This window comes from Chryseobacterium pennipullorum (genome assembly GCF_003384725.1).
GTDB lineage: Bacteria > Bacteroidota > Bacteroidia > Flavobacteriales > Weeksellaceae > Chryseobacterium > Chryseobacterium pennipullorum.
The window spans coordinates 114,687-172,357 of sequence record NZ_QNVV01000005.1; the positions used below are offsets into that span (position 1 = coordinate 114,687).

Below are 57,671 nucleotides of genomic sequence, written 5' to 3' on the forward strand. Positions count from 1 at the left end.
GGTCACTTTACCGTGCAGCTTTTTGCGGCGGGACTGAAGAAAGAACTTTTTAAGGTAGCCATTAAAGATCAGGTTCTCACCATCTCCTATACTCAGGATGATGAAAGCACAGATTCCCATATCGTCTATCAGGAATTTTACGAAGGTTCTTTTGAACGACGCTTTCAGTTGACGGATAAAGTTTTTGATGATCAGGTTTCAGCGATGTACGAAAATGGTGTATTGACAGTGGTCTTACCAAAGAACCCTGATAAGAATAAACCGGAACAGAACGTAGACATTCATTAATTCTTTTGGAAAATATAAATGATCTCCAATAGTAAAGGCTCACAAATTTTGTGGGCCTTTACTATTGGAGTTTCTTTGCTTTACTGAGCTCTGTTTTTTTCTTCAAAATTAATGGTTCTGGCACTTGCTTTTACTTTCTGATTCCCAAAATTATAAGTAACAGTGAAGGACAGCCTTCGGGCATCCCAGTAATTATTAAACGATTGCGTGTTGTCTGCAAAATAGGCCTGGCCTTTATACCCGGCCTGCTTAAAAATATCGCTCACCGACAGATTGATCTGCAAGACTTTTTCTACTAAGCTCATTTTAATGCCGGCATCCAGACTCCCGCTGTTTTTTACCGTCGTGTAGCCGTCACGTGAAGGCAGGTTTTGCCAGTAATTAATGAACAGGAAGAATGTTTTTGCTTTATTCAGCTGAACAGTATTGTTGCTGGAAAAATAGAATGATTGTCCATTTTTAGGAACTGCATTAAATTTAGTGATCTGCGTCTCATTATAGCTGAATGTAACTGAATTATTGCTTTCCCAGATTTTAAAGAAAGTGTCTGTATAGTTGAGGTTAATACCATACTGGTCCTGATTATAATAATTATGAAAAGTACTCGTAATATCTTTCCTGTCAAGGAATGTGATCTGATCAAAATTATCAACTGTTCTCTGGTAATACAGCTGCGCAGAAAATGTATTCTTAAAGATGTAATTGAATTCTACATTATGATTAAAAGAAGGCTGTAATCCAGGGTTCCCGGAATAATAGGTCCTGGGATTCGAATACCACCGGAACGGATCCAAAGCCCGGAAATAGGGACGGTTGATCCTTCTGGAGTAATTGATGCTGAACTGGTTGTTTTCAGACGCTTTATAAGAAAGATAGGCTGTAGGAAAAAATTTTCCGTAATTGTTTTCAGATTCAGCCTGTGTGGTAGGAGAGTATCCGTTTGTTTGAGTATATTCATACCGGAGACCGGCTTTAGCAGACCATTTTTCACCAAGATCTTTACTAAAGCTGATATAGGCAGCATAATTCTTCTCTTTGTAATTAAAAAGATTGCTTCTGGCGGGATCAATTATATATTGATCACCGATACGATTATAGTATCCGATATCCGAATTGTTCGAAAATCGGCTGTACTTTATCCCGGTTTCCGTCTGTATCTTTTTAAAATTTAAAGTCAAATCAGCCTGCCCTGAATAAATTTGATAATCGACCGAAGAAAGATTTCTGACAACCTCTGTAGATTGATTTTCAATATTTCTCGTGGTAAAATTGACGAGGTTGTCGGGTAAGTTAGCATAATAATTGGCTCCAAGACTCAGTTTATGATCCCCGAATTTCTGATCAAAATACATATTCAGCATTTGGGACGTAAAATCAGAACGGTGTTTGGAATCCGTGTCAGTTTGCAAAGTAAGTGCTTCATTTGTATAATAACTCTGCTGGGAATTGATATCCATATTCGAGTGTCCTTTTGAAACATCATATACCAAACCGATATTGGCGTTTTTAGAAAGGGAATAATCAAAATTGGCATTTAATCCGAGGCCGTCATTCATATCACGTCTGTCATCCCTGCTGCTGGACGAATTCTGCCCTATGATCTTATAATTTTCCACTGAACGTTTATCCGCATCGTAACCCATAATTTTAACAGAAGCCTTCAGTTTTTCGGTCTGATAATTGACGCCAGCCACGCTGCTAAAGCTGGCATAAGTTTTCTGGGTATAATTGGACGTCAGATAGCCACTCCATCCCGGATTCTGATTTCTCTTGAGTATAATGTTAATGATTCCACTGTTCCCCTGGGCTTCGTATTTTGCAGGGGGGGTGGTAATGACCTCTATTTTCAGAATATTTTCAGAACGCAGGTTTTGCAGATAATTGATCAGTTCCGTTCCCGATACATTAAGCATACGGTCATTCACCATAACAGAAACACCGTTTTTACCTACAATAGCAAGAAGCCCTTTGTTTTCATCTACTTTTAACAGCGGAGTAGCAGCCAGAACTTCAGTTCCAGAGCTTCCTTGGGAAAGCATGGAATTTTGAACATGGTATACAAGACGATCCACTTTTCGTTCTACCAGAACTTTTTTTCCGCTAATGCTCACCGCTTCAATTTTGTTGACATTGGCCGTATCCCTGGTCTGGCCTGCAGCAACGGAACAGGCAAAGGTTGCAATAAGGAGAATATTTTTTTTCATAAGATCTTAATAACAGTAAGAGATGTTAAATTCCTTGACAAAAGTAGTTGGTGAGCTGTTTTCAGAAAATAGCGGTTAGACGAACGCTTATTTTAAGGCGGAAAAAATAGTTTTGTCGGAAAAAAATAGCCTTTTATCGATAATGTATTGAAATATGATATTCCGGATATCTATATTTGAGTATGAAAAGAAAGCAAATTATCTGGCTTCAGATTCTCTATTGGAGTTTCGATTTTTTTGGAACGATCATTACTCCTTTTTACTTTTTTCCAGATGAGCTCAGCGATCAGGTAAGAGTTCTCAAGATCACCTTCTTCATTGTCAAAATCCTTAGTTTCTATATTTTATATTTATTTATATTTCCCAGGGTTTTCCGGCCTGATACATTATATACAGCAGTTGTTGTTTTTCTGATGAGCCTTTTCTGTTTTGCAGGCTTGCGGTACCTGTTGGAAGAAATCATTTTGCCGGTGATTGTGGGATTTAGAAATTATAATGTCAATACAGGGCTTACATATTACTTTTTCGATAATATTTATACCAGTTCTCTCACGACCTTTATTGCGGGAATTCTCTGGGTACTGGAAAAATATGGCATTGCGGAAAATGATAAAAGACAGCTTTTAATAGAGAAAAAGCAAGCAGAACTTCAGGCACTGAAAACCCAGATAAATCCTCATTTTATTTTCAATTCATTAAATAATATCTATTCCCTTGTTTATCAAAATTCGGATAAAGCACTTCCTGCTATTGAAGAGCTGGGACAGCTGCTGCGATACAGTACAAAAGACCTGGAAAAAGATACAATTTCCCTGGAAAAGGAGATGGGGTATATCAACAGCCTGATAGCACTGGAAAAACTCAGAATAAAAAACCCGGAGCTGCTGCACATAGAAAAAGATATCCGGCACTCCTACCTGAAGATCTCTCCCATGCTGCTGGTTCCCTTTGTGGAAAATGCTTTTAAGCATGGTGATTTCCGTGATAAAGGATTTGAAATGAAAATTTCTGATCACGATAAATTTCTGCATTTTTATCTTTTGAATTTTAAAACGCAGAAAATAAAAGATACTGTTTCAGGAATAGGGATTCAGAATGTGAAAAAAAGACTGGAAATATTGTATCCCAAACATCAGCTGGTGATCCAAGAATCAGAAACAGAATTTAAGGTAGATTTAAAAATTGATTTACGGGATGAATAGAATAAAATGTATCATTGTGGACGATGAGCCTTTGGCCATATCTCTTTTGGAAAGATATGTAGAAAACATACCCTTCCTGGAGCTTGTTTTTTCTACGGAAAACCCTGTTCTTGCCCTCGAATATATCAGGGATCATGAATCTGATCTTTTTTTTTTAGATATTCAGATGCCGGAACTTACGGGAATCAATTTTATGAAGATTAATGGAGATCAGCAGAAATATATCCTGACTACCGCATATTCTGAATATGCATTGCAAGGATATGAGCATAATATTATCGATTACCTTTTGAAGCCAATATCCTTCGAACGCTTTCAGAAAAGTGCATTAAAAGCTAAAGAATGGTTTGCCATTCCGGAAGAAAAAAACGCTCATTTTTTCATAAAATCCTCAGGACAGCGGCACCGCATCAATTTTAGTGAAATCCTTTACATAGAGAGTATTAAAGACTATGTTAATATCCGCACGGAACATGATGAGTTTATTGTTCTGGATACTCTTAAATCTATGGAAAATCAGCTTTCTGAAAGATTTGCACGGGTTCATAAATCTTTCATTGTCAATTTGGATAAAATTAAAAGCATTGGAGCAAAAAAAGTTATTCTTCCCGAATTTGAAATTCCTATCGGAGAAAGCTATAGATCCGGCCTTCTGGATAGATTGAAGTAAGAATATCTTAAAGTTATTATGATAATTAAACCTTAGGTTTCTAAAGCCTATAAGGTTTAATATGCTTAAGTTCAACAAAGAATATTTCAATACAGTTAAATAAAAAAGACGACTTCATTGAAGCCGTCTTTATATTAATCTAACAATTAATTTTATTTTTCCTGTTGTTTGATCAGGTTCAATGCAGAACCGGCCTTAAACCAATCAATTTGCTGGTCATTATATGTGTGGTTGGCGATGATAATATCTTTAGTTCCGTCTTTGTGAACGAATTCTAAAGTCAACTGCTTCCCTGGCGCAAACTGATCAAGATCTAAGAAATTAACGGTGTCATCTTCCTGGATTTTGTCGTAGTCAGCTTCATTCGCGAAAGTGATTCCCAGCATTCCTTGTTTTTTAAGGTTGGTTTCGTGAATCCTTGCAAATGATTTTACCAAAACAGCTTTTACCCCAAGGTGTCTCGGCTCCATAGCAGCGTGCTCTCTTGAAGAACCTTCACCATAGTTCTGGTCTCCTACAACAATTGTAGGAACGCCCGCAGCCTTGTACGCTCTCTGCACGGCAGGAACTTCACCGTATTCGCCGGTTAATTCATTCTTAACCTTATTGGTTTCCATATTGTACGCATTGACTGCTCCAATCAACATATTGTTTGAAATATTATCAAGGTGGCCTCTATATTTCAACCATGGTCCTGCCATAGAAATGTGGTCCGTCGTACATTTTCCGAATGCCTTGATCAATACCTTGGCTCCTTCAATGTTTTTGCCATCCCATGCAGGGAATTCTTCCAGCAGCTGAAGTCTGTCAGAAGTAGGGCTTACGTTCACCACTACACTGGATCCATCCTCAGAAGGAGCCTGATAACCGTTATCATCTACTGCAAAACCTTTTGCTGGAAGCTCAAAACCTTTAGGCTCATCAAGTTTTATTTGCTCGCCGGCTGTGTTAGTTAAAGTATCCGTAATCGGGTTGAAGTCCAACCTTCCTGAGATGGCGACTGCAGCAACCATTTCAGGAGAAGCTACAAATGCATGCGTATTAGGGTTACCATCTGCTCTTTTTGCAAAGTTTCTGTTGAAAGAGTGGATGATGGAGTTTTTCTCTCCTTTTTCAGCACCTTCTCTATCCCATTGTCCGATACATGGTCCACAGGCATTGGTAAATATTCGTGCGTTTTCAAATTTTCTGAAGGAATCTAAGAAACCGTCTCTTTCCGCTGTAAATTTCACCTGCTCAGAACCTGGGTTGATTCCTAAAATTGCTTTTGGCTTTACCCCTTTGGCTACTGCATCTTCTACGATAGAAGCGGCTCTTGATAAATCTTCGTACGAAGAGTTAGTACAAGAACCAATAAGGGCCCATTCTACTTCTAGCGGCCATCCGTTGGCTTCTGCCTTAGCTCTGAATTCAGAGACAGGGGTGGCAAGGTCCGGAGTGAAAGGTCCGTTTAAGTGAGGCGCAAGTTCTGAAAGATTGATTTCAATCAATTGATCAAAGTACTGCTCCGGATTGGCATACACCTCAGCATCACCTGTCAGATGTTCAGCAATTTTGTCCGCTGCATCTACTACATCCTGTCTTCCCGTTGCAGCAAGATACCTTCTCATTGAGTCATCATATCCGAAGGTGGAAGTCGTAGCCCCGATTTCAGCACCCATATTACAGATGGTGCCTTTGCCTGTTGCAGAAAGAGATTCTGCTCCATCACCGAAATATTCTACGATGCACCCGGTACCTCCTTTTACGGTAAGGATTCCTGCTACTTTTAAGATCACATCTTTGGCAGAGGTCCATCCACTCATTTTACCGGTTAATTTTACACCGATAAGTTTAGGCATTTTAAGCTCCCAGGCCATTCCGGCCATTACATCTACTGCATCAGCACCTCCTACGCCGATCGCTACCATTCCAAGGCCTCCTGCATTTACCGTGTGTGAATCCGTACCGATCATCATTCCTCCAGGAAATGCATAATTCTCCAGTACTACCTGGTGAATAATACCTGCTCCGGGTTTCCAGAATCCGATTCCGTATTTATCACATACAGAACTTAAGAAGTTGAATACTTCAGAATTTTTGTTGATACCTTCCTGTAAATCTTTATCAGCACCTACCTTCGCCTGGATCAGGTGATCGGCGTGAGCGGTTGACGGAACAGCTACTTTAGTCTTTCCTGCCTGCATGAACTGTAAAAGGGCCATTTGTGCCGTTGCATCCTGCATGGCTACTCTGTCCGGTGCAAAGTCTACATAAGAGTTTCCTCTTTCATATGCTTGTGTAGCATTTCCTTCCCATAGGTGGGTATAAAGGATTTTTTCTGAAAGGGTAAGAGGTTTTCCCACAATTTGTCTTGCCGCAGCAATTCTGTCAGGGTAACGCTCGTACACCTTTTTGATCATATCAATATCAAAAGTCATATCTAATTGTATTTTATTCTTATCCATAATGTCCTCTCTTTGTTGGAGAGGAAATATACTTTCTTTTATATCAAAAAATGTTCCTATAATCTGTCAACAGGGGTAAATTGATATTTAAATCAACAGATTTTATAACTTTCAATTTAAGAAAAAATAGATTCTATTTTTTAGATTTTGTCGAAAAAAAATCGTATTTACATTAAAATAGAAACATTCTAAACAAAAAATTGAAAGATCTTAAATCCTTAAGGATCAAAATCTTTCAATTATAGTATTGTCAAAAGTCTTGCGACTTATTTGTAAGTTTCTTAGTGAGCGTGAGTGCTTGTCAGTTCTTTGATGGAAGGAACAAAAGTGGTAAGATCTATACCTTCAACAGCCGCTTTGTATTCATCTATATTTGGAATTCTACCCATAATCGCAGACAATACAACAACCGGAGTTGATGCCAGTAAAGACTCTCCTTTTTTACGCTCAGAATCTTCTACCACTCTTCCCTGGAAGAGACGGGTAGACGTAGCCAGAACGGTATCCCCCTTTGCTGCCTTTTCCTGGTTACCCATACAAAGGTTACATCCAGGGCGCTCAAGGTACATTACATTTTGGTATTCTGTACGAGCCTCTCCTTTTGGAGCACTGTCGTCAAATTCAAAGCCGGAATATTTTTCCAATAATTCCCAGTCTCCTTCAGCCTTCAATTCATCGATGATATTATAGGTAGGTGCTGCTACTACAAGAGGGGCATTGAATTCTACTTTACCACGTTGTTTTTCAAGGTTTTTCAACATTTGAGATACAATCTTAAGGTCTCCTTTGTGCACCATACATGATCCTACGAAACCAAGATCTACTTTTTTCTCACCTCCATAGTAGGAAAGGTCTCTGATGGTATCGTGAGTATATCGTTTGGAAACATCATCGTTGTTTACATCCGGGTCAGCAATCATTGGCTCCACGATCACATCAAGATCTACTACTACTTCAGCATAATATTTGGCGTTAGAGTCAGGAGTAAGAGCAGGTTTCTCACCGGATCTTATTTCTGCAATTCTGTTGTTCGCTTTGTCGATTAATCCCTGAAGTACCTTATTGTGGTTGTCCATTCCTTTATCGATCATGATCTGGATTCTGCCTTTGGCTATTTCCAGTGATTCAATAAGGGTGTTATCTTCAGAAATATTGATAGAAGCTTTTGCTTTCATTTCGGCAGTCCAGTCTGTAAAGGTAAATGCTTGATCTGCAGGAAGTGTTCCGATGTGAACCTCAATGATTCTTCCCTGAAATACGTTTTCTCCTCCAAACTGCTTCAGCATCTGAGCCTGGGTAGCATGCACAACATCACGGAAATCCATATGTTCTTTCATGTTTCCTTTGAAAGTTACTTTCACAGATTCAGGGATCGGCATAGAAGCTTCACCGGTAGCCAGTGCAAGAGCAACGGTTCCTGAGTCAGCTCCGAAAGCTACTCCTTTAGACATTCTCGTGTGTGAGTCTCCACCAATAATGATCGCCCACTCGTCAACGGTAATATCGTTAAGAACTTTGTGAATAACGTCAGTCATCGCATGATATTCACCTTTCGGGTCACGAGCAGTGATCAAACCGAAATCGTTCATGAATCTCATGAGTTTAGGAATGTTAGCCTGAGCTTTTTTATCCCATACAGATGCGGTATGACAACCTGACTGATAGGCACCGTCAACGATAGGGGAAATAACTGTAGCAGCCATAGATTCGAGCTCCTGAGAAGTCATAAGACCTGTCGTATCCTGGGAACCTACAATATTTACTTTAACCCGAACGTCTGATCCTGCATGCAATACTTTCCCTGGTGTAGACCCAACAGCATTTCTGTTAAAGATTTTTTCTACTGCAGTAAGACCTTGCCCATCGTGAGAAATCTCCTTGGACGGGGCAAAAACCTGAGGGGCTTCAACACCCAGAAGTTCTGCAGCAAACGTCTGAAGTTTTTTACCAAATACGATCGCATAGGATCCGCCAGCTTTAATGAATTCCATTTTCTGTGGAGTAAATGCCTTAGAAATGTCAATCAGTTCCTGGTCGCCGTTATATAATTTTTTTGTTTTTGTATTGATGGTAAGAATAGTTCCTGTAGCTACTGAATAAGCCTGCTCAAGAATTGGTTCGCCACTTTCATTACGAACAGGGTTTCCATTTTCGTCAAGCTTTTTAACCCAGTTTTTAAGGTCTATACCGATACCTCCTGTAACATCTACTGTCGTAAGGAAGATGGGAGAAATACCATTGGTTCCTCCAACGATCGGAGCAAAGTTGACAAATGGTACGTACGGGCTTGCCTGTTTTCCTGTCCAAAGAGCAACGTTGTTTACCCCTGACATTCTTGAAGAGCCTACGCCCATTGTTCCTTTTTCAGCAATTAGCATAACGCTTGCATCGGGATGCTGTGCCTGAAGAGCTTTTATTTCCTCCTGTGCCTGAGGAGTGATCATACATTTTCCATGAAGTTCTCGGTCTGATCTGGAGTGAGCCTGATTTCCCGGAGAAAGTAAATCCGTGGAAATATCACCCTCACCGGCGATATAGGTAACAACTTTGATTTCTTCAGCTACTTCCGGAAGTTTTGTGAAGAATTCAGCTTTTGCGTAGCTCTCAACAATTTCCTGAGCAATTTCGTTACCGTTGTTAAATGCCTCCTTCAAACGGGTAGTATCCGCTTCATAGAGGAAAACCTGTGTTTTAAGAACGTTAGCTGCCTCCTTGGCAATAGAAAGATCAGCTCCTAAAGCAAGATCAAGTAATACACCAATAGAAGGGCCACCTTTCATATGGGATAACAACTCAAAAGCAAACGCCGGTGATATTTCTTCTACTACGGATTCACCCAGAATGATCTCTTTTAGAAATTTGGCTTTCACTCCTGCTGCACTTGTTGTTCCGGGCAGTGTGTTGTAAATGAAAAATTTAAGAGAATCCGTTCGGTCTGCATTACCTGAATCTTTAATTTGTGCGATAATTTCGCTTAGCAATTCAGCACCATCAATGGGCTTTGGATGAAGCCCCTGGCTTTTTCTTTCTTCAATCTCTTTGATGTAATCCTTATAAATACTCATAATAGAAGTCTTTCATTTTAAAGGCAGATGTATAAAAACAGTAATTTCTGCTGTTGCTGCTTCCTGGTCAATTCAATTAAACATTTTGAGTTCCTGCATTTAAATATGCAATATGAACCGGAGTAAAGCAGGTATAACCTACACTTTTTTTAAAAGTTTTAAAATTATTAAACAATTCAAAATGTTGCCCAAATTTACGAAATTTTACTATTTTATCAGAATGAAATTATTTAGATTCTTTATAAATATGAATTTGATAATTTCTATTTTTGGCCGTAATTTTGCAGTCAAATGACGAATATGAAAAATATCCTGAATGTTTTGTGCGTTTTTATTTCGATTTCTGTTTTCTCCCAGACAAAATCTGTGAAGAAAATTGCCGTAAAAAATGGAGCAAAAAATACAGTGAAAAAGGGCAATGCAACGGCTAAGCCCAATCCCGATCTTGTGGTGATCAATGAAGATCTTCCGGTTCTGATTCCGAAAAAGAAAGGGGATCAGTTCGGATACGTAAACCAGAATGGGAAATTTATTATTCAGCCTGAATACCATATTGCTGTATTTTTTTATGAGGATTGTAACCTCCTGAATTCCCCAAATGAAAAAGTAAGGAAATTTGGAAAAGCAGAATATGCAACCGTAGAAAAAGATATGATTTCCTATCGGGTAGATAAGACAGGAAAAAGAGTATACCGTTTTAAAGATTCGGATCTTGGGAAATGCAGGTTTGAGGAATATAAGCAGCAGCTGTTTCAGGCATATGTCCTGAATGGTTTTTATGGAATCATTGAAAAATCCAAATTTGTAAATGCAGCAGACTACAGGCAGTATCAGCTGTATCCCCAGTATGAATATCTGTATATCATGGAGGGCGATGATGTTGCCAATCCGATGGTCGTGGCTTCCCATAATGATAGATTTGGGGTGATTGATGTCAACAATAAGATTATTATTCCTTTCGAATATTCCAATATCAAAAGAAATTTCAGCTGGAAGCTGGGAAAAATGTTTGAGGTAACGAAAGACGGTAAAAACTACTATTACATCGATGCCAACAATAAGACATACTAAAGCTGTAAGCAGTGGGAACGATGACCTCGGCAGGTATAGGGTTTCCAGGATACTTCCGATCCGATAAAACTGATGGTCACCAATACCTGCATCCGCCAACTCACTACCTGTTTCCATCTCACATTTTTTTTGTAATTTTGCGGCTGAAATAAAGGGGTGCTTTAACAGGCTGAGATAATACCCAATGAACCTGGAACAGGTAATGCTGTTTAGGGAATTTTGAAAATGGACCAGGAGAACGGTTTCACAATACCCATTCTCATTAAGAACTGTAACAGCAGTAAATGGTTACATTGTTTAATCCGCCCCTTTTATTCATTAAATGCTAAAGATTTATAGAATGAAAGGTTTATTTTTTTTAGGGCTTAGTGTAGGCTCGGTAGCTTTTATACAGGCTCAGAATAAGGATTCTCTCAAGGTCAGAGAGATTGAAGCGGTAAGCTTTACCAAAAGACTTCCGGTAGCGAAGGAAATCATTAATGTACAGAAAGATTTAGACGGTAGAAATATGGGGCAGGATCTTCCTATCCTTTTGAAAAATCAAACGTCAGTTATTTCTACCTCAGATGCCGGAAACGGGGTGGGTTATACAGGGATCAGGATTCGTGGGGTAGCCGGAAGAGGAATCAATGTTATGATGAACGGAGTACCGTTTAATGATGCAGAAAGCCAGGGCGCTTTTTTTGTCAATGTTCCTGATTTGACAAGTTCCGCATCGCAGATTGTCATACAGAGAGGGGTGGGAACTTCTAATAACGGTGCCTCCTCTTTTGGGGCTAGCATTAATGTTATTTCCAAAGATCCTGAGGATACATTTTATTTTAAAACAGATGATAGTTACGGATCATTCAATACCTATAAATATTCTGCGGAAATAGGAACCGGGAAATTCTGGAAAAACAGACTTTCTGTGATGGGTAGATACTCTCATATTCATTCCGACGGATATATCGACAGAGCTTCCACCAACCTGCATTCCTACAATTTTACCGCTTTATTCGAAGAAGGAAAAACCAGATTACGATTGATGGCATTTGGAGGAAAAGAAAGGACCTACCAGGCCTGGAACGGAATCAGCAGAAAAACATGGGAAACTGACCCGAAGTACAATTCTGCGGGAGAATATACTGATCTCTTTACCGGGGAGACAAAATTTTATGATGGCGAAACCGACAATTATCGCCAGAACCACTACCAATTTCTTTGGGAACAAAAATTCAATGATACATGGAATTTAGAAACCACCTTACATTATACCAGAGGAAAAGGATATTATGAAAATTATACCAGAGTGGATGAAACAGATGGTGATGCTATCCATTACTCTAACTATAATCTGACCGCACCGATTGTAAATGGCGCTCCTGTTGACAGAACAGACTTCATCAGAAAAAAATGGTTGGATAATCATTTCTATGGACTGATTTCTACCCTTTATGGAAGATTTGAAAATATGGATCTTAATTTCGGCGTAGTGGCCAACCAATACTATGGTAAGCATTTTGGAAATGTTACCGGTGTCTATTTTCCTCAAATTGATGAGTACGAATATTACAGAGGACGTTCTGTAAAAAGTGAAGCAGCAGGGTTCGCAAAAGCTTTGGTAAGATTGAACAATTTTGAATTTTTCGGAGATTTGCAGCTGAGAGCAATTAATTATGATACAAAGATCCTGTTGGATGGTGATGGTGAAGGAGGAAATATCAAGAAGGACTGGTTGTTCTTTAATCCTAAAGCAGGAGTGAACTACAAAATAGGAAACGGAAAGATATTTTTATCCTATGCTCATGCCCATCGTGAACCCAACAGGGATGATCTAACTGCAGATAACAGGGTAAAGGCGGAAAAACTTCATGATTTTGAGGCCGGATTGGAGAAGCAATTCGGATTCCTGTCTGTAACAGCAAACTTATACTACATGTACTATGTGAATCAGCTGGTACTCAATGGACAGTTGAATAATGTAGGAGCATTTATCAGAACAAACTCAGGGAAAAGTTACAGACGAGGAATTGAGATCGGTTTGCTGGCCAAATTATCCAAACAATGGGAGGTTTCCGGAAATGTGAGTTTGAGCCAGAACAGAAATATCGACTTCAATATGAAGAACAAGAAAGAGGTTAAAAATCTGGGAAATACACAGATTTCGTTTTCTCCGGATGTTGTTGCCAATTTAGGGATAACCTTTAAACCTGTCCATAATTTCCAGTTTGCTTTAATGAACCAGTATGTCGGCAAGCAGTATCTGGATAATACGGAAGATAAAAATGTACAACTTAAGGATTATATCGTGACAGACTTTAATGCGCAATATCATTTTAAAATTGCAAAAAATGAAGTGGCTTTGAAGTTACTGGTGAATAATCTCTTTAATAAAAAATATGTAAATAACGGAGCCGTATATAGTGGTGAGCCGTATTACTTTTCACAGGCGGGAACCAACTTTATGTTTGGGATCAGCTGGAAGATTCAGTAGCTGGTTAAAAAAATAAATAAGGGAATTGACAAATTTACCCTCAAAGAGATTGAGGATAATGAATGGTATCCCCATTTTAATAAAGAATAATCAAAAGACTGTTTCGGCAGTCTTTTTTTATATCACATTAAATGTATTTAAAAGTCATGAAAAAGTTATAAATTTGCCACCAAATGAATATTTCAGCATACATTTTAGAATACTTAAAACAATTTGGAACTGCCACGGTTCCAGGCTTTGGCGTGTTTTCCCTGAAAAACTCCAAGGCAATAATCAATTCTGAAAACGGAAGTATCCTGCCTCCGGCCAGTCAGATTGATTTTACGATTGATTATGAAGTGAAAGCTGATGAGCTTACTGCTTTTATTGCGGCCGAGAAACAAATGTCTTTGGAAGCTTCAAGAAGCGACCTGAAGATCCAGACTGATTTTTGGAAAAAAAAGCTCCAGGCTGAACAGATTCTGGAAATTCAAAATCTTGGGACCATTTTCACGGAAGAAGGTCACACTCATTTTAAGGGAAAAAGAGTGGAATCAGGACGACCTGATTTTTACGGATTGGAAGAGATCAGACTCTCAGATATCAATAACGGAGAAAAAGTGAATGCCTCGGAAAACCGTGAAAAAGATTATAAGTTCAAGAAAACCATTCTGTGGACTTTCCTGCTTGTCCTTCCGGTTCTGGGGATTCTGTATCTGGCGTTTACCCAACAGGAGCTTCTGTTCGGAAAAAAATCTTTCGATAAAGTTTCTGTACAGACTTCTACACACAGAATTGTAAAAGATACCGTAAAAGTATTGGCCCATACTCCGGAAGTTCCGGTTTCAGATTCTCTGAAAAAAGACTCATTACAAAAACCCGCCGGAAAAGAAACAAAGACAATTCCGGCTGCCCGAAACAACACTAAGACCCAATGGCAAAAATAAAAAAAGCGTCAGAGTCCCTGACCATTATGACCAATATTGTTCTTCCGAACGAAACCAATTCTTTAAGAAACCTTTTTGGGGGTGAACTTTTAGCGAAAATGGACCGATGCGCGTCTATTTCTGCTGCAAGACATTGCGAAAGAAGAGTGGTAACTGCTTCTGTAAATCACGTTTCATTCAATCACCCGATTCCGGAAGGCGGGGTAGTGGTATTGGAATCTAAAGTTTCCCGAGCATTTTCTACCTCTATGGAGGTGTATGTAGATGTTTGGTCTGACGATCCGATTAATCAGAAAAAAATTCATACCAATTCAGGGATCTATACCTTTGTGGCGGTAGATGAATTCAACCGGCCAATTCCAATTCCTGATATGGTCCCGGAAACCGAAGAAGAAAAAGAAAGATATGCTGCAGCATTCCGTAGAAAAGAACTTTCATTAATCCTTTCCGGAAGAATGAAACCATTGGAATCTGTAGAACTTAAAAAACTATTCCAGGAGCCACAGGAACCGACGAAGGACAAAAAATAAAAATATATAAACACTAATAACACAAATATTCGGCACAAATTTTCACAAATGATTTGTGCTGGGAAAAATGAAAAAAAATAATACAGTGGATATTTCAGAAAATGATATTTCAAGACTTGTTTACGAGGCAGGATATCATGTTCATAAGGCTTTAGGTCCAGGACTTTTGGAAAGTGCTTATGAAGAATGTTTATTCTATGAACTGAATAAACATGATATTCTTGTTGAAAGGCAAAAACCGATGCCATTGATGTATGAAGAAGTGAAGTTAGATATTGGTTACAGACTTGATTTTTTGATTGAGAAAAAATTTGTCTTAGAAATTAAATCTATAGAATCATTGAATGATATTCATTTGGCTCAAATACTTACCTATCTTAGATTAAGTAACTGTAAACTTGGAATGCTGATTAACTTTAATACAATTCAATTCAAAAACGGAGTAAAAAGAGTTATCAACGGAATATTATAATTCGTGTTATTTGTGAATTAATTTGTGTCAAAAACTATGAAAATACTTCTTTTAGATAAAAATCATCCTCTTATCACTGAGCAGCTTCTCGCCAAGAACTTCATACTGGAAGAGGATTTTACATCGTCCTATGATGAGGTTTGTGATAAAATTGCGAATTACGATGGAATTATTATAAGAAGTCGTATTCCTTTAGATGAAAATTTTCTGGAAAAAGCTGAAAATCTGAAATTTATTGCACGGGTAGGAGCAGGAATGGAAAATATAGACATTCCCGTAGCTGAAAGACTGGGTATTCAATTGATCAATTCTCCTGAAGGAAACAGGGATTCTGTAGCAGAACATGTCGTAGGAATGTTGTTGGTGATAATGAACCGGCTTTTTATTGCTTCCCAGGAAGTGAAAAGCGGGATATGGAAAAGGGAAGAGAACAGAGGCGACGAACTGATGGGGAAAACAGTGGGGCTCATCGGATATGGAAATATGGGAAAAGCTACTGCTAAAAGACTGTCTGGATTTGGGTGCAAGGTAATCTTTCACGACATTCTTCCGGGTCTTTCTGATGACTATGGAACACAGGTTTCACTGGAAGAATTAAAACAGTCTGCAGAGGTTGTAAGTTTACACATCCCCTTGACTTCGGAGACGCATTACCTTATTGATGAAGCATTTATTTCCGGGATGAAAAATGACTTCTATTTCGTGAACACAGCCAGAGGTAAAAATGTAAAAACGAAAAGTTTAGTAGAAGCTTTGAAATCAGGAAAAGTAAAAGGAACATGTTTAGATGTTTTGGAATACGAAAAGTCTTCTTTTGAAAACCTTGAAACAGAAAATGAAGATTTAAAATATCTTTTGGAATCCGAAAAAGCAATTGTTACTCCACACATCGCAGGATGGACCCATCAAAGTAAAGAAAAACTGGCGCAATTTATTGTGGATAAAATTCTTGCTTCCCATACATAAATAAATCTTCTTCAATTGTTATTATGTATCTTTATAGGTAAATAATCATGAAATTATGACCTGGACTCCTATAACAATTGAAGAAATTTTTGAAATGATTCATTCAACAGAAAATGATCTACATGGTGATTTTTTGAATTTTTGGGATTTAATCAGAATAGATCCTGAAAAGTGGGTTGAAGAAGAGTATGGGAATGAAGGTGGTGGATTTTGGGTTGTTGCACTTATCGGAAGAAAAGTGATCTATTATAATGATATTGAGGAAGGTTTTAATATCTCGAATTATACAATCTATGGCACAATTGATGACTATGTTTGTAATCAGGATGATTTACAGTGTGCTATGATGAATTTATTTGGTCTTATTACATTTGGAGGAAGGATAATAGGACAAGCCGGACCGCCAGTAAATTTGTAAAAAGGCAAATTCGCCTTTTCATTTCTCTTTTCTTTTTATTTATGTTAAATAATTCATAATGTCACTCTCATATTTACTATTTATTTTTGACTTTTATTAAATTGCCGCTCATTTTTGAATCTAATGAGGATGCGTAATTTTGTACTTACTATAACTGTTGTCTTATCTCTTTTTTCTTGTAAAAATAAATCTGAATCCAAAGCGGTTTCAGCTGAAAACACGACCAATCTTCCCAATTATGGAAATGTAGATTTAGGAAATGTTTTTACTAAAGCAGACGGACAGCTTTCCAATAAAGAGTCATTGACAGGTTATATTGACCAGTACTATAAAAAAGTATGGGAAGGGGGAGACCTGAGTGGAGGAATTCTGGTTGCAAAAGGTGACAAAATTCTGTATGAAAACTATAGAGGTTTCGGGAGAGAAGGTAATCAGATGCCAATAGATAAAAACACACCATTACATGTGGCTTCCGTTTCAAAAACATTAACAGCCATGGCCATGATGAAACTGGTGGAGGCGGGAAAAATAAAGCTTTCCGATCATCTTACCCAATACTTTCCCGGATTTCCTTATCCAAACGTCACCGTTCAGACCTTACTGGACCAGAGAAGCGGGCTTCCGAAATATGAATACTTTATCACCGGGATAAAACCGGCGCCGGCAGAACTGAGCAAGCCTTTCATTACCAACCAGGATGTATTGAACATGATCATCAAATATAAACCGGATCTGGCAAGAGATACGGATACAGGATTTATGTATTGCAATACCAATTTTGCATTGCTGGCATTACTCATCGAAAAAGTGACCAATACGCCATTCCCGCAGGCGATGCAAGAAATGGTCTTCACTCCGCTGAAAATGAAAAATTCCTATATTTTCCAAGAAAAAGATATCCCTACCGCTGCTCAATCCTTCTATTACGGAGGAAACAGGCTCTATCCTTTAGATAGGCTGGATCTTATTTATGGAGACAAAAACCTATATACTACGCCGAGGGATTTGTATAATTTTTCAAAAGCGATGTATTCGAAAGATTTTCTTAAGCCTGAGCTGATGAAAATGGTCTTCACTCCGTACAGCAATGAAAAGGCGGGAATGAATAATTATGGATTGGGCTTCAGGATGAAAATATTTGATAACGGCGAAAAGCTGACTTATCACAACGGATGGTGGCATGGCACCAATTCTGTGTTTGCCCACCTGCTAAAATCTAAAGTTACCATTGTAGCTATCGGAAACAAATATTCAGGTAAAGTATATACAGCGCTTGCCCTGTCGGGATTGTTTGAAGATTTTCCTTTACAGAAAGATAAGCTTCATAGTGTTATGAATGACAATAAGGATACTTTGAATGCTGGACAGGAGGTTTTTGGAGAATAATGTTTACTTTTGCCTAAACATTTTCATGAAAAGGTTTCTTTTATTATTCGTTATCTGTTTTCTTGTACACTCATGTGCAAGGGTAGGTTCTCCTGTAGGAGGGCCTAAAGATACTTTAGCCCCGAAATTTTTAAGTTCAAATATTGATACCACCAGGATCAATGTAAAAAGAGATATCCATGAATTGCGCCTTGACTTTGACGAGTATGTGACCTTAAAGGATATCAACAAAAACCTGATTATTTCTCCCCCTATTAAGAATATCAAAAGAATTCTTCCCTCCAATATTGCCAATAAATTTGTTCTGATCCAGTGGTCGGATACTCTGCAGGCTAATACCACGTACAATTTCAACTTTGGGAACTCTATTGTGGATAATAATGAATCCAACATCCTGCGGTACTTTAATTTTGCATTTTCTACCGGTGATAAGTTGGATGATCTTTATATCAGCGGTGAGATCAAAGATGCTCTGGAGATCAAAAAGAAAACGGGGAGTACTGAAAATAAGCTGGTGGTAGGATTATATCAGCAGAAAGATACGATCAATTACAAACAGAAACCTTATTATATTACCAAAGTTGATGATGATGGTTACTATGAGCTGAATTATCTTACTCCCGGGAAATACAGGATTGTCGCTTTTGAAGACGAAAATGGCAACTCGGTATATGATCCCGGAAAGGAAAAGATAGGATTTCAAAAAGATCCTGTGGATATTGAAAAATCAATTTCAGGGTTGAATTTAAAAGTGTATCCTTCCAGGAAGCCATTGAAGTATCTGGAGATGAAAGAAATTTCCGGTGGCGTTCTGATGACTTTTGAGGGGCAGCCGGATGAGGTGAAAGTTCAATCACTGAGCGAAAAGCTCAAGGATATAAAAGTGACTCACAGACCAAAATCCGATTCTGTACGAATCTGGTTCGATGCGGTGAAGAATGATGTGGGACAGACTGCGAATGAAAAACTGACGTTTAGCCATAACCTTGGCCCGAAAAAAGACAGTGCTTACAGTGTTTCTTTATTTTACAGATACAATAAGAAAAATGTAATGGACATCAACAGTGACAATGATGGTGGCCTGTTAGCTCCACAATCTGACTTTAAAATACTGTCAAATTATATCATCGATAAAATTGATCCGTCAAAATGGGTGTTGAAAAGCGACAGCCTTACCACCCAGGAGTTTACAGCGAAAATATCAGAAACCAACCCTTATCAGATCCTGGTGCAGTCGGATTTTGTAAGTGGAAAAAAATACCAGCTTACCGTTCCTAAGGAAACTGTTTCGTCTTTCTATGCTAAGAATGCGCAGTCAAAACGTTTTGATTTTGAAGTGGATAAAATAGACCAGTTCGGAAGCTTGGAATTTACCCTTCAGAATGCACCGGCTTCCAGCTACTGGATTCAGCTGCTCGATGCTAATGAAAAGGTGGCCTATCAGAAGTACACAAAAGGCGATAAGGTGAAATTTGAAATTCTGAAGCCGGGAGAATATCTGGTCAGAATTCTTGTCGATAACAACGAGAATAAATATTGGGATGAAGCGGATTTCGCCAATGAAGCATTTGCTGAAGATGCTTATGTATTCTATAAAAAAGCTGTAGTAAGAGGATTATGGGAAACCAGAGAAGACTGGGATCTGAAAGATAGCAGAACACTTGATAATCCTAAAGGAACCACGCCGCCGCCGGCAGCAGTACCTGATAATACATCTGCAGGACAGGAGAAAGAAGCCGTACCGGTGAAACAGGAGGCTAAGAAAGAAATAAAATCGGATAATGCAGTCATTACTCCGGCCAAGTAATAATGAAGACGGTAAAAACAATAATTTTCTGGACTTTAGTAGCGTTTGCACTCATTCAGTTTATACCGGTTGACAGAACCAATAAACCTGTTGATTCCACCGTAAATTTTGTCACGGCAAAGAACGTCCCGGAAAAAGTCGGGAAATTGCTTAAAAATGCATGCTATGACTGTCACTCCAATGAAACCGTATATCCCAAGTATGCCTTTATCGCACCCATATCATGGTCGGTAAAAAGCCATGTGAATGAAGGACGTGAGCATCTGAATTTTTCCATTTGGGGAACCTATAATAAGGAGCTTAAAGAGAATATGCTTAACAAATCTGTTCAGACCATTCGAAGCAAGATGATGCCGATGCCCGGATATATTGTCTATCACAAAGAAGCCGGTCTTTCAGAAGCAGAAAGATCTCTGCTGATCCGGTATTTTGAGGAAATGCTGAAATCTAAGACCTATTAATGCTGAAAGATAAAAGTATCTCTCAATTATAAAAATCTCCCGCAGGTTTTGAAGAGCAAGCAGATTATAAATCATAATCATCTGCCGGATCTGCAAAATCTGCGGGAGCATAGTATACACAATTATTTTTTCTTATACTCCTGAAAAAATCTCTTCTGAGAGTCGAAGGCGATATCCTCAAGGGCAAGATCCTTCAAAGGAATCCATACCGCTTCCGAAATTTCCGAAAGTTCAAGATTTACTTCAAATTTCTCCGAAACATTGTATTCATAAAAAAGGTCAATCGTGTTGTAATCAATCTCTTTGTATTGATAAATGTTGGGAAGACTTGTGAGGTATTTCAGTTTTGAAATATCAATATCCAGCTGAAGCTCTTCAAAAAGTTCTCTTTTGCAGGTTTCCTCCGCACTTTCTTTGGGGTCTACGAATCCTCCAGCCAGATCAAGTTTGCCCTTTTGGGGATCCCTGTTTCTCCTGGTCAGATAAATTTCGTTGCCACATCGTATGACTACGGCTACAGCACCTGCCACGTTGTTATAAAGTGTGAAACCACATTCCGGACAGCTCCATTTTTTCTCGCTGTCCCAATGCAGAGATTCTTTGCCACAACTTGGGCAATATTTCAATAATTTCATCTGTTATAATTCATTTTTCAAACGGCAGATGGAACTTCAGTTCATTGAGTAATATTAATATTTCTCGGGTGATAACTCAAAATCACATCCCGCAATTCTTCAGTTTTCAGGTGCGTATAGATTTCCGTTGTCGTAATGCTGGAATGTCCCAGCATTTCCTGGATATAACGCAGGTCAGCTCCGTTTTGCAGCAAATGCGTTGCAAAAGAATGTCTGAATGTATGCGGCGAAATCTTTTTGTTAACCCCTGCCTTATCTGTAAGTTCTTTGATAATCAAAAATACGATCACTCTGGACATAGACGTACCACGGCTGTTTAAAAACAGAGTATCTTCGTATTTCTTATTGATTTTACCTTTAGAACGGACCTCCTTGATATAGTTTTCCAGCATTTCTGCCGTATAATCTGCCAAAGGTACGAAACGGGTCTTGTTCCCTTTTCCATTGACTTTTATATACTGCTCTTTGAAGTTGATATTAGAAATTTTCAGATCAATCAGCTCAGAAACACGCAGGCCGCAGCCGTACAGCACCTCAATGATGCAATGGTTTCTTTTGCCAAGATCTGTATTGACCTCAATGGCAGCAATAATTCTGTTGATATCCGGTAGGCTTAAGGTATCCGGTAAGTATAATCCTAATTTAGGACCTTCCAGTAACGCTGCAGGGTTGTCTTCACGATATTCATCTTCCAGTAGAAATTTGAAGAAAGCCTTTATGGAAGATATCCATCTTGCCTGAGACCTTTCACTGAATTTCTGTTTAGAGAGACTGAAAATGTATTCCTGCAGGTTTTCGTAGCCGATAGAATCTGGTCCGACGTTTTCCAGATCTTCTTCTGCGTAATCTTTCAATTTCTTAATGTCCCGAACATAGGCGTCGAGTGTGTTTTCTGAAAAATTTCTTTCGAAACGAAGAAATATTTCAAAATCTTTGATCTTTTCATCCCAAGTCATTTGTGCTTATTTTTTTAGTTCACAGTCCGATATTTGTTCTATTTCAATGTTATGGTTTCTCAGGAACGATATCCCATCGTCGTCCGAATACTCATTAATGTACACCAGTCTTGTAATACCTGCCTGAAGGATCAGCTTGCTGCATTCCTTACAAGGGGACAGCGTTAAATATAACGTTGCGCCTTTTGCAGATTGTGTAGAAGCTGCCAGCTTTAATATGGCGTTGGCCTCAGCATGCAATACATACCAGTGTGTTTTTCCTTCTGCATTTTCACAGCAGTTTTCGAACCCCGAAGGAGTTCCGTTGTAACCATCTGAAATAATCATCCTATCTTTTACGATAAGAGCTCCCACCTGTTTTCTCTTACAGTAGGAGAGTTTTGCCCATTCCTGAGCCATTTTTAGATAAGCTTTATCAAACTTATTCATACCGCAGCATTAGTTTTTCGAAATAATTTGGATTAAAATCTCTTGAAAGATTAAAAGTTTGGCTTTCTTTTCTCGAGGAAAGCCGTCACTCCTTCTTTCTTATCTTCCATGTCAAAAAGTTCTCCGAAATACTTAATTTCAGTTTCAAAACCTTTATCCGTGTCAGATAAATTAACGGCGTTTATCGCCTTAGATATTGCCATTGGAGAGTTATAGGCAATGGTACTCGCTAATTCTTTCGTTTTGGTTAATAATTCTTCAATAGGGTATACTTCATTCACCAATCCGATCTCTTTCGCTTTTTGCGCCTGGATCATTTTGGCTGAGAAGATCATTTCGTTGGCAATACCTTTACCGACAAGCTTTGGAAGCCTCTGGGTTCCACCGTATCCTGGAATAAGTCCCAGGGTTACTTCTGGAAGTCCCAGTCTCGCATTCTCTGAAGCATATCTGATATGGCATGCCATAGCCAACTCTAAACCTCCTCCCAAAGCAAATCCGTTAACGGCCGCGATGACAGGCTTAGACATATTTTCAATCTTATCAAACAGTGAATTATGCCCGTTTCTGGCCAATTCTTCGGCTTTTTCCTGCCCGAAATCACTGAATTCCTTGATATCAGCACCGGCTACAAATGACTTCTCTCCACTTCCTGTAAGGATAATCACCCTGCAGGAACTGTCTGAGTTGAGTTCATCCAAAGCTGTGCTGATCTCCTGAATGGTTTTTGCATTCAATGCATTTAAACTCTCAGGTCTGTTTATGGTAATGATAGATAATTTATCTTCCTTTTTTAATAATATATTGTCGTAACTCATTTTTCCACTTTGAAATATCATCCTTTGCAAATTATGAATTTTTTACAAAAAAAAAGGAAAATTATTGTTTTTTTTTCCTTTTTTTTTATTTATTGTTCACTCTCCTTATTTCGAATGATTCATCATATTTGCATCAATATTAACATTTAGTTGAGATGCCACTTTCATGCCAAGCTCAATATTAGCCCTGAAAAAGTGGCATAGCTGGCGGTTGATGATCTCATCTTTTTTAGGTCCGCTGATCCCTTTCATACTTCCTACTATATTTTGCACCAGGTTATTTCTGTCCTCTGCATTCATGGCTTTGGAATACAATAATCCTGGCTGGGTATAATGATCACTGTCATTATCGTTTCTGTTATAGCTGGCCACATGCGCACTGTCAAGTTCGTATTCATAACCCTGATAGGCAGGATCCGCTTTAATATCATCAAAACTGTTCGGATGATAATTCGGTTTATCCTGGTAATGGCTGGAGTCTGCCATATAGCCATCCCGCTGATAATTGTTCACTGCAAAAGGACATCTGTTGACTTCCAGCTGATGAGCATTTACCCCCACCCTGTACCGGTGGGCATCTGGATAAGAAAATAATCTTCCCTGAAGCATTTTATCCGGTGAGAAACTGATTCCGTTGATAAGGCTGCTTGGTGAGAACACGGATTGCTCTACATGGGCAAAATAGTTGACAGGCACCTCATTCAGTTCCATTTCTCCTACTTCGATGAGTGGGAAGTCATCATGGAACCATACTTTGGTAACATCAAAAGGATTCCATCTGAAATCTTTGGCCTGTTCTTCCGTCATGACCTGAATGTATAATGTCCATTTCGGGAAATTACCATTTTCAATGGCGTCACAAAGATCTTCCTGGGCAAAGTCAGGATTTTCTCCTGCCATCTTTACCGCTTCTGCATCAGTGAAATTTTTTACGCCCTGCTTCGTTTTGAAATGGAACTTCACCCAAACCCTCTCATTCTGATCATTAATCATTGAGAACGTGTGAGATCCGAAACCGTGCATATGCCGGAATCCATAAGGGGTTCCTCTGTCTGACATTAAGATAAGAACCTGATGTAATGATTCCGGATTCAAGCTCCAGAAATCCCACATCATGGTGGCGCTTTTCAGATTGGTTTTAGGCACTCTTTTCTGAGTATGAATAAAATCCGGAAATTTCTTGGCGTCTTTGATGAAAAATACGGGTGTATTATTTCCCACCAGGTCCCAGTTTCCATCTTCAGTGTAAAACTTAAGAGCGAAGCCTCTGGGGTCTCTGGCTGTATCTGCGCTTCCCTTTTCACCTCCCACCGTAGAAAATCTTGCAAACATCCTGCATGAATTTCCCACTTTTGAAAACAGCTTTGCTTTGGTGTATTGGCTGATGTCATGGGTGACCGTAAATGTTCCGTATGCCCCGCTTCCTTTAGCATGTACAATTCTTTCAGGAATTCTTTCCCTAACGAAATGCGCAAGATTTTCCTGAAGTATGAAATCCTGCAGCAATACCGGTCCTCTGGGTCCTACCGTCTGGGAATCCTGATGCTCATAATAAGGAGCACCGTTGCTTAACGTTAATTTCTTAGAATCCATATATTGATGATTTGAATAATTGTTTTTCTTTTGTTTTTTTATACCACTGTAAAGGTAATGATTATCAAATTTACTTTGAATTTTTAATTGGTAATAACAAAAACGTTATATCTTTGTAATAGATAATATTAATCAAATGAACATTCAGCAACTGGAATATCTTATCGCTGTTGATAAGTATAAACATTTTGGGAAAGCGGCTCAGGCATGCTTCATTACCCAGCCTACGTTAAGTGCCATGATACAGAAATTTGAGGACGAACTGGATGTGAAGGTTTTTGACAGGACTACGCACCCCATCCGCACAACAGATGTGGGGCTTCAGATCATTGATCAGGCCAAAGTTATCATAGAGTCTGTCAATGAGCTAAAGAATAAGGCTAACCTTTTGAATAATATTTTGGGAGGAACGATCAATCTGGGAATTATTCCTACCGTATCTTCTTTCATTCTCCCAACTGAGATCTTTAAGTTTCTGGAAACCAATCCTAAAATCCAGATGAATGTAAAAGAGATGACCACTGACAACATCATCAAGGCATTAAAGGCCGGAGAACTGGACGCAGGTATTATCTCTACTCCTTATGATACGGCTGATGAATTTTATCAGGATTTCCTGTTTAATGAAGAGCTTATGATCTACAGCTCCAATACGGAAGCGAATAAGAAGAATTCATACATTATTCCGGAAGAGCTGAATGTGGAGAAAGTATGGCTGCTGGAAGAAGGAAACTGTCTTAGAAACCAGTTTGAAAATATCTGTCACCTGAAAGAGAATACGCTGAAACCTAAAAACCTGGACTTTTTAGCTTCCAATATTCAGACGCTGGTGCATATGGTGGATAAAGTTGGCGGGATCAGTATTCTTCCTGAGCTTGCTTTGAGCCAGCTGTCAGAAGAACAGAAAAAGAATGTCTTCAGATTCAAAAAGCCATTCCCTTACAGAGAGATCAGTATTATTTATTATAAGCCTACCTTCAAGCAAAAAATTATTGATGAATTGTCACATTCCATCAAGAATTCTTTGGAACTAAAGCTAAATTATCATGCAAATCCGAAAGAATTTGTAAGCATAAAGCCACAGTAGCGTACAGACTTTAAAGTGATATAAATCATTAATTTAAAGAAAATTATAATTAATAAACAAAATTTTTGAGTATTACAAAAATAGTGCTTAAATTTGCTGACGTTTATCGCGAGGAAAAATTTGACCTGATTGCAACCTCTATAAAAAAATGCTAAAACAGTATTCTTTTTCTGGGCAATTTTATTCTATTTTTCTTCAGCAATATTTTTTTAATCTAAAAAAACCAAGAATAATATGTCTTATTTATTTACATCTGAATCTGTTTCAGAAGGACATCCGGATAAAATTGCCGATCAAATCTCAGATGCATTAATCGACCATTTCTTAGCATACGATAAAAGTTCAAAAGTAGCATGTGAAACACTGGTAACGACTGGACAGGTAGTCCTGGCCGGAGAAGTAAAATCTGATGCTTATCTTGACGTTCAGACAATTGCCAGAGAGGTAATCAATGGAATCGGGTATACAAAAGGAGAATACATGTTCAACGGAGATTCATGTGGAGTGATTTCTGCTATCCATGAACAGTCTCCTGATATCAACCAGGGAGTTGACAGAGTGGTAACGGATGAATCATTCGAGGCAAAAGCTAATGCACAGGGGGCAGGTGACCAGGGGATGATGTTCGGGTATGCCACCAACGAGACTGCTAATTATATGCCTCTTGCTCTGGATCTTGCACATACGATTCTTAAAGAGCTTTCTGCAATCAGAAGAGAAAATAAAGAAATTGCCTACCTTCGTCCTGATGCTAAAAGTCAGGTAACCATTGAGTATTCTGATGATCACAAGCCTATCAGGATTGATTCTATCGTTGTTTCTACACAGCATGACGATTTCGGGACGGAAGAAGAAATGCTGAACAAGATCCGTGAGGATATTAAAAGCATCCTTGTTCCAAGAGTAGTAGCACAACAGTCTGAAGAGATCAAAGCTTTATTCAACGATCAGATCAAATATCATATCAACCCAACAGGGAAGTTCGTGATCGGAGGACCTCACGGAGATACCGGACTTACCGGAAGAAAAATCATTGTGGATACTTACGGAGGAAAAGGGGCCCATGGTGGTGGTGCTTTCTCAGGAAAAGACCCTTCAAAGGTAGACCGAAGTGCAGCGTATGCGACTAGACATATTGCTAAAAACCTGGTGGCTGCCGGCGTTGCTGATGAAGTATTGGTACAGGTTTCTTATGCAATCGGGGTTGCTGAGCCTTGTGGATTGTACATCAACACCTATGGAACGGCTAAAGTAGATCTTCATGATGGAGAGATTGCTAAAAAAGTGTCAGCAGTTTTTGATCTGCGCCCTTATGCGATTGAGCAAAACTTAAAACTGAGAAATCCAATCTATCAGGAAACGGCTTCTTATGGGCACATGGGTAAAGACCATTATATTGCTGATAAAACATTCAATAAAGGTCATAAAAATGAACTTACATTGAAGGACCTGGAATTCTTTACCTGGGAAAAACTGGACAAAGTAGAGGAAATTAAAGCCGCTTTTGGAATTTAATTTTTTCTTTGCATAATAAATGAGCTGCTTTATCTTCTGATAAGGCAGTTTTTTTTAATTTTACATCCTAATTAATTGAGAGATGATGAATTTTCGAACTGCAGTTACAATCCTTTCCCTGTTTTTTCTAAGCACATTGGCGCAGGCACAGTACACCATGCATAAAATGATCAGCGTGGGATATACCTACCAGAACCAGAGCTTTGGGGAAGTGGGAGGTAAATTGCTTTTCCTTAAAAATGATGATGTGATCTACAGGCTGGGCGGGTCAGCCTTAATGGGCGTCGCAGACTCAAAGTTTGCGATCATGCCGAAACTGCAGGCGGACGTCCTGCTTAATTTTGAAAAGAACGTTGACTTCTACCATTCCTACTATTTTTTGGTGGGTGCTGAAGGAACCAATAAGTATATTGCGCCCAAAATAGGGGTGACCCTCTTCGGAATGCTGGACCTCACCGGAGGCTATGCATTCCCTATAGGAGACACCCGGTTAAATGGAAAAGAAATGAAAGGGTTAAATATTAATTTTACACTAAATATCCCAACTGTCTTTATTCATGATATGTTTAAGTGATATTTATTAAATTTTTCTTGTGAAAATTTAATAATAGGTTAACAGTTATTAAAAAGTTATTAAAAAATTATTATATTTACACCATAATAAAGTTGTACTGCCTATTGATAAGACTCTACTCTAAAACTGTTTTGTTATACAGCAAAAGCCAGATAAGATATCTGGAAGAATGCGTGTCTACAAATGTTATATTGAGAAGAGTTATGAAATCAGAATCGGATAGTTTACTAATTTCCCTTTACCAGAAAGGAGACGAGGGCGCATTGTCAACCCTCATTCACCGACATCAGAGAGAGTTGTTTACATTCATTTTTTACAAAATTAATGATGAAGATTTAGCCAACGATATTTTTCAGGATACTTTCATGAAGATTATTGTCATGCTGAAAGAAGGACGCTATAACGAAGAAGGAAAATTCATCCTTTGGGCCAAGAGAATTTCCCATAACCTGATCATCGATCATTTCAGGTCAAAGTCAAAAAACATCAAAGTTTCAGAAACTACATTTGAAACAGATGAATACTCTATTTTTGATCTGATCAGAGAGCCTTCTGAAAATATTGAAGATCAGCTTGTGACCAATCAGATCCAGGAAGATCTGTTGAGAATGCTGCAATTTCTTCCGCTTAATCAGCAGGAAGTGATCAAACTGAGATTCTTCGACGGTTTGAGTTTTAAAGAAATCGCCGATCATACGGATATGAGCATTAATACGACCTTGGGCAGAGTAAGATATGCGCTCATAAACCTGAGAAAAATCATGGATGAAAATAACATAATATTAACCAGATAGATAATATTTCGTCGATTTTCACGTTATTAAGGAAAACATACTTAGCCTATGAAAAAAAATGATTCCTTAAAAGTGAAAACTTTGAAACCTAAAAAACAAACAATTGATTTCCTGCTCAATTTTTCCAAAAATCTTGAAATTGTAAAAAGCAAGAGCAAGAATTATCCTATTTCAAAAAATTAAAATCATTAACTTTGTGCTGTATGAAAATGCAGCATGTTTTTTTTGATCTCGACAATACGTTATGGGATCACCGCAGAAATGCCTATCTGACCATCAAGGATCTTTTTGAAAAACAGGACATCACTTCGAAGTATCATATCGACTTCGAAGAATTTCATTCTGTTTATCATGACATCAATGAAGACTTGTGGGAAAAAATAAGAGACGGAATTATTGGCAAAGAATATTTGAGAGAACACCGTTTTTACGATTCCTTCATGCATTTCGGAGTTGACAATAAGGAGCTGGCTCTTTATTTTGAAGAAAATTTTCTGGATAATATTGTAAGCCACAACGAATTGGTAGACGGGGCAGAAGATGTACTTGAATATTTAAAAGCTAAAAATTATACGCTTCACATCATTTCCAATGGATTTCAGGAGGTAACGGAGAGAAAGTGTTCCTTATCAGGGATCGCTCCTTATTTTAAAACCATTACCAGTGCAGATGCAGTGGGAGTAAGGAAACCTAATCCGAGGATTTTTGAATATTCACTAGGCCTTTCTGAAGCCAGAAAAGAAGAAAGCATATTGATAGGGGACGACTGGATCGCCGATGCAATGGGGGCTACCGATTTTGGAATGGATGCTATCTTCTTTGATGTTTATAAAGAAGAAAAACAGAAAGATGGATTAAAAGCCATAACCCATCTTCACCAGATTAAAGATTATTTATAAATCAGACGCCTCAGTCTGTTAAGTATAAGTATGCCATTAAGACTTCTTAGTGGCTTTTTTGTTTGAAATTTTTTTTGCTATAAAGCTATTCCCAATTCTTTCCCAAATTGATTCGCAACTTTGCTTCATAATAATAAAGAAAAACGTAGTATTATGAAAAATGTAAAGAAAATAACCGGCGTACTTATGTTCATTTTTATGTTGATAGGGGGAGTGATGTCTGCACAGGACAAAGTAATATCTCCGAATCAGCTGCCTAAAACGGCTAAAAACTTTCTTGCCTCCCATTTTAAAGGCATAGCAGTAAGCTCAGCTGTAGAAGACCGTGAGATCTATGGTGTTGATGAGTACAAAGTGCACCTCAATAATGGAATGAAAATGGAATTTGACAGCAGTGGAAACTGGAAGGAGGTAGATGGTAAACATCAAAAGCTGCCTTATGGTTTTATTCCTACAGCCATCCGAAACTACAGCACTAAAAATTTTCCGAACACCTACATTATGAAGATCGAGAAAAAACGATGGTCTTACAAGGCAGAGTTGTCCAATGGATTGGAACTTGAGTTTGACAGAAACGGAAATTTTAAGAGAATTGACGATTAATTGAAGCTCAAAGAATTGTAATGATGAGAAAGAGTGGTAGCAATGGAGTCGGAGATCACTGGTATATCATTGATGTGCTATCAGTCCTATATCAAATTGTTCTGGTACTGACAATGTATTCTTAGGCCTCGGGCTTCCTCCATATAATTTCATATATTTGATATCAGTTTAATGATAAAGGATTGCTTATATATCCAGCCCTATGAAGATTTTAATCGTTGAAGATGAACCGGAATTAAGAGAAACTGTTCAGAAATTTCTGGAGGCAGAGCATTTTATTGTAGAGTATGCTCATAATTACAGTTCCGGGCTGGATAAAATGATCTCTTATGAATACGACTGTATATTGCTTGATATTATGCTGCCGGACGGGAGCGGAATAGATTTGCTGAGGGAACTCAAAAAGATGCATAAAAAAGATCCTGTGATCATCCTTTCGGCCAAAGATTCTGTAGATGATAAAGTGACCGGGCTGGAAATAGGAGCAGATGACTATCTGGCAAAGCCATTCCACCTTGCAGAGCTTATGGCGAGGATAAAATCTGTGATCAGAAGAAAAAATCAGGATGGTGAAACAGTAATAAGATATAAGAATATCAGTATTGATCCGGACAACAGGACTGTAAAGATCGGCAACGACGAGCTGATGCTTAACCGTAAAGAATATGATCTGCTGTATTATTTTGTAATACATCCTGGAAAAACACTGCAGAAAACAACTCTCGCAGAGGCCATCTGGGGAGATTATATCGATCAGGCAGACAGCCTGGATTTTATCTACTCACAAATTAAAAATCTTCGTAAAAAGTTGAAAACCCTCCATGCGGAAGCAGATTTTCAGGCGGTATATGGGATAGGATATAAATTGATCTGATGAAAGTTTCATTAAAATATTATACCATTAAATACCTGATCATGATCCTGCTGCTGATTATTGCAGTATGGGCAGGATTGTTCTACGCCTATATTCTTGATGAAGTCTATGACAATGTAGATGACGGGCTGAAAGACCGAAAGATACAGATCATTAAAGCGGTATATCTGAATCCACAGCTTTTGGAAAATACGGAGTTCGGATTTAATGAATTTAAGATCACACCGATCAAGGCCGAAGACTATAAGAATAAAAGCAGGCTGTACAACAAAATGTATTATATGGAGTACGACGATCAGGATCAGCCCTATCGCGTGCTTGAAGCGGACTTTATCGATCAATACAAAAATAACCGGAGGCTGGTCATCAGAACATCTACCGTAGAAGAGGATGAATTGGTCTATGACCTTACAACAGCCCTGATTGTTCTGTATATCCTTTTAGTAATCAGTATTGTAGTGCTTAATACCTATCTTCTCAATAAAGCGATGCGACCGTTTTATCAGATTCTGGATAAGCTCAAAAAATATCAGTTCGGGATTCCTTTTTCGAATGAAAAACAAGAATATTCCATCATGGAATTTGAAGAACTGAATAACGAAATCAATGAAATGGTTGAGCGTAATGAGCTTGTTTTTTATCAGCAGAAGCAGTTTATTGAAAACGCGTCTCACGAACTTCAGACACCGCTGGCCATTATGATCAACAAGATAGATCTTCTGATTCAGAATGAAAATCCTGATAAAAAACAGCTGAACTTTCTTACTGAGGTTAAAAATGACCTGAGAAGAATGGTAGGTTTGAATAAATCTTTACTGATGCTATCCAAAATCGAAAACAGCCAGTTCAATACAACCTCTGGAGTGGATTTCAACGCTTTGATTGCAAGACTGGTTCAAAACTATGAGGATTTCATTGCCTTTAAAAAAGTTGAAGTCAGCGTGATAGAAAAGGGAATGTTTGCTGCTGATTTTAATAAGGACCTTGCTGATATCCTGCTTTCTAATCTGATTAAGAATGCTTTAAAATATAATCAGGAAGACGGGACTTTAAACATTATTATTGAAGACGACAGGATAACCTTCCAGAACAGTGGTGCTGATCGCCCACTGGATAAAGACAGGATCTTTAACCGTTTTTACAAACAGGGAGCAGATCATACCTCTACCGGTTTAGGCCTGTCTATCATTAAGACCATTATCAGGCAGTATCAAGGTTGGGACATTATATATGAATTTGAAGATCAAATGCATTATTTCATCCTTGTGAAAAACAAATCAGTACTTTTATCCCCACAATAATATTGACAAGAAGATAGCAAAACAGGCTGTCACATGTGACAGCCTGTTTTCATATATTTTGAAAATCCCGGATTAAAATCCTAAGCTTGTTCGCACCCTTTTCAGGGTATCCAAAGCAACCGGTCTTGTTTTTTCAGCTCCTTGCTGCAATTTTGCTTCCAGTTCGTCAAGATTGTTCATATAATAAGTGAATGTTTCTCTTTCTTTGGCAAAACGTACCAGGATCAGCTCCAGCAATTCTTTTTTCGCGTGTCCGTATCCGTAGTTACCAGCCAGATATTTTGCTCTTAATTCTTCGGTTTGCTCAGGAGTGGCGATCAGTTCAAAAATCTGGAATGTTTTATCAGTTTTAGGGTCTTTAGGCTCTTCTAAAGATTTAGAATCGGATTCAATACTCATCACCTGTTTCTTCAATTCTTTTTCAGGCAGGAAGATATTGATGATATTTCCCATTGATTTGGACATTTTACGCCCATCTGTTCCAGGAACATACTTTGTGTCTTCCTGAAGTTCAGACTGTGGTAATACAAAAACTTCACCCATCTGATTATTAAACCTCGAAGCTACGTCTCTGGCAATTTCCAGATGCTGAAGCTGATCTTTTCCTACAGGTACCACCTCTGCATCATACAGCAGAATATCAGCAGCCATCAGGATAGGATAAGTAAACAGTCCTGCATTCACATCCTGAAGACGGTCAGCCTTATCCTTGAAGGAGTGAGCCAATGTCAATCTCTGATATGGAAAAAAACATGATAAATGCCAAGAGAGTTCACAGGTTTCAGGGATATCACTTTGTCTGTAAAAAAACGTTTTTTCTGTATCCAGTCCACAAGCAAGCCAAGCCGCAGCAATCTCGTAGGTATTCTGTCTCAACACTGCCGCATCTTTGATCTGCGTAAGCGTATGAAGGTTAGCGATAAATAAAAATGATTCATTTCCTTCCTGCTTAGATAGTTCGATAGCAGGAATAATCGCCCCAAGAAGATTTCCAAGATGGGGAGTTCCGGTGGCTTGAATGCCGGTAAGAATTCTTGACATTTGTTAAAAATTTATATTTAAAATTAATGAATTGCAAATTTACGAGGTTTGAAGGGAATAACGAAAGATAAAAGATAAAAGATAAAAGATAAAAGATAAAAGATAAAAGATAAAAGATCTTATCGTTAAATCTCAATATTTGCTTGGCTCTATCAATAGGGCTGGGCTTTAGCCCGGCCAGATTAATAAATATCCATCGGCTTCAGCCAAAATATATCAATCCAAAATAATCAATCTATCTTTTCTCAATCATCCGTGAAAATCTGTGAGATCCGTGGGAAAATATTATGGAATTATAATCTTTTCTCCTCCGAATTTTGGTTCCACTCCAAAGAGTAAATCCCAATACACTTTGGTCTTTGCGAGATACTCTCTCAGATTGGTTTTTAAACCTGCATATTTATTGACATCGGCAGCATTATAGCCGAAGGCTTCCATACCGTTTTGTTGAGCCAGGAAGACGGCTCTCTCATTGTGGAACTTTTGTGAAATGATTACCAGTTTTTGCTGTCCGAAAATATCCTTTGCTCTTACGACTGAGTCCAGGGTTCTGAATCCGGCATGATCAAGAATGATTTTATCCTTCGGAACTCCGCTCTGCATCAGTGCCGACTGCATGTCCTCCGGCTCGTTATATTCTTTGGTACTGTTGTCGCCGCTTACAATGATGTATTGTATTTTTCCACTTCTGTAAAGGTCTGCCGCAGCTTTTATTCTGTTGTAGAAGTAGGCGTTAGGCATCCCGTTACTGAGTGTTTTTCCGGTTCCCAGCAGCAATGCTGTTTTTGTTTCAGGGACATCGGCAATAGTATAGGAAACTTTTGATTCACTTGCTTGTCTGATGCTGTAGTTGGCCCAGGCAATAAAAATAATTCCTGCTACCAGAAGAAGCAGGAAAATTTTGAAAATATTTTTAATTATTTTTTTCATCAATATTCATTTTTTAAAACTCAAGGCCGTTCGGGAAAGCTTTTTTTCTAAAAATAAGAAGTAAAGCAGCGCCTACCGTAATGGCTGAATCGGCTACATTGAAGATGTATTTAAAAAATTCAATATGTTTTCCGCCGATCAAAGGAACGCTTTCAGGAACATTCCAGTCTACCAGTGGGAAATGAAGCATATCTACCACGCAGCCCTTCATGAAGGTAGAGTATCCATGGCCGAACGGAACTATTTTCGAAATTCCACCGTAATCTATCCATCGGTCAATGCTTGGATCGTACATGGTTCCGCTATCAAAGATCATCCCATAAAACATTCCGTCTATAAGGTTTCCGATAGCTCCTGCAAAGATAACCGCCATAGGGATTAAGAGATAATTGGAGGCCCCTTCTTTTAACCATTTTTTAAACATATATACCATTCCTCCAATTAAGAAGATCCTAAGGATGACCAGAAAATATTTACCGATAATTCCACCAAAGTGAAGACCGTAAGCCATTCCTGGGTTTTCTACAAAGGTTAGTTTAAATCCTGGAAGGACAGATACGCTGTCGCCCAAGCTGAAATGGGTTTTGATATAAATTTTTGAAGCCTGGTCGATCAACAGGACCAAAAATGTTATCGCTAAGATCTTTTTCATTCCTGTCCTTTAGGTTTTGAAGATTTTGGAGCGGCTTTCACATTTTTGTTATCACTCGCTTTCTTAATCACTTTCTGACCGTTATATGCGCTTTTTACATGAGCCTTTTCAAATTTAATGCCCATTTCTTTCAGAACGCTTTTCAAAGCGTTAAGCTCCATAGAATTTTTTGGATGTACTATGATAGATTCCATTTCTTATATTTTTTATTACATTTTGGACAGTTCATCAAGTCTTTTCCTGTCTTTCTCAGACAAGTCACTGACTCCGTTTTTGCCCATCTTACTCAATAGTCTGTCAATTTCTTTTTCCCGTTCGCGTTTGTCTGAATTGAATTGATCATCAATGGTATAGTAGTTTTTCTGTGAGGCGGGAAAGAACCTGTTTCTGATCCGTTCCCTGTTAAAAAACAACAATACGATAACAACGATCGTTCCCAAAATTAATAACTCGCTCATGGGTATACATTAAAAATTAGGTTTATATAGTATTCATGAATACGATATAAACCCAATATTATTTTACAAAACCTTGTGGTTATTTCTGCATATTTTTCGCTTCAATGCTCAGCGTAGCATGAGGCACAGCTAAAAGTCTTTCTTTCGGGATCAATTTACCTGTTACTCTGCAGACCCCATAGGTCTTATTTTCGATTCTGATTAATGCATTTTTAAGATCACGGACAAATTTTTCCTGTCTTCCAGCTAAAATAGAATTCTGCTCTTTGCTTAACGTTTCAGCCCCTTCTTCAAAAGCTTTGAACGTGGGTGAAGTATCATCGGTTCCGTTATTCTGGTCATTGATGAAACTTTCTCTGATAAGCTGAAGATCTTTTTCTGCTTTTTCTATTTTTTCTTTAATGATCGCCTTAAATTCCTGTAAATCAGCATCGCTGTATCTAACTCTTTCGTCTGACATATTCTTTCTCTTTTTTAATAAAATTATGAAATGGAATTTGAAATATAATAACTACATGTTAATTTTTTTCGACGTTTATCTTAAAATTAACCTCATCTATTTCGATTTCGTTAAAATTTGAAAGTGAAGATACAATTTCTATTTTATTTGACAAGACTTCGGAAGAAATATATTCCTCATTTTTCTTAACGTCTTCAATAAATGGAGAGGCTTCCTCAATGAAGATATTGATCCGGTCTGTCAGTTCAAAGTCCTTATCTTTTCGCAGGTTCTGAATTCTGTTGATGAACTCCCTTGCAATCCCTTCAGATTTTAATTCTTCTGTTAACGTCAAATCTAATGCCACAGTTGTTTTCCCGTCAGAAGTTACCGTCCAGCCCGGGATATCTTTAGTAGAAATCTCTACATCATCAACGGTGATTTCATATCCCTGAACATCCAGTTTCCCTTCTTTCTCAAGTGCAGTAATCTGCTCTGCAGTCAGGCTGCTGATTTCAGCGCCAACTACTTTCATATTTTTGCCCAGCTTAGGCCCCAGAGCCTTGAAGTTGGGTTTTATCTGTTTTACAATCAGATGAGAGGCTTCTTCAGCATTGATCAGCTGGAGTTCTTTCACGTTCACTTCCTGCTTGATCAGATCTGCTACGGCTAGAATCTGCTCTTCTGTTTTGGAATCCAATACCGGAACCAATACCTTTTGTAACGGCTGACGTACTTTTACATTTTCTTTCTTTCTCAGAGAGAAAACCATACTTGTAATATTCTGAGCCAAATGCGTTTTTTCCACAAGATCCTGATCGATTAAACTTTCATCGGCAACAGGGAAATCCGTTAAATGGACAGATTCACAGTTTTCTTTTCCTGTCACTTTATTCAGGTCCTGATACAGCTGATCCATAAAGAATGGAGCAATAGGGGCAGATAGTTTTGCCACGACCTCAAGACAGGTATATAAAGTCTGGTAAGCAGAGATCTTGTCATCAGAATAATCTCCTTTCCAGAAGCGTCTTCTGCATAATCTTACGTACCAGTTGCTCAGGTTATCATTCACGAATGTGCTGATTGCTCTTGCTACTCTTGTCGGTTCATAATCCTCGTAGAATGCTTTCACTTCCTTGATTAAAAGGTTCAGCTCAGAAAGGATCCATCGGTCGATTTCAGGACGGTTTTCCACTTCTTTTTCTGTATAGTTGAAGCCGTCAACATTGGCATATAAAGCAAAGAACGAATAGGTATTGTAAAGGGTTCCGAAGAACTTTCTTCTTACCTCATCAATTCCTTCAATATCAAACTTCAGGTTTTCCCATGGGTTTGCATTGGAGATCATATACCAACGGGTAGCATCCGGTCCGTATACAGAAAGAGTTTCGAACGGATCTACGGCATTGCCTAAACGTTTGGACATCTTTTGTCCATTCTTATCCAGAACAAGACCGTTACTCATTACATTTTTATAAGCAACCGAATCAAAAACAGCAGTTCCGATGGCATGAAGGGTATAGAACCACCCACGGGTCTGGTCAACACCTTCTGCGATGAAGTCAGCTGGGAATGCTTTATTGTTGTCTATCAATTCTTTGTTTTCAAAAGGGTAATGCAGCTGCGCATAAGGCATAGAACCTGAATCGAACCAAACGTCGATCAGGTCGCTCTCACGTTTCATTGCTTTTCCTGAATCCGAAACTAAAATTACCTTGTCCACTACATTTTTGTGAAGATCCACCAGCTCGTAGTTAGACTCTGCCATATTACCGATGATAAACCCTTTGAATGGGTTTTCAGTCATTAGCCCTGCAGCAATTGATTTCTCGATTTCGTTGTATAGTTCCTCTACAGAACCGATGATCTTTTCTTCTTTCAGGTCATCTGTTCTCCAGATTGGCAACGGAATTCCCCAATATCTTGAACGGGAAAGGTTCCAGTCATTTACATTTTCCAGCCAGTTGGCAAAACGTCCTTCTCCGGTAGCCTTCGGCTTCCAGTTGATTTCCTTGTTCAGATTAACCAGCCTGTCCTTTACAGCGGTCATTTTCACAAACCAGGAATCCAAAGGATAATACAATACCGGCTTGTCTGTTCTCCAGCAGTGTGGATAAGAGTGGACATATTTCTCTACTTTGAAGGCTTTGTTTTCTGTTTTCAGCAGGATGGCAAGTTCCACGTCCCATGATTTCTCAGGAGCAGTCCCTTCATCGTAGTATTCATTCTTGATGTATTTTCCTGAGAATAATTCAGGAACATTGTCCCCTTTGATAAACTTACCTTGTAAATCTACCAATGGAACAAGATTGTCATTTTCATCTTTCACCAACATTGGAGGGATCTCAGGCTGAGCCATTTTAGCCACTCTCGCATCATCCGCACCAAATGTAGGTGCCGTATGAACGATACCTGTACCATCCTCTGTCGTTACGAAGTCTCCAAGGATCACTCTGAATGCATTTTCAGGGTTATCGTTAGGCGTAAACCAAGGAACTAATTGTTCATATCTCGTGTCAACAAGTTTTTCTCCGGTAAATTCTTTTAAAATTTTGAACGGAATTACTTTCGTTTCAGGAGTATAGTTGGCAAAATCTTCATCGGTACCTTCTGCATATTTTTTACCGAAAACCTTAGGTAAAAGAACGCTTGAAAGAACTACTGTGATAGGCTCAAATGTATATTGATTGAACGTTTTAACGACTACATATTCAATATCTCTACCTACGGTAAGGGCCGTATTGGATGGCAACGTCCATGGTGTCGTCGTCCATGCCAGGATATGTACATCTCCTTCAACATCATTGAATAATGCTGAAGAATCTTTCTTCACTTTAAACTGAGCCACAACCGTGGTGTCCGAAACATCACGATACGTTCCCGGCTGATTCAGCTCGTGGGAAGAAAGTCCTGTTCCTGCTTTAGGAGAATAGGGTTGGATGGTGTATCCTTTGTACAATAAGCTTTTATCATACAATTGCTTCAGCAGCCACCAAACCGTTTCCATATATTTTGATTTATACGTGATGTACGGATCATCAAGGTCTACCCAATATCCGATCTTCTCAGTCAGGTTGTTCCATACATCAGTATAACGCATTACCGCTTCACGACAAGCTTTGTTGTAGTCTTCAATCGAGATTTTTTTGCCAATATCTTCTTTAGTAATTCCTAATTCTTTTTCTACACCCAGCTCCACGGGAAGACCATGCGTATCCCAGCCTGCTTTACGGAAAACCTGCTTCCCGTTTTGAGTCTGGTAACGGCAGAAAATATCTTTCAATGCTCTTGCCATTACGTGGTGAATTCCAGGCATACCGTTTGCTGAAGGCGGACCTTCATAAAAAACAAACTCAGGATTTCCCTGACGAATCTCAACACTCTTATTGAAAGTTTTATTTTGTTTCCAAAATTCCGCTACATTCTCTGCTACGTCAATAAGGTTGAGGTTTTTGTATTCTTTAAATTGGCTCATTGTAAATATCTCAATATCGTTGATTAATTAAGTCTGCAAATTTACTAAAATTTGTCGGTTTATAATATATGTTTTATTTAGGTAATTTCTATTAAAAACTTCAATTTCAGAAATATAAATGAAGAATGTGGAGAAAGGTATATGGTGAACAGAGTATTGAAGACTATTTCGAACCCTTTTATGCATGAGATTGAAGCTATTTATCTATAAAAAAGCCACCCGAAGGTGGCTGTAAATTATTCAAGACTACTATTAAATCCAAATGTATTAGTGAATCTTCCTGCTTCATATTCCTGAATATAATACTCTTCAGACTTGCTGGTTCCAAATACGACAATGTTTCCTGTTTTGTTTTCTACCAAGAAAGGAGCATTCCCAAGTAAGGTATTATCGTCATCATTTCTAGTATCATTATATTTTTTTGTATTGTAGAAAAATATTATACCATAAGGCTTTTTTATTGCTTCGTTATCTAAAATGACAAGGTCTAATCCACTCTTCTCTTTTCTTTCTTTTACGTAATTTTTTGCGACTTCTATAACTTGTTGTTCTGTTAACATTACTTTATTAATTTTTAATTTGTTTTCATATATTTAAATTTGATGAATTCTTCCCCTTTTTTAAGATTTATTTTCCCTTCGATAGTCTGTAAATCAATAAAGGTTGCAATTTTACTATCACTTTTTTTAATAACATTTATAACATGATGTTGTTTTCTACTTCCTCTTATACAAAGAAGAATTCCTCTTTCATCATTAATCATCCTTGTATGTAAAACACCAACATTGTCAATATGTTCAAGACCTCTCTTAATTCCATAATTATTTTGAAACCATAAACTAAGATCTACCAGATAGTCTTGAGCTTCAGAAACAGCAGCGTTATTAATATTTCCAGTTCTAAAAAATTCTTCTACTACTTTTACCACTTCTACACAATTATGACTAGCTATTTGTACAACAATTTTTTTACCCTCCTCATTTAATGCTATTTTATGATTAAAATAAATTCTTGCTTCATTAAAGAAGTCTATTGCATTTTCAGCTGTAATATTAGATTCTTGAAGTGCCTTTAATCCTGACTCGAACTTTTCTACCGTTATAATTTTGCTAGAAATGGGAAGGTTTTCTGCCATTCCTGTAAGCCTGCTAAATTCTTCTTCAAGCTTACCTGCATTTCCTCCTGCCTTTCTATAGACATAATCTAAAAAAGTATTCGTTCTTGCAGGAGAATTTCCTTTGAAAAATAATTTTCCTTTATGGAGAACTCCTATTTCCTTCGCCGCATTCTCTACAAAAAGCACTTTCAGTTTCTTGAACTCAGAAGCATGCGTGGTAATATTTTCAACGCTGGCATTTGAAAGAACTTTTAATCCATTTTTGGAGTAATTCCTTAATGGAAACGAATATAATGTATTTTTGATTAACTTTTGCAGGCTTTCCTGTTGACGTGGATACCTGGAAGTGTATAAGACCTCTACGGTGGCATCCAGTGCTTTTTGTGCTTTTGGCAACATACTCACCATAGCACTTGCGGTACCCTGAGCGATATAGATATCATCCCATAATTCTAATAGTTTTCTTCCGCGGGTGGTCATTGTAAGCTCATCCCTCAGCTGGGTTTCTATGTAGAAATCTGAAAGAGCCAGTCCAAGATCTGCGTAGGCGGCGTATAAAGGCAATCCCGATACTCCGGATTCTATGGCGGCAAGACTGACAGATATGACGATGATATCTGCAGCAACTCGCAGATATCTTAACGCATCTTCTGCGGCTTTCTTTTGTGCGATGTGATATAGAAATAGGGCAGGAACTTCAGTATCCGTTTCAATCGTTTGAATTGTGTCCGTCCTAAGTTTTTCCTTTTCATAAATCTTGAGATGCAGCATGTCCAGCGGCCTGAATTCTCCATTTTCAATCTCGTTTTCAGCTTCAATTTCTTTCGTTTTCAGATTAAAGACTTTTACGGTATTGATCAGTGTGACAATATGATCAGGATCTCCTTCCATAAAGTATCCGGTAAGTTCACAATGTCTTTCTATCGTATCGGAATCTCTACTCACTCCAAAGGCGAAAAGGCTCCCCTTTTGTAAAGGCTGGTGCGCATCATCCATCGCATGCTGAGCCTGCATGAAAGCGGTTACGTAAATGACAAAAAGTTCTTTGTTTTCGAACATTTCGCCATAAGCCGCCTGGCCAGCTTCAGATATAATACCTTTCCCCATGTAGACACTCTCACCATCTAAAGAATGGTAAATGTGAAGAATGAGCTTGGGGTCGTTTTTAATTTTTTTATAAACAAATTCCCCGGAAATTGCGGTAAGGATACGGATGGCATATCTGCTTTTATCTCTGAAAGGTTCTACGGCCAAAGCGGCCGCCTTACCGATTGAATCTACATCGCGAATCAGTTGAGAATCGTAATTTAAGAACTGGATAAAATGATCCCATAATAATTCATCTGAAAGCTTTTTTGCCTTCCCCTTATAATCGAGACCCGTAAGGGCAAAATTAGGAAGCTGATTGTAGAAGAACATCAGATCATCAATGGTGGTGAGTCCGCTTCCTGCCTCTTCAAAACGGGCAATGAGGGCTACCTGTGCCATTTCGCGGTGGTAAGGAAAAAGGTACGTGATAACGTCCATATAATCTTCCACATCGCTGAGCTTAATTTTTATAGCATCAGGAGATTGTGAAGAATAGCTTATGGTGGTTTCCACTTCATTAATGACAGTCTGAGTGGCTTCCCTGTTGTATTCACGATAGGGAATGTTGATGGTACAGTCAATTTTTCTCTCCCTGATGCCTATTTCCGTGTGATGGGTGTACTTTTTAGGATCAATATATCCTGGACTTACATTCACCCATACCTTTTTATCAAGGCGCTCCAGAAAAGAGTTTTGAAATTGTTTGGCATCTATTTCAGGCTCCCGGATGACTAATTTCTCAATCATTTTGGTCTTCACTCTTACGTTGTCAATTTTCGCAGGAGGTATTTCCTTTAGGTTTACTTCTTCTACTTCTTGTGAATAGTCAATAAAGTTTTTCTTCGCATCAAAAAGATAGGAATTGAAGTCTGTAGAAGAAGCAAGCAATCGGAAAAGCTTTCCCTCATTCACCCACAGGTTCGTAAAAAAGGGTTCTATGGAATTGGTTGCGACCTTTTCTCCTTTCATATCTGCCCATATTTCCCGGCTTATCTGGTCAAAATCGACCATTTCTTTAAAAGGATCTTTAAAATTCATCTTTTAGTTTTTTCATGAGTACTATTTTATGTTCTTGGTGTATCGTCTCAGATCAACAGAAGTTTTTCCTGATTTTATCTGAATCTTTATGGGGCAAATATCAATGCCGGGAACGACAAAACTTGGCGTATAAAAATAAAAGTGATTAAAAAAGGACTAAGACAGCCATCGTTGATTGGCTGGGATTTTGTACATTTAAGTAGATTAAAACCCAAATGCTGTATGAAAATTCTTTGTCAACTGATGTGTATTTTTTGTTTTATCAATGGTATCATCGCACAGGCCCAGACCGGTTATCCCCAGAATTATTTCCGAAATCCTTTAAACATTCCGATGCAGCTGGCTGCCAACTTCGGGGCTGTCAGGACGAATCATTTTCATATGGGATTGGATCTTAGGACCAATAGCCAGGAAAACCTGTCTGTTGTGGCAGCTGCAGAAGGCTATGTAAGCAGAATAAAAGTGGAACGTTACGGTTTCGGAAACGCTATTTACATTACCCACCCGAATGGATATACAACCGTGTATGCCCATTTAAATAAATATTATGACAAGCTTGATAACTATGTAAAAGAAAGACAATACAAAGACGAAAAATGGGAGCAGGATATTACGTTTCAGCCGGAACAGTTTCCTGTGACGAAAGGACAGCTGATTGCTCTCAGCGGAAATACCGGTGGTTCAGCAGGGCCTCATTTGCATTTCGAAATCCGGGATACCAAAACTGAAGAATGCCTCAATCCACTGCTTTTTGGATTTGCCATTCCTGATCATGTAGCCCCCGTAGTCAGTGGGTTGTATTGGTATGATAGGAGATTCAGTACGTACGATCCGGGAGCGAATGCAATCGCCGTAAAAAAATTGGGAAGCAATTATACTTCGGAGGTGGTCAGGGTAAACTCACCGGTAATAAGCTTTGCCATAAAGGCGGTAGATAAGGCAGATAAAGGATTTAATCTTGGTATTTATCAGGCTGAGCTATTGATGGATGGAAAAATGATCTATGGATTTTCTATAGATAAAGTAAGCTATGATGACTCCCGGTATCTGAATGGCTGTATCGATTATACTCAATTCATCAGGGATAAGAAAAGCATTCAGCATTTGTCTGTTCTGCCGGGAATGAAACTGCAGAATTACAGTAGTATTCCAAAACAATCTGGAATCATCAGCCTTCCGGATGAGGAGGTGCACACCATCGAAATTGTCCTGAAAGACGTTAAAGGAAATACCAGCAGGCTGACCACAAAAGTACAGCTGAACGCATCTGGAAATCAGGTGATTCCGACAGGTAAAACCATTATGCCTGGCGAGAGTAAAACCATCACAACACAAAACGCTGAAATTAATTTTAGTAAAAATGCCGTCTATGACGCGGTAAATTTCAATATGTCTGAAAAATCAGATGCAGACCCCAACGCAGTTTCGGGTACGATTGTTCTGCACAGCCCATATATCCCGGTTCATGATAATTATACCATAAAGATAAAGTCTGACCGAAAATTAACTACCATGGAAAAAGAGAAGGTTGTTGTCCTGCTGGATTATGGCAGCGATAAAATGGTGGTCAAAGGAAAGTGGAAGGGCGACTGGGCAGAAGGACAGTTCAACAGATTGGGGACTGCGAAACTGATCCTGGATCATGGTCTGCCGACTGTTTCTGCGGGCTGGAAAGAGGGATCTCTTGTCAGCAGTACCTCCCTAAGGTTGAAAGGAACTACAAAAGTTGGCGATATTGTTTCATTCCGGGCAGAGCTGGATGGTCAATGGCTGCGTTTCGCACGGACAAAGGATGATTTTGTTTACGTTTTTGACGAAAAATGTCCAAAAGGTTCCGGCTCTCATACATTGAAAGTAACAACGGTTAATACAGCGGGATCGTCCAACATTCAGACTTTTACCTTTCAAAGATAAACTGTTGTCGATGTCATCCATACATTTTACATGAATACCTCCTATGGTCTTGTAATTTTAAATACATTTGCTTTTTAAAATTAGAATCATTGGAATTTCATCCGTCAATAGAGAAAGCAGACATTCAGGACATCAAAAAGTTTCAGGAAGAAAAACTTCGTGAGCTTTTGGTTTATCTTGAAAGCAATTCGCCATACTATAAGAAACTGTTCAAAGAAAAGGAGATCAATATTGCAGATATCCGGACTTTGGAAGATCTGAAAAAGATTCCGACGACCACAAAGAACGACCTGCAACAGCACAATCATGATTTTTTCTGCATTACACCGGATAAGATTGTTGATTACAGCACAACTTCCGGGACCTTAGGAGATCCGGTGACTTTCGGCTTATCTGATGCTGACCTGGAAAGACTGGCCTACAACGAGGCCATATCCTTTGCCTGTGCCGGCATCCGGAAAGGAGATGTTGTACAGATGATCACCACTATTGATAAAAGGTTTATGGCTGGTCTCGCCTATTTTCTGGGGCTGAGGAAAATGGGAGCCAGTGTCGTGCGAATGGGTCCGGGAATACCGGAGCTTCAATGGGATTCTATTTTCAGATACCAGCCAAAATATCTGATCACCGTTCCCTCTTTTCTTCTAAAAATGATCGATTATGCTGAAAAGCGCGGTCTGGATTATAAAAACTCCAGTGTATACGGAGCGGTGTGTATCGGAGAAAGTATCAAAAATCAGGACTTCACAGATAATATTCTTTCACAGAAAATAAAGGAAAAGTGGAATATAAAACTTTTTTCAACGTACGCCTCTACAGAGATGAGCACGGCCTTTACAGAATGTGAATTTCAGCAGGGAGGTCATCACCATCCTGAACTGATCATTACAGAAATACTGGATGATAATGAAAATGCTGTAAAAGATGGAGAAAGTGGAGAACTGACCATTACCACCCTTGGTGTGGAAGCAATTCCTTTACTAAGGTTTAAAACCGGTGATATCGTAAAAGCACACTATGAGCCTTGCCGTTGTGGAAGAAATACAATGCGCCTTGGCCCTGTAATGGGAAGGAAACAGCAGATGATTAAATATAAAGGAACAACTTTGTATCCACCTGCGATGAATGATATTCTGAATGATTTCAATAATATTTTATGCTATCAGATCGTGATTCAGGCTAATGAAATAGGGTTGGATGAAATTATTATTAAGCTGAGTACCATTGAAGAGCGGGAAAGCTTTGTGAATGAAGTGAGAGATCATTTCCGTGCCAAATTAAGGGTCAGCCCGAAAATTGAGATCATCGATTTTGATGTTCTGTCCAAAACGGTGTACCATCCGAATTCCAGAAAGCCAATTACCTTTATTGATTTAAGATAGAATAAAAAAAATGAATGATAAAAACGGAGATATACTTTTTATAATATCTTTGGAGTAAAACTAAAACTATGAAAAAACTATTATTGCTGATGGTCATCTCAATCATGACAACAGCTTTCGGACAGGAAAAAATAGCTGTCGTATCAGGAAATCTGGGAGTGTTGAAAGGCCAGACCGAAGTAAATGTGGAGCTTAAATTCGACAATGTGTTATTGATGAAAGAAAACATTACGGAAGCTCAATATCTTGAAAACAGGAAAAGAGATGTTTTGGCCAACCCTAAAAAAGGAGAAGTGGAATGGCAAAAATGGATCGCAGAGTGGGAAAGGTATAAAAAGGAAGAATATGTACAGTCTTTTGCCAAGGGTCTCAATAAATCCAATAAAGAGACTGCATTTAAACAGGCTCCCTCAGCAAAATACACCTTAGTGATGGATACAAAATGGCTTTTCCCGGGCTGGCACGGAGGGCTGATTATTATGACAGCACAACTTAGCGGGAGCATCAAGCTTGTAGAGACCACTAATCCTTCCGTAGTTTTAGCAGAAGTGGAACTGAATAAATTCGATAAATTCATTCAAACCAAGGAATCCGTAATGGAGTATGGCAGAATAGCCTCTGTATATGAATCGGCAGGAAGATATTTAGGAAAAGAAATCAGGAAATCTTTTAAATAAAAAAATAAAAACGGTCTGAATTTTCAGACCGTTTCTTTGTATCCTAGCGTCGGGATAAATCTTCATTGACTGCATCAGGGATCAAAGATTAACAGGAAAGATGAAAAACGATTACTAGGGCGTTTCACTCAGCAGAAAACCCCCTTGCTGAACGAAGTGCCACTACAAGCGAAAATCATGCACAACACCAATAACCTTGCGAACGTTGCATTAAAAAAAAGGTTCAAGCTTTACAGCTCTTGTAAAAAGAGTAAACTAAAATTTTTTAAGAAAATAACAAAAACAAAGATAGTTGCCGAAATAAACCGACAACTATCTTATAAATTATTAATAACCTGATCCTATTAATCCGTAACGCTTAATTAGGACTAGTCAAGTCAATTTTGCTGTTGTTGCTTTTCTGATTTGATGAGGTTTGCAAGATTTTTAATTACCGTATCATGCTTTTTCACGAAAGGATTGTCTTTATTCCAGACATATCCTGCTAAAACGGCACATATCTTTTTCTTGACATCCGGATTTTCAGGCTGATGGAAAAACAGCTCCTGCAGATTTCCGGTATACCACTCTTTTACATACGTGGTGAAAACATCCACTCCGTATAAAATATAATCTGTGTATTCTGTCTGCCAGTCAATTTTTTCCCCGTTAAGCTGTCTTAAGGCCAACTTCGCAGCCAGCATTCCTGATTCTGTAGCAAAAGCCATCCCCGAAGAGAACACAGGGTCCAGGAATTCCGAAGCATTTCCTGTTAAGGCAAATCCATCTCCAAAAAGACTTTTTACAGAACATGAATAATCCTTAAGATGTCTGGGTTCAAAGAGAAAATCTACATCGCCAAAACGTTTTACGTAATAGTCTGAAAGAGAAATAGCTTTTCTTAAAGCTTCGGCAGTATCGCCGTTCTCAGACAGCTGGTCTATATATTCCGTAGGGCCTACGATCCCTATGCTGGTATTCCCGTTGGAAAAAGGAATCACCCAAAGCCATACTTCCGTCTCAATGATGTCAAAAGAAATTAAAGTTCCTTCTTCTCCTGGTTCTCTGTTAATATCGTTTACATGAGAAAAAATAGCTGAATGGGGTGAAAGCTTTGAAGGTTTTTCAAGGTCTAACAAACGGGGAAGAACCCTTCCGTAGCCGCTTGAATCGATCACAAATTTAGCATGGATTTCTTTGGTATCGCCATCCTTGTTTTTTATGGTGGTTACAGAATCTGTTCCATTGAAACGGATATCAATCACTTCCGTTTCGAATTCAAGATCAATTCCTTTATTCATTACCTCCTGGGCCAGAGTATTGTCAAAATCAGCTCTGGGTACCTGCCACGTCCAGTCCCAACCCGCTCCGAATTTGTTGCTGAAATCAAAGATGCAAACTTCATCGCCCCGAAGGAAACGTGCTCCCAGCTTTTTCTCAAATCCCATACGATCTAATGCAGGGAAGAGGCCGGCTTCCTCAAAGTGGTCCATCACCCTTGGAATTAAGCTTTCTCCCACCACCAGTCTTGGGAATTTAGTCTTTTCAACAACTTTTACGCTGACGTTATTATTCTTCAGGTATGAAGAAGACACGCATCCGGAAGGCCCAGCCCCGATTACAAGAACGTCAACAGATTCTTTGCTCATCTTTGATTTTTTATTTTAATAATAACTTTTATCTTTGCCGCAAAATTAGTGACAAATAATTAATATTTTATAAAATTATCAACTATTACTTTTAATTGATGAAAATAAATAACTTTTTAGAACTGAAAGACTTTCAAAAAATTATCATTGGGAATGAAAATATAGAACTGGATGAAACCATTTTATCAAGAGTGGATAAAAGTTTTCAGTTTTTAAAAGAATTTTCAAAAAATAAAGTAATATATGGGGTCAATACAGGTTTCGGACCGATGGCCCAGTTTAAGATCAGTGATGAAGATACCCATCAGCTGCAGTATAACCTGATCCGAAGCCACTCCTCAGGAATTGGTAATCCGTTGCCTGCCCAGGAAGTAAAAGCTTGTATGCTGGCAAGGCTCAATACCTTGTCACTGGGCAACTCAGGGGTACACCAATCTGTTATTTTTCTTCTGCAGGAGCTGATCAACAGAGATATTATTCCTCTGATTTTTGAACACGGCGGAGTGGGAGCAAGCGGAGACCTTGTTCAGCTCGCACACCTGGCCCTGGTGCTGATCGGAGAGGGAGAAGTGTTTTATAAAGGAGAAAGGAAGTCTACCAAGGATGTTTTTGCCGCAGAAGGACTGGAGCCGATAAAAGTAGAGATACGTGAGGGACTTGCTCTGATGAACGGAACTTCAGTGATGTCAGGAATCGGGATTGTGAATGCGTATAAAGCCAACCAGCTTACGGATATTTCCATCAGACTTTCCTGTGCTATCAATGAAATTGTTCAGGCCTACGATGACCATTTATCACAAGCACTGAACGGGACAAAAAAACATTACGGTCAGCAGAAAGTCGCTGAAAGAATGCGTGCCCATCTGGCAGACAGTAAGCTCATCAGAAAAAGAGCGGATCACCTTTACACCCATTTCGAAGAACAGGAAAAGGTGTTCAAGGAAAAAGTACAGGAGTATTATTCTCTAAGATGTGTCCCGCAAATTCTGGGCCCGGTACTGGATACGCTCGAATATACTGAAAAAGTTCTGGAAAACGAGATCAATTCTGCCAATGACAATCCAATCATTGATGTTGAAGATCAGCATGTGTATCACGGCGGAAACTTCCATGGAGATTATATTTCTTTGGAAATGGATAAGCTTAAGATCGTCGTAACAAAGCTGACCATGCTTGCCGAAAGACAGCTGAACTATCTTCTGAATGCTAAAATCAATGAAATCTTGCCTCCTTTTGTAAATTTGGGCAAATTAGGGTTCAATTTCGGAATGCAGGGGGTTCAGTTTACGGCAACTTCAACGACTGCAGAAAGCCAGATGCTGTCGAACTCTATGTACGTTCACAGTATCCCCAACAATAATGACAATCAGGATATCGTCAGTATGGGGACCAATGCGGCGGTGATCTGCAGAAAAGTCATTGAAAATGCTTTTGAAGTATTGGCGATTGAAGCGATTACGATTATTCAGGCTGTGGAATATCTTGGTTTCCAGGATAAGGTTTCATCATCTACCAAAGAACTGTATGATGATATCAGAAAAATTATTCCGGCGTTCTCAGATGATATGGTGATGTATCCATACCTTGAGGAGGTGAAGAAATATTTGAAGGCAATGTAATTATCGGCAGTGATCAACTGTCATAATATACAGAGGCATAAACTTGACAAAAAAACTAAAACGATATAAACACTAACGCATGAAATGTGCAATTGTAACAGGAGGCTCCAGAGGAATCGGGAGAGCGATCTGTATAAAACTGGCTGAAGAAAAAAATTATCATCTACTGATTAATTATACTTCCAATGAAGCTGCGGCAAAAGAAACCCTGGCCAGGGTGGAAGAGCTTGGATCTACCGGAGAGATCCTGAAGTTTGATGTAGGAAATGCGGAAGAGACGCAGGAAGTATTAACAGCCTGGCAGGAGAAAAATTCCGATGCCATAGTAGAGGTTATTGTTAATAACGCCGGCATTACAAGAGACGGGTTGTTTATGTGGATGCAGAAAGAGGACTGGAACAGTGTGATCAATACAAGTCTGAACGGTTTCTTCAATGTAACGAATTTCTTTATCCAGAAACTCCTTCGTAACAAATACGGACGGATCATCAATATGGTGTCGGTTTCAGGAGTAAAAGGAACAGCAGGACAGACGAATTACTCAGCAGCAAAAGGTGCATTGGTAGGCGCGACAAAAGCCCTGGCACAGGAAGTTGCCAAAAGAAACATCACCGTAAATGCTGTGGCTCCGGGCTTTATCAGAACAGACATGACTCAGGAATTCAATGAAGATGAGCTTAAAGCGATGATTCCTGCCAACAGATTTGGTGAAGCAGAAGAGGTCGCGGATCTTGTTGCATTTTTAGCATCCCGGAAATCTTCATACATTACCGGAGAAGTCATTAATATTAACGGAGGAATTTATTCATAATAATCTTACAATATACCAATGTACCAGGATATTAATGTTGGATGAAACTCAATGAAAATATTGTTAAATTGCCAGACTGTTACATTGGTACATTAAATATAAACACATGGAAAATAGGGTTGTGATTACTGGAATGGGAATTTATTCCTGCATCGGGACGTCTTTAGAGGAGGTCACTGAATCCCTGTATCAAGGAAAATCCGGTATTGTTTTAGATGAAGACAGAAAAAAATTCGGTTTCAGGTCAGGGCTTACAGGTGTTGTTCCGAAACCGGAACTGAAAAATCTTCTGAACAGACGCCAGCGTGTCAGCATGGGTGAGGAAAGCGAATATGCCTACCTTGCGACCCTTGATGCCCTGAAGCAGGCACATCTGAATGAAGATTTTTTAGATACCCACGAAGTGGGAATTTTATACGGAAATGACAGTGTTTCCAAAGCAGTGGTAGAATCTATCGATATTGCAAGGGAAAAGAAAGATACAACATTGATGGGATCCGGAGCGATCTTCAAATCAATGAATTCCACAGTGACGATGAACCTTTCTACAATTTTTAAACTGAAGGGGATCAATCTTACCATCAGCGCAGCCTGCGCAAGCGGCTCGCATTCCCTGGGGCTTGCCTTCATGATGATCAAAAACGGTTTTCAGGATATGATCATCTGTGGTGGTGCTCAGGAAACCAACAAATATTCGATGGCGAGTTTTGATGGTCTGGGCGTCTTTTCTGCAAGAGAGGATGAGCCTGTAAAAGCATCGAGACCATTTGATGCAGGAAGAGACGGCCTTATCCCAAGTGGGGGAGCCGCTACTTTAATCGTGGAGAGTCTGGAGTCTGCACAACGAAGAGGAGCTCCTGTTATTGCGGAGATTATAGGGTACGGTTTTTCTTCAAACGGCGGCCATATCTCTACTCCTAATGTTGACGGCCCGGCTTTGGCAATGGACAGAGCCCTGAAACAATCCGGCTTGAAAGCGTCTGATATCCATTATATTAATGCCCACGCTACTTCCACACCCATTGGTGATGCCAATGAAGCCAAAGCCATTTATGAAATTTTTGGAAGTGAAGTTCCTGTGAGCTCTACCAAATCAATGACCGGACACGAGTGCTGGATGGCGGGTGCAAGTGAAGTTATCTACTCTATTCTGATGATGCAGAATAACTTTGTAGCTCCTAATATCAATCTGGAAAACCCTGATAGTGAGGCGGAAAAGATAAATTTGGTCTCAAAAACAAAAAATCAAAAAATTGACGTATTTTTGTCCAATTCTTTTGGTTTTGGGGGAACCAATTCTGCACTAATAGTTAAAAAATTTGATTAAAAACATGGAAAGGGAAAAGATTGTTGCTATTGTTAATGATTTTTTGGTAAACGAATTCGAAGTAGACGGAGACGAAATCACTAATGATGCCAACCTTAAAAATACACTGGGCTTAGACAGCCTCGATTATATCGACATGGTCGTAGTGATCGAATCCAATTTCGGAGTGAAATTAGGTGAAGCAGATTTCAAGAAAATGGTGACATTTGATGATTTCTATACAACGATTGAAAATAAGATTGCTGAAAAAAACGCTTAGTTATTGAGTAAATCTTTATTCTATAAAATGTGCCAATGTAATAATATCACAGTGATCCGGTAAGGAACACTTTTAAAATGGTAGTATTACATTGGTTCTCTGTTATATTAAACTGTATATATGAACAAGTGGAAAGGTAAATCTAAAGGAACAGTACTCGGATACAGAATATTCGTCTGGTGTATTAGAAATATCGGAATCAGAAGTTCATATGGGGTGCTTTACTTTGTAGCAGCCTATTATTCTCTGTTTCAGAAGAGGAGCAACCAATATATTTTTTATTATTTTCAAAAAAGACTCAACTACGGATATTGGAAGTCCAAAGTGTCGATCTTTAAAAGTTATTTTACCTTCGGAAAAGTTCTGATTGATAAGACAGCCATTTCTGCCGGACTCCGGGAAAAATACACCTATGAATTTGACGGAATTGAAAATCTGAGAAATCTTCTTGCTGCCAAAAAAGGAGGGGTTCTGATCAGTGCCCATATCGGTAATTTTGAAATTGCTGAACATTTTTTTGCAGACATTGATTTTGACTGCCAGATCAATCTGGTCACTACAGACCAAGAAGTGACCGTTATCAAAGAATATCTGGAGAGTGTCGCCATAAAAGAGAGTAACATCAAATTTATCTACGTCAAAGAAGATATGTCTCATATTTTTGAGATCAATCAGGCGTTGTCCAATAATGAGCTGATTTGTTTTACCGGTGACCGTTACTTTGAAGGATCAAAATACCTGGAAGCAGACCTTCTCGGAAAAAGCGCCAAGTTTCCTGCCGGGCCTTTTCTTATTGCTTCCCGGCTTGGTGTTCCTGTGGTGTACGTCTATGTGATGAAAGAACGAAATCTTCATTATCACCTCTATGCCAGAGTCGCTCAAAATATCAAAAACAGAGATTCACAGGGACTTTTAGAGTCTTATGTTCAGAATCTCGAGACCATGGTGAAAAAATATCCGTTTCAATGGTTTAATTATTTCGATTTTTGGGATGATGTAGATTAATTTTTCTATTTTTACCTCTGAAAACTAACATAAAACTAAAAAACCATTAAGATTTTTGAGAATTTTAGATCATGACCTTCTACTGACCCCGATAGATTGGATTTGTCACTACCAGATGATCTCAACATTAGCTAATTCTCAAAATACTTAACTTTAAAAACACACATTCTCCTTTGAAAAAAGAATATGATATACTTGTAATCGGCAGCGGATTGGGAGGACTTGTTTCGGCTCTTGTTTTAGCGAAAGAAGGCCTGAAAGTGTGTGTCTTAGAGAAAAATAATCAGTATGGGGGCAATTTGCAGACTTTCTCAAGGGATAAGCTCCTCTTTGATACGGGAGTTCATTACCTGGGCGGGTTATCAAAGGGACAGAACCTTAACCGTTTTTTTTCTTACCTGGAGATTATGGATGGGCTGGACCTTCAGAAAATGGATGAAGACGGCTATGACAGGATCAGCTTTGGCGATGATTCCATTGAGTATCCGCACGCACAAGGCTATCAGAATTTTGTAGAGCAGCTTATCCGGTATTTTCCCAACGAAAAAGAAAATCTTGAAAACTATTGTGAAGAAATTCAATACGTATGCAGCCAGTTTCCACGGTATAATGTTGTGGGAAAAGATCATTACAATGAAGAGATACTGCATCTCAATACGAAGAGATTTATAGAGTCGGTCACTCAGGATAAAAAATTGCAGTCGGTTCTACTCGGTTCCAATTTTCTATACGCCGGAGATTCCGGGAACGTTCCGTTCTATGTGCATGCCCTGACGGTCAATTCTTATATTCAGAGTGCTTATAAATGTGTAAAAGGCGGCAGCCAGATCTCAAGGCTTCTGATCCGGAAGCTTCGGCAGTACGGCGCAGATGTATATAAACATGCCGAAGTCTCAGCGTTTGTTTTTAACAGCAATAATGTGCTGTCGTCCGTGAAGACCGTTGGAGGTAACGAATATGTGGCAAAACAGTTTATCTCAAATATTGAAATCCGTTCCACGGTAAAGCTGATTGGAGAAGAAAGGCTGAAAAAATCCTTTTTAAACCGGATATTAAGCTGGCAGCCGGTTCCTTCGTGTTTTAGTGTATACCTTATCTTAAAACCTCATACTCTTCCTTCTTTTAATTATAATCTCTACCATTATTCTTCAGAAGAACTGGTATGGAAAGCATCTCAATATAACAGAGCATCATGGCCGGAAACTTATATGCTTTCCTGCACTCCGTCCAGGCATTATCCTGAATTTGCTGAGAGCCTTACCGCTATTTCCTATATGGATTTTGATGAGGTAAAACAGTGGGAAAATACCTTTAATACTGTTGCTGATGCGCATGAAAGAGGCGAGGAGTATAAAATGTTTAAACTGGATAAAACAGAAAAGATGCTTGACGCCCTGGAAAAGAAAATTCCAAATCTGAGACATGCCATTAAGGATATATATACCTCTTCACCGCTCTCTTACCGTGACTATATTGGCAGTTTTGAAGGCAATATGTACGGATATATGAAAAGCTCTGCCAATCCTCTGAAAACAATGGTTTCTCCCCGTACAAAAATAGATAATCTCTTTCTTACCGGGCAGTCTGTGAATATGCACGGAATTTTAGGAGTGACCATAGGGGCTTTTAATACCTGTGCGGAAATTCTGGGAAAGGAAACCGTTGACAACAGGCTAAGATCAGTAATTTAACAAAAGCAGAAATTGAAAAACTATGGCCATCCGCTCATTCTATATAATTTTTCTGTACACCTGTTTTCTGATCCCTGTCTCATGTGGCATCTCAAAATCTGTACATCATATTCCTGATGTTAAGCAGTATACACTGGAAGTCCCTGAAGTTCATCAGCTTAATGATAGTACCTTCAGGTATAAGCAGAATTTCCTGACTAAAAACAGGCAGCAGCTCTGGGAGCTTTATATCAAAGGAAATCCTTTGCAGCTGGGCTATAATAATGGAGCCCTTACGCATAAGCTAATGCAAAAACAGGAACAGATATTCTTTTCAAAAGTAGAAGGGTTTGTGCCTTCCAAATTCAGGCAGAGAATTCTGAGAGGCTTTTTAAAGTGGTACAACAGGAAAATGTATCTGAATGTAAGGGAGGATTATCAGGCAGAGCTCTACGGGCTTTCGCGGTATTCTTCTGACCAGTATGATTTTATAGCGCCCTCATATTTAAGAAACCTTTACCTGCATGGAGCTCATGATATAGGACACGCAATGCAGGACCTTGCAATGGTAGGCTGCACATCACTTGCCGTCTGGAATGAAAATACTGAAGACGGTGATCTTCTGATCGGAAGAAACTTTGATTTTTATGTAGGTGATGATTTTGCTCAGAATAAACTGGTGGAGTTTGTAGAACCTGAAGAAGGTATCCCCTATATGTCTGTCAGCTGGCCCGGAATGATCGGTGTGGTATCGGGAATGAACAAAAAAGGAATTACTGTCACCATCAATGCAGGCAAGTCAAAAATTCCTTTGACGGCAAAGACTCCGATCTCTTTTGTAACAAGAGAAATATTGCAGTTTGCCGGAAACATTGAAGAAGCGGTTGCAATTGCAAAAAGAAGAAAAGTTTTCGTTTCTGAATCCATTCTTGTGGGCAGCGCGGAAGATAAAAATGCGGTGATCATTGAGGTTTCACCAGATAATTTCGGAGTATACCGTGTAGAGAATACCAGCAGGGTTCTTTGTACCAATCACTTTCAGTCTGATGCCTACACGGACGATCAGAGAAACCGGAAACAGATCAAAGAAAGCCATTCTGCATACCGGTATGAAAAACTCCAGGAGCTTTTGCAGGAACAAAAGAAACTGAATCCTGAGAAGATGGCTTCTATTTTAAGAGACAGATCGGGACTGAAAGGTGAACAGATCGGCTATGGAAATGAAAAAGCACTGAATCAGCTCCTCGCTCATCATGCCGTTATTTTTTCACCCCAGAAAAAACTGGTGTGGGTTTCCTCTAATCCCTATCAGTTGGGAGAATTTGTGTGTTACGACCTGAATGAAATTTTTACAGAGAACGGACTTCATCCCAACGATTTTTCAAAATCTACACTGAATATTTCCAGGGATCCTTTTGCCGATTCTGTGGAATTCAAAAAGTATGAAGAGTACAGAAGGATAAGCTCAGAATTAAATGAGCTGAAACGTAGCGACCCAAAGGTCAGCGATGACTATCTGGTCCAATATAAAGCCTTAAATCCCGATTTCTGGAAAGGATATTATACCGTAGGAAAATATTACTTTGATCGAAAAGAGTACGCAAAGGCTAAACCTGAATTTGAAAAAGCCCTGACTAAAGAAATAACAACTGTTCCGGACAGAAAAAGTGTTGAAAAATACCTTAATAAAATCAATAAAAAGCTGCCTAATCAACCGGAGACGGAAAGGAAATAAGTGTTTAGAGTAGGGCAATGGATCCCTTCTCTTTTCAAAATCAGTTTTTTTCAGGATTCACCCTGTTAAGGAAAAGAAAAGTGGTGACTCCGGAGAGTAAAGACAATGAGGTGCTTAAAATAAAACTTCCAATGATATACTGAAGTAGGTTATTCCTGATCAGGTCAAAATTTAAATCCTGACTTAAAATATCACTGTCGCCACTTACAAATGGTGCTCCCAGAAACAGAGACGCGGCAATAATAAAAGGAATAAAAGGGGGAAGGCTCACGTTGGAGGCTATGAAAGCAAGTACTTTATTCAATTTAAAAAGTACGGACAGACTAATCACCAAAAGCGTCTGAAATCCCCAGAATGGTGAAAGTCCTATAAAGACTCCCAATGCTATGGAAAATGCCTTTGTCCGATTGCTTCCGTCACTTTCCAGAACATCTTCCTTGATGAACTTTTTAAAGCTTTTTTTTTTGAAATTATTCACGAAGTTCCGCGGAATAATATAAAAGAGGGTGATGGTCACCAGAATAGTGTTGAGAATACTGATGCGGGTAAAATCCCTGAAAGGCCTGAAATGGGAAACCCGTTCAGCCGGATCATACAGTACTTTTACCGGAACATTTTTTACCGGAATGTGCCTCCAGGCAGTTCTCACAATGATTTCAATTTCAAATTCGAACTTAGGCGTAAAATATTTTTTAGGAATTTTGTGCAATGGATAAAGCCTGTAGCCGGATTGGGTATCTTCCAGTCTGATACCGGTTTCAAACCAAAACCAGAAATTGGAAAATGTATTCCCAAAGCTGCTTTTTCTGGGAATGCCGTCCTGCGACATATTTCTGTTTCCGATGAGGAGGATCGCTTCTTTCTCCTGAAGAAGTGCTTCCACAAAAACAGGAATGTCGTCAGGGTAATGTTGCCCGTCAGAGTCAATCGTTATGGCA

Annotated in this window: 50 protein-coding genes (2 of these 50 cut by a window edge); 31 read left to right on the plus strand and 19 right to left on the minus strand. The window is 38.9% G+C overall.

Features of this window, described 5'->3' with window-relative positions; genetic code table 11:
- Positions 1-288: the 3' portion of an Hsp20/alpha crystallin family protein gene (locus DRF67_RS07990; protein ID WP_115927772.1), read on the plus strand. It extends 183 nt beyond the left edge of the window; the window shows 288 of its 471 coding nt (coding positions 184-471); its start codon lies off the left edge, out of view; its stop codon occupies positions 286-288.
- A gap of 80 nt (positions 289-368) precedes the next feature.
- On the opposite strand, the gene DRF67_RS07995 is transcribed toward DRF67_RS07990, so the two are convergent.
- Entirely contained in the window at positions 369-2,492 is a 2,124-nt protein-coding gene (locus DRF67_RS07995; protein WP_115927773.1) for an outer membrane beta-barrel family protein, read from the minus strand.
- Positions 2,493-2,674: 182 nt separating this feature from the next.
- On the opposite strand from DRF67_RS07995, the gene DRF67_RS08000 reads away from it, so the two are divergent.
- Positions 2,675-3,694 carry a sensor histidine kinase gene (locus DRF67_RS08000; protein WP_115927774.1) on the plus strand — a complete coding sequence of 340 codons (1,020 nt, stop codon included), beginning with the start codon at positions 2,675-2,677 and terminating at the stop codon, positions 3,692-3,694.
- On the plus strand, positions 3,687-4,364 hold the full coding sequence (locus DRF67_RS08005) for a LytR/AlgR family response regulator transcription factor (RefSeq protein WP_115927775.1): 678 nt from the start codon (positions 3,687-3,689) through the stop codon (positions 4,362-4,364). The genes DRF67_RS08000 and DRF67_RS08005 overlap by 8 nt, the downstream gene beginning before the upstream one ends.
- Before the next feature lie 152 nt (positions 4,365-4,516).
- On the opposite strand, the gene DRF67_RS08010 is transcribed toward DRF67_RS08005, so the two are convergent.
- Both DRF67_RS08010 and DRF67_RS08015 read right to left on the minus strand, forming a co-directional pair.
- A complete protein-coding gene (locus DRF67_RS08010) occupies positions 4,517-6,784 on the minus strand; it encodes an aconitate hydratase (protein WP_115927861.1) in 2,268 nt (755 codons plus the stop codon).
- 308 nt (positions 6,785-7,092) lie between these two features.
- Complete coding sequence (locus DRF67_RS08015) at positions 7,093-9,876, minus strand: bifunctional aconitate hydratase 2/2-methylisocitrate dehydratase (protein ID WP_115927776.1); 2,784 nt, start codon at positions 9,874-9,876, stop codon at positions 7,093-7,095.
- A gap of 300 nt (positions 9,877-10,176) precedes the next feature.
- On the opposite strand from DRF67_RS08015, the gene DRF67_RS08025 reads away from it, so the two are divergent.
- From DRF67_RS08025 to DRF67_RS08070, 10 genes are all read left to right on the plus strand, one after another.
- Complete coding sequence (locus DRF67_RS08025) at positions 10,177-10,947, plus strand: WG repeat-containing protein (RefSeq protein ID WP_228435761.1); 771 nt, start codon at positions 10,177-10,179, stop codon at positions 10,945-10,947.
- A 340-nt stretch (positions 10,948-11,287) separates the two neighbouring features.
- The gene (locus DRF67_RS08030) at positions 11,288-13,423 is read left to right on the plus strand and encodes a TonB-dependent receptor (protein ID WP_115927779.1); all 2,136 of its coding nucleotides are present in this window, start codon (positions 11,288-11,290) and stop codon (positions 13,421-13,423) included.
- Positions 13,424-13,596: 173 nt separating this feature from the next.
- Positions 13,597-14,349, plus strand: a complete 753-nt coding sequence (locus DRF67_RS08035) for a hypothetical protein (RefSeq protein ID WP_115927780.1) — start codon at positions 13,597-13,599, stop codon at positions 14,347-14,349.
- Complete coding sequence (locus tag DRF67_RS08040) at positions 14,337-14,879, plus strand: acyl-CoA thioesterase (protein WP_115927781.1); 543 nt, start codon at positions 14,337-14,339, stop codon at positions 14,877-14,879. The genes DRF67_RS08035 and DRF67_RS08040 overlap by 13 nt, the downstream gene beginning before the upstream one ends.
- A 67-nt stretch (positions 14,880-14,946) precedes the next feature.
- Entirely contained in the window at positions 14,947-15,351 is a 405-nt protein-coding gene (locus DRF67_RS08045) for a GxxExxY protein (protein WP_228435762.1), read from the plus strand.
- 36 nt (positions 15,352-15,387) lie between these two features.
- On the plus strand, positions 15,388-16,317 hold the full coding sequence (locus DRF67_RS08050; RefSeq protein ID WP_115927782.1) for a 2-hydroxyacid dehydrogenase: 930 nt from the start codon (positions 15,388-15,390) through the stop codon (positions 16,315-16,317).
- 55 nt (positions 16,318-16,372) lie between these two features.
- Positions 16,373-16,735 (plus strand): hypothetical protein, encoded by a 363-nt coding sequence (locus tag DRF67_RS08055; RefSeq protein ID WP_228435763.1) that lies wholly within the window; start codon positions 16,373-16,375, stop codon positions 16,733-16,735.
- A gap of 123 nt (positions 16,736-16,858) precedes the next feature.
- Positions 16,859-18,121 (plus strand): serine hydrolase domain-containing protein, encoded by a 1,263-nt coding sequence (locus tag DRF67_RS08060; RefSeq protein WP_115927783.1) that lies wholly within the window; start codon positions 16,859-16,861, stop codon positions 18,119-18,121.
- A gap of 25 nt (positions 18,122-18,146) precedes the next feature.
- Entirely contained in the window at positions 18,147-19,928 is a 1,782-nt protein-coding gene (locus tag DRF67_RS08065) for an Ig-like domain-containing domain (RefSeq protein WP_115927784.1), read from the plus strand.
- 2 nt (positions 19,929-19,930) lie between these two features.
- The gene (locus DRF67_RS08070) at positions 19,931-20,389 is read left to right on the plus strand and encodes a heme-binding domain-containing protein (RefSeq protein WP_115927785.1); all 459 of its coding nucleotides are present in this window, start codon (positions 19,931-19,933) and stop codon (positions 20,387-20,389) included.
- A 122-nt stretch (positions 20,390-20,511) separates the two neighbouring features.
- Here DRF67_RS08070 and DRF67_RS08075 read toward each other — a convergent pair whose 3' ends face one another.
- From DRF67_RS08075 to DRF67_RS08095, 5 genes are all read right to left on the minus strand, one after another.
- Entirely contained in the window at positions 20,512-21,024 is a 513-nt protein-coding gene (locus DRF67_RS08075; protein WP_115927786.1) for an NUDIX hydrolase, read from the minus strand.
- 41 nt (positions 21,025-21,065) lie between these two features.
- Positions 21,066-21,980, minus strand: a complete 915-nt coding sequence (xerD, locus tag DRF67_RS08080) for a site-specific tyrosine recombinase XerD (RefSeq protein WP_115927787.1) — start codon at positions 21,978-21,980, stop codon at positions 21,066-21,068.
- A 6-nt stretch (positions 21,981-21,986) separates the two neighbouring features.
- Positions 21,987-22,409 carry a deoxycytidylate deaminase gene (locus DRF67_RS08085; RefSeq protein WP_115927788.1) on the minus strand — a complete coding sequence of 141 codons (423 nt, stop codon included), beginning with the start codon at positions 22,407-22,409 and terminating at the stop codon, positions 21,987-21,989.
- A gap of 50 nt (positions 22,410-22,459) precedes the next feature.
- Positions 22,460-23,227, minus strand: coding sequence for an enoyl-CoA hydratase/isomerase family protein (locus tag DRF67_RS08090; protein ID WP_115927864.1), 768 nt, complete (start codon positions 23,225-23,227; stop codon positions 22,460-22,462).
- Positions 23,228-23,332: 105 nt separating this feature from the next.
- A complete protein-coding gene (locus DRF67_RS08095; protein WP_115927789.1) occupies positions 23,333-24,820 on the minus strand; it encodes a catalase in 1,488 nt (495 codons plus the stop codon).
- Between the two features lie 136 nt (positions 24,821-24,956).
- Here DRF67_RS08095 and DRF67_RS08100 point away from each other — a divergent pair, with 136 nt between their 5' ends.
- From DRF67_RS08100 to DRF67_RS08135, 8 genes are all read left to right on the plus strand, one after another.
- On the plus strand, positions 24,957-25,907 hold the full coding sequence (locus tag DRF67_RS08100; protein ID WP_115927790.1) for a LysR substrate-binding domain-containing protein: 951 nt from the start codon (positions 24,957-24,959) through the stop codon (positions 25,905-25,907).
- A gap of 234 nt (positions 25,908-26,141) precedes the next feature.
- Complete coding sequence (metK, locus tag DRF67_RS08105) at positions 26,142-27,422, plus strand: methionine adenosyltransferase (RefSeq protein WP_115927791.1); 1,281 nt, start codon at positions 26,142-26,144, stop codon at positions 27,420-27,422.
- Between the two features lie 82 nt (positions 27,423-27,504).
- Entirely contained in the window at positions 27,505-27,996 is a 492-nt protein-coding gene (locus tag DRF67_RS08110) for a hypothetical protein (protein WP_115927792.1), read from the plus strand.
- Positions 27,997-28,199: 203 nt separating this feature from the next.
- Positions 28,200-28,790, plus strand: a complete 591-nt coding sequence (locus tag DRF67_RS08115; protein WP_115927793.1) for an RNA polymerase sigma factor — start codon at positions 28,200-28,202, stop codon at positions 28,788-28,790.
- A 203-nt stretch (positions 28,791-28,993) separates the two neighbouring features.
- Positions 28,994-29,689 (plus strand): YjjG family noncanonical pyrimidine nucleotidase, encoded by a 696-nt coding sequence (locus DRF67_RS08120; protein WP_115927794.1) that lies wholly within the window; start codon positions 28,994-28,996, stop codon positions 29,687-29,689.
- A 153-nt stretch (positions 29,690-29,842) separates the two neighbouring features.
- A complete protein-coding gene (locus tag DRF67_RS08125; RefSeq protein ID WP_115927795.1) occupies positions 29,843-30,292 on the plus strand; it encodes a PepSY-like domain-containing protein in 450 nt (149 codons plus the stop codon).
- A 202-nt stretch (positions 30,293-30,494) separates the two neighbouring features.
- A complete protein-coding gene (locus DRF67_RS08130; protein WP_115927796.1) occupies positions 30,495-31,166 on the plus strand; it encodes a response regulator transcription factor in 672 nt (223 codons plus the stop codon).
- Complete coding sequence (locus DRF67_RS08135; protein ID WP_115927797.1) at positions 31,166-32,467, plus strand: sensor histidine kinase; 1,302 nt, start codon at positions 31,166-31,168, stop codon at positions 32,465-32,467. The genes DRF67_RS08130 and DRF67_RS08135 overlap by 1 nt, the downstream gene beginning before the upstream one ends.
- 72 nt (positions 32,468-32,539) lie before the next feature.
- On the opposite strand, the gene trpS is transcribed toward DRF67_RS08135, so the two are convergent.
- The 9 genes from trpS to DRF67_RS08180 form a co-directional block, all read right to left on the minus strand.
- Positions 32,540-33,508, minus strand: a complete 969-nt coding sequence (gene trpS, locus DRF67_RS08140; protein ID WP_115927798.1) for a tryptophan--tRNA ligase — start codon at positions 33,506-33,508, stop codon at positions 32,540-32,542.
- Positions 33,509-33,793: 285 nt separating this feature from the next.
- Complete coding sequence (locus DRF67_RS08145) at positions 33,794-34,438, minus strand: SanA/YdcF family protein (RefSeq protein ID WP_115927799.1); 645 nt, start codon at positions 34,436-34,438, stop codon at positions 33,794-33,796.
- 13 nt (positions 34,439-34,451) lie between these two features.
- Complete coding sequence (locus tag DRF67_RS08150) at positions 34,452-35,090, minus strand: lipoprotein signal peptidase (protein ID WP_115927800.1); 639 nt, start codon at positions 35,088-35,090, stop codon at positions 34,452-34,454.
- Entirely contained in the window at positions 35,087-35,284 is a 198-nt protein-coding gene (locus DRF67_RS08155; protein ID WP_115927801.1) for a DUF2683 family protein, read from the minus strand. Before DRF67_RS08155 ends, DRF67_RS08150 begins: the two co-directional genes overlap by 4 nt.
- A 15-nt stretch (positions 35,285-35,299) precedes the next feature.
- Positions 35,300-35,548, minus strand: coding sequence for a DUF6576 domain-containing protein (locus DRF67_RS08160; RefSeq protein WP_115927802.1), 249 nt, complete (start codon positions 35,546-35,548; stop codon positions 35,300-35,302).
- Between the two features lie 79 nt (positions 35,549-35,627).
- A complete protein-coding gene (locus DRF67_RS08165) occupies positions 35,628-36,008 on the minus strand; it encodes a TraR/DksA family transcriptional regulator (protein ID WP_002983772.1) in 381 nt (126 codons plus the stop codon).
- A 58-nt stretch (positions 36,009-36,066) separates the two neighbouring features.
- Entirely contained in the window at positions 36,067-39,462 is a 3,396-nt protein-coding gene (gene ileS, locus DRF67_RS08170; protein ID WP_115927803.1) for an isoleucine--tRNA ligase, read from the minus strand.
- A 236-nt stretch (positions 39,463-39,698) separates the two neighbouring features.
- Positions 39,699-40,022 carry a hypothetical protein gene (locus DRF67_RS08175; RefSeq protein ID WP_115927804.1) on the minus strand — a complete coding sequence of 108 codons (324 nt, stop codon included), beginning with the start codon at positions 40,020-40,022 and terminating at the stop codon, positions 39,699-39,701.
- A gap of 14 nt (positions 40,023-40,036) precedes the next feature.
- Positions 40,037-42,706, minus strand: coding sequence for a hypothetical protein (locus DRF67_RS08180; protein WP_115927805.1), 2,670 nt, complete (start codon positions 42,704-42,706; stop codon positions 40,037-40,039).
- Positions 42,707-42,928: 222 nt separating this feature from the next.
- Here DRF67_RS08180 and DRF67_RS21975 point away from each other — a divergent pair, with 222 nt between their 5' ends.
- The 3 genes from DRF67_RS21975 (at position 42,929) to DRF67_RS08195 (ending at position 46,679) form a co-directional block, all read left to right on the plus strand.
- Positions 42,929-44,620 (plus strand): M23 family metallopeptidase, encoded by a 1,692-nt coding sequence (locus tag DRF67_RS21975; protein ID WP_115927806.1) that lies wholly within the window; start codon positions 42,929-42,931, stop codon positions 44,618-44,620.
- Between the two features lie 89 nt (positions 44,621-44,709).
- Positions 44,710-46,002 carry a phenylacetate--CoA ligase family protein gene (locus tag DRF67_RS08190; RefSeq protein WP_115927807.1) on the plus strand — a complete coding sequence of 431 codons (1,293 nt, stop codon included), beginning with the start codon at positions 44,710-44,712 and terminating at the stop codon, positions 46,000-46,002.
- 68 nt (positions 46,003-46,070) lie between these two features.
- Positions 46,071-46,679 (plus strand): hypothetical protein, encoded by a 609-nt coding sequence (locus DRF67_RS08195; RefSeq protein WP_115927808.1) that lies wholly within the window; start codon positions 46,071-46,073, stop codon positions 46,677-46,679.
- 377 nt (positions 46,680-47,056) lie between these two features.
- Here the strand turns inward: DRF67_RS08195 and DRF67_RS08200 are convergent, their stop codons facing one another.
- Entirely contained in the window at positions 47,057-48,307 is a 1,251-nt protein-coding gene (locus DRF67_RS08200; RefSeq protein WP_115927809.1) for an NAD(P)/FAD-dependent oxidoreductase, read from the minus strand.
- 98 nt (positions 48,308-48,405) lie between these two features.
- Between DRF67_RS08200 and DRF67_RS08205 the strand changes: the two genes are divergently transcribed.
- From DRF67_RS08205 to DRF67_RS08235, 7 genes are all read left to right on the plus strand, one after another.
- On the plus strand, positions 48,406-49,926 hold the full coding sequence (locus DRF67_RS08205) for an HAL/PAL/TAL family ammonia-lyase (RefSeq protein ID WP_115927810.1): 1,521 nt from the start codon (positions 48,406-48,408) through the stop codon (positions 49,924-49,926).
- 79 nt (positions 49,927-50,005) lie between these two features.
- On the plus strand, positions 50,006-50,737 hold the full coding sequence (gene fabG / locus DRF67_RS08210; protein WP_115927811.1) for a 3-oxoacyl-ACP reductase FabG: 732 nt from the start codon (positions 50,006-50,008) through the stop codon (positions 50,735-50,737).
- A 106-nt stretch (positions 50,738-50,843) separates the two neighbouring features.
- Positions 50,844-52,064, plus strand: a complete 1,221-nt coding sequence (locus tag DRF67_RS08215) for a beta-ketoacyl-[acyl-carrier-protein] synthase family protein (RefSeq protein WP_115927812.1) — start codon at positions 50,844-50,846, stop codon at positions 52,062-52,064.
- Positions 52,065-52,068: 4 nt separating this feature from the next.
- Positions 52,069-52,323 (plus strand): acyl carrier protein, encoded by a 255-nt coding sequence (locus DRF67_RS08220; RefSeq protein ID WP_115927865.1) that lies wholly within the window; start codon positions 52,069-52,071, stop codon positions 52,321-52,323.
- A 120-nt stretch (positions 52,324-52,443) separates the two neighbouring features.
- Positions 52,444-53,328: an LpxL/LpxP family acyltransferase gene (locus tag DRF67_RS08225; RefSeq protein ID WP_115927813.1), complete on the plus strand. Its 885-nt coding sequence runs from the start codon at positions 52,444-52,446 to the stop codon at positions 53,326-53,328.
- A 173-nt stretch (positions 53,329-53,501) separates the two neighbouring features.
- The gene (locus DRF67_RS08230; RefSeq protein WP_115927814.1) at positions 53,502-55,019 is read left to right on the plus strand and encodes a phytoene desaturase family protein; all 1,518 of its coding nucleotides are present in this window, start codon (positions 53,502-53,504) and stop codon (positions 55,017-55,019) included.
- A 22-nt stretch (positions 55,020-55,041) separates the two neighbouring features.
- A complete protein-coding gene (locus DRF67_RS08235) occupies positions 55,042-56,733 on the plus strand; it encodes a C45 family autoproteolytic acyltransferase/hydolase (protein ID WP_115927815.1) in 1,692 nt (563 codons plus the stop codon).
- Between the two features lie 40 nt (positions 56,734-56,773).
- Here the strand turns inward: DRF67_RS08235 and DRF67_RS08240 are convergent, their stop codons facing one another.
- On the minus strand, positions 56,774-57,671 hold the 3' portion of the coding sequence (locus tag DRF67_RS08240) for a DUF2062 domain-containing protein (RefSeq protein ID WP_115927816.1). It continues 275 nt past the right edge of the window; the window shows 898 of its 1,173 coding nt (coding positions 276-1,173); its start codon lies off the right edge, out of view; it ends in the stop codon at positions 56,774-56,776.

Bases quoted from the DNA above. Each gene is read 5' to 3' on its own strand.
- DRF67_RS07995 (WP_115927773.1), bottom strand. From the start codon at position 2,492: ATGAAAAAAAATATTCTCCTTATTGCAACCTTTGCCTGTTCCGTTGCT.
- DRF67_RS08000 (WP_115927774.1), top strand. From the start codon at position 2,675: ATGAAAAGAAAGCAAATTATCTGGCTTCAGATTCTCTATTGGAGTTTC.
- DRF67_RS08005 (WP_115927775.1), top strand. From the start codon at position 3,687: ATGAATAGAATAAAATGTATCATTGTGGACGATGAGCCTTTGGCCATA.
- DRF67_RS08010 (WP_115927861.1), bottom strand. From the start codon at position 6,784: ATGACTTTTGATATTGATATGATCAAAAAGGTGTACGAGCGTTACCCT.
- DRF67_RS08015 (WP_115927776.1), bottom strand. From the start codon at position 9,876: ATGAGTATTTATAAGGATTACATCAAAGAGATTGAAGAAAGAAAAAGC.
- DRF67_RS08025 (WP_228435761.1), top strand. From the start codon at position 10,177: ATGAAAAATATCCTGAATGTTTTGTGCGTTTTTATTTCGATTTCTGTT.
- DRF67_RS08030 (WP_115927779.1), top strand. From the start codon at position 11,288: ATGAAAGGTTTATTTTTTTTAGGGCTTAGTGTAGGCTCGGTAGCTTTT.
- DRF67_RS08035 (WP_115927780.1), top strand. From the start codon at position 13,597: ATGAATATTTCAGCATACATTTTAGAATACTTAAAACAATTTGGAACT.
- DRF67_RS08040 (WP_115927781.1), top strand. From the start codon at position 14,337: ATGGCAAAAATAAAAAAAGCGTCAGAGTCCCTGACCATTATGACCAAT.
- DRF67_RS08045 (WP_228435762.1), top strand. From the start codon at position 14,947: ATGAAAAAAAATAATACAGTGGATATTTCAGAAAATGATATTTCAAGA.
- DRF67_RS08050 (WP_115927782.1), top strand. From the start codon at position 15,388: ATGAAAATACTTCTTTTAGATAAAAATCATCCTCTTATCACTGAGCAG.
- DRF67_RS08055 (WP_228435763.1), top strand. From the start codon at position 16,373: ATGACCTGGACTCCTATAACAATTGAAGAAATTTTTGAAATGATTCAT.
- DRF67_RS08060 (WP_115927783.1), top strand. From the start codon at position 16,859: ATGAGGATGCGTAATTTTGTACTTACTATAACTGTTGTCTTATCTCTT.
- DRF67_RS08065 (WP_115927784.1), top strand. From the start codon at position 18,147: ATGAAAAGGTTTCTTTTATTATTCGTTATCTGTTTTCTTGTACACTCA.
- DRF67_RS08070 (WP_115927785.1), top strand. From the start codon at position 19,931: ATGAAGACGGTAAAAACAATAATTTTCTGGACTTTAGTAGCGTTTGCA.
- DRF67_RS08075 (WP_115927786.1), bottom strand. From the start codon at position 21,024: ATGAAATTATTGAAATATTGCCCAAGTTGTGGCAAAGAATCTCTGCAT.
- xerD (WP_115927787.1), bottom strand. From the start codon at position 21,980: ATGACTTGGGATGAAAAGATCAAAGATTTTGAAATATTTCTTCGTTTC.
- DRF67_RS08085 (WP_115927788.1), bottom strand. From the start codon at position 22,409: ATGAATAAGTTTGATAAAGCTTATCTAAAAATGGCTCAGGAATGGGCA.
- DRF67_RS08090 (WP_115927864.1), bottom strand. From the start codon at position 23,227: ATGAGTTACGACAATATATTATTAAAAAAGGAAGATAAATTATCTATC.
- DRF67_RS08095 (WP_115927789.1), bottom strand. From the start codon at position 24,820: ATGGATTCTAAGAAATTAACGTTAAGCAACGGTGCTCCTTATTATGAG.
- DRF67_RS08100 (WP_115927790.1), top strand. From the start codon at position 24,957: ATGAACATTCAGCAACTGGAATATCTTATCGCTGTTGATAAGTATAAA.
- metK (WP_115927791.1), top strand. From the start codon at position 26,142: ATGTCTTATTTATTTACATCTGAATCTGTTTCAGAAGGACATCCGGAT.
- DRF67_RS08110 (WP_115927792.1), top strand. From the start codon at position 27,505: ATGATGAATTTTCGAACTGCAGTTACAATCCTTTCCCTGTTTTTTCTA.
- DRF67_RS08115 (WP_115927793.1), top strand. From the start codon at position 28,200: ATGAAATCAGAATCGGATAGTTTACTAATTTCCCTTTACCAGAAAGGA.
- DRF67_RS08120 (WP_115927794.1), top strand. From the start codon at position 28,994: ATGAAAATGCAGCATGTTTTTTTTGATCTCGACAATACGTTATGGGAT.
- DRF67_RS08125 (WP_115927795.1), top strand. From the start codon at position 29,843: ATGAAAAATGTAAAGAAAATAACCGGCGTACTTATGTTCATTTTTATG.
- DRF67_RS08130 (WP_115927796.1), top strand. From the start codon at position 30,495: ATGAAGATTTTAATCGTTGAAGATGAACCGGAATTAAGAGAAACTGTT.
- DRF67_RS08135 (WP_115927797.1), top strand. From the start codon at position 31,166: ATGAAAGTTTCATTAAAATATTATACCATTAAATACCTGATCATGATC.
- trpS (WP_115927798.1), bottom strand. From the start codon at position 33,508: ATGTCAAGAATTCTTACCGGCATTCAAGCCACCGGAACTCCCCATCTT.
- DRF67_RS08145 (WP_115927799.1), bottom strand. From the start codon at position 34,438: ATGAAAAAAATAATTAAAAATATTTTCAAAATTTTCCTGCTTCTTCTG.
- DRF67_RS08150 (WP_115927800.1), bottom strand. From the start codon at position 35,090: ATGAAAAAGATCTTAGCGATAACATTTTTGGTCCTGTTGATCGACCAG.
- DRF67_RS08155 (WP_115927801.1), bottom strand. From the start codon at position 35,284: ATGGAATCTATCATAGTACATCCAAAAAATTCTATGGAGCTTAACGCT.
- DRF67_RS08160 (WP_115927802.1), bottom strand. From the start codon at position 35,548: ATGAGCGAGTTATTAATTTTGGGAACGATCGTTGTTATCGTATTGTTG.
- DRF67_RS08165 (WP_002983772.1), bottom strand. From the start codon at position 36,008: ATGTCAGACGAAAGAGTTAGATACAGCGATGCTGATTTACAGGAATTT.
- ileS (WP_115927803.1), bottom strand. From the start codon at position 39,462: ATGAGCCAATTTAAAGAATACAAAAACCTCAACCTTATTGACGTAGCA.
- DRF67_RS08175 (WP_115927804.1), bottom strand. From the start codon at position 40,022: ATGTTAACAGAACAACAAGTTATAGAAGTCGCAAAAAATTACGTAAAA.
- DRF67_RS08180 (WP_115927805.1), bottom strand. From the start codon at position 42,706: ATGAATTTTAAAGATCCTTTTAAAGAAATGGTCGATTTTGACCAGATA.
- DRF67_RS21975 (WP_115927806.1), top strand. From the start codon at position 42,929: ATGAAAATTCTTTGTCAACTGATGTGTATTTTTTGTTTTATCAATGGT.
- DRF67_RS08195 (WP_115927808.1), top strand. From the start codon at position 46,071: ATGAAAAAACTATTATTGCTGATGGTCATCTCAATCATGACAACAGCT.
- DRF67_RS08200 (WP_115927809.1), bottom strand. From the start codon at position 48,307: ATGAGCAAAGAATCTGTTGACGTTCTTGTAATCGGGGCTGGGCCTTCC.
- DRF67_RS08205 (WP_115927810.1), top strand. From the start codon at position 48,406: ATGAAAATAAATAACTTTTTAGAACTGAAAGACTTTCAAAAAATTATC.
- fabG (WP_115927811.1), top strand. From the start codon at position 50,006: ATGAAATGTGCAATTGTAACAGGAGGCTCCAGAGGAATCGGGAGAGCG.
- DRF67_RS08215 (WP_115927812.1), top strand. From the start codon at position 50,844: ATGGAAAATAGGGTTGTGATTACTGGAATGGGAATTTATTCCTGCATC.
- DRF67_RS08220 (WP_115927865.1), top strand. From the start codon at position 52,069: ATGGAAAGGGAAAAGATTGTTGCTATTGTTAATGATTTTTTGGTAAAC.
- DRF67_RS08225 (WP_115927813.1), top strand. From the start codon at position 52,444: ATGAACAAGTGGAAAGGTAAATCTAAAGGAACAGTACTCGGATACAGA.
- DRF67_RS08235 (WP_115927815.1), top strand. From the start codon at position 55,042: ATGGCCATCCGCTCATTCTATATAATTTTTCTGTACACCTGTTTTCTG.